The organism is Pedobacter alluvionis (assembly GCF_003664035.1).
In the GTDB taxonomy this organism is placed as follows: Bacteria; Bacteroidota; Bacteroidia; order Sphingobacteriales; family Sphingobacteriaceae; genus Pedobacter; species Pedobacter alluvionis.
In genome coordinates, this window is the sequence record NZ_RCCK01000010.1 from 57,672 (window position 1) to 115,342 (window position 57,671).

The 57,671-nt window shown below is 40.7% G+C and carries 56 protein-coding genes (2 of these 56 cut by a window edge); 15 read left to right on the forward strand and 41 right to left on the reverse strand.

The window, feature by feature from the left end; translation table 11 throughout:
• The 17 genes in view from BCL90_RS00485 to BCL90_RS00555 are tightly spaced (at most 32 nt apart) and all read right to left on the reverse strand, a layout consistent with a single transcriptional unit that may run on beyond the window.
• A protein-coding gene (locus BCL90_RS00485; protein ID WP_121282011.1) for a contractile injection system tape measure protein crosses the window boundary here: on the reverse strand, positions 1-27 show its beginning. It extends 1,617 nt beyond the left edge of the window; 27 of the gene's 1,644 nt are visible here — the first part of the coding sequence; it begins with the start codon at positions 25-27; its stop codon lies off the left edge, out of view.
• Position 28: 1 nt separating this feature from the next.
• Entirely contained in the window at positions 29-1,405 is a 1,377-nt protein-coding gene (locus BCL90_RS00490; protein WP_121282012.1) for a hypothetical protein, read from the reverse strand.
• Positions 1,402-3,807 carry a hypothetical protein gene (locus BCL90_RS00495; RefSeq protein ID WP_121282013.1) on the reverse strand — a complete coding sequence of 802 codons (2,406 nt, stop codon included), beginning with the start codon at positions 3,805-3,807 and terminating at the stop codon, positions 1,402-1,404. Before BCL90_RS00495 ends, BCL90_RS00490 begins: the two co-directional genes overlap by 4 nt.
• Positions 3,808-3,830: 23 nt before the next feature.
• A complete protein-coding gene (locus BCL90_RS00500) occupies positions 3,831-5,888 on the reverse strand; it encodes a tail fiber domain-containing protein (protein WP_121282014.1) in 2,058 nt (685 codons plus the stop codon).
• A gap of 29 nt (positions 5,889-5,917) precedes the next feature.
• Entirely contained in the window at positions 5,918-9,910 is a 3,993-nt protein-coding gene (locus tag BCL90_RS00505) for a baseplate J/gp47 family protein (RefSeq protein WP_121282015.1), read from the reverse strand.
• Position 9,911: 1 nt separating this feature from the next.
• Complete coding sequence (locus tag BCL90_RS00510) at positions 9,912-10,334, reverse strand: hypothetical protein (protein ID WP_121282016.1); 423 nt, start codon at positions 10,332-10,334, stop codon at positions 9,912-9,914.
• A 23-nt stretch (positions 10,335-10,357) separates the two neighbouring features.
• A complete protein-coding gene (locus BCL90_RS00515; protein ID WP_121282017.1) occupies positions 10,358-10,765 on the reverse strand; it encodes a GPW/gp25 family protein in 408 nt (135 codons plus the stop codon).
• Positions 10,766-10,790: 25 nt separating this feature from the next.
• On the reverse strand, positions 10,791-10,952 hold the full coding sequence (locus tag BCL90_RS25500; RefSeq protein ID WP_166792135.1) for a hypothetical protein: 162 nt from the start codon (positions 10,950-10,952) through the stop codon (positions 10,791-10,793).
• Between the two features lie 8 nt (positions 10,953-10,960).
• Positions 10,961-12,613, reverse strand: a complete 1,653-nt coding sequence (locus BCL90_RS00520; protein ID WP_121282018.1) for a phage baseplate assembly protein V — start codon at positions 12,611-12,613, stop codon at positions 10,961-10,963.
• Complete coding sequence (locus BCL90_RS00525; protein ID WP_121282019.1) at positions 12,610-13,386, reverse strand: CIS tube protein; 777 nt, start codon at positions 13,384-13,386, stop codon at positions 12,610-12,612. Before BCL90_RS00525 ends, BCL90_RS00520 begins: the two co-directional genes overlap by 4 nt.
• A gap of 2 nt (positions 13,387-13,388) precedes the next feature.
• Entirely contained in the window at positions 13,389-13,547 is a 159-nt protein-coding gene (locus tag BCL90_RS25505; protein ID WP_166792136.1) for a DUF5908 family protein, read from the reverse strand.
• Between the two features lies 1 nt (position 13,548).
• The gene (locus tag BCL90_RS00530) at positions 13,549-14,055 is read right to left on the reverse strand and encodes a phage tail protein (protein WP_121282020.1); all 507 of its coding nucleotides are present in this window, start codon (positions 14,053-14,055) and stop codon (positions 13,549-13,551) included.
• A gap of 2 nt (positions 14,056-14,057) precedes the next feature.
• Positions 14,058-14,522, reverse strand: coding sequence for a phage tail protein (locus tag BCL90_RS00535; protein ID WP_121282021.1), 465 nt, complete (start codon positions 14,520-14,522; stop codon positions 14,058-14,060).
• Positions 14,522-14,995: a phage tail protein gene (locus BCL90_RS00540; RefSeq protein ID WP_121282022.1), complete on the reverse strand. Its 474-nt coding sequence runs from the start codon at positions 14,993-14,995 to the stop codon at positions 14,522-14,524. Before BCL90_RS00540 ends, BCL90_RS00535 begins: the two co-directional genes overlap by 1 nt.
• Before the next feature lie 32 nt (positions 14,996-15,027).
• Positions 15,028-16,407 (reverse strand): phage tail sheath family protein, encoded by a 1,380-nt coding sequence (locus tag BCL90_RS00545; protein WP_121282023.1) that lies wholly within the window; start codon positions 16,405-16,407, stop codon positions 15,028-15,030.
• Between the two features lie 28 nt (positions 16,408-16,435).
• Entirely contained in the window at positions 16,436-17,218 is a 783-nt protein-coding gene (locus BCL90_RS00550; RefSeq protein ID WP_121282024.1) for a hypothetical protein, read from the reverse strand.
• Positions 17,219-17,220: 2 nt separating this feature from the next.
• A complete protein-coding gene (locus BCL90_RS00555; protein ID WP_121282025.1) occupies positions 17,221-17,787 on the reverse strand; it encodes a DUF4255 domain-containing protein in 567 nt (188 codons plus the stop codon).
• A gap of 189 nt (positions 17,788-17,976) precedes the next feature.
• On the opposite strand from BCL90_RS00555, the gene BCL90_RS26175 reads away from it, so the two are divergent.
• Positions 17,977-18,120 (forward strand): DUF4372 domain-containing protein, encoded by a 144-nt coding sequence (locus BCL90_RS26175; RefSeq protein ID WP_121282026.1) that lies wholly within the window; start codon positions 17,977-17,979, stop codon positions 18,118-18,120.
• 5 nt (positions 18,121-18,125) lie between these two features.
• Entirely contained in the window at positions 18,126-18,221 is a 96-nt protein-coding gene (locus BCL90_RS26180; RefSeq protein WP_121282027.1) for a DUF4372 domain-containing protein, read from the forward strand.
• Positions 18,222-18,965: 744 nt separating this feature from the next.
• On the opposite strand, the gene infC is transcribed toward BCL90_RS26180, so the two are convergent.
• Positions 18,966-19,535 (reverse strand): translation initiation factor IF-3, encoded by a 570-nt coding sequence (gene infC, locus BCL90_RS00575; RefSeq protein ID WP_121282029.1) that lies wholly within the window; start codon positions 19,533-19,535, stop codon positions 18,966-18,968.
• A gap of 152 nt (positions 19,536-19,687) precedes the next feature.
• Complete coding sequence (locus tag BCL90_RS00580; RefSeq protein WP_134380511.1) at positions 19,688-19,984, reverse strand: hypothetical protein; 297 nt, start codon at positions 19,982-19,984, stop codon at positions 19,688-19,690.
• Between the two features lie 260 nt (positions 19,985-20,244).
• Here BCL90_RS00580 and BCL90_RS00585 point away from each other — a divergent pair, with 260 nt between their 5' ends.
• The 5 genes from BCL90_RS00585 (at position 20,245) to BCL90_RS00605 (ending at position 24,278) form a co-directional block, all read left to right on the forward strand.
• Positions 20,245-20,649, forward strand: a complete 405-nt coding sequence (locus BCL90_RS00585) for a hypothetical protein (RefSeq protein WP_121282031.1) — start codon at positions 20,245-20,247, stop codon at positions 20,647-20,649.
• A gap of 138 nt (positions 20,650-20,787) precedes the next feature.
• Positions 20,788-21,549, forward strand: a complete 762-nt coding sequence (locus tag BCL90_RS00590) for an efflux RND transporter periplasmic adaptor subunit (RefSeq protein WP_121282032.1) — start codon at positions 20,788-20,790, stop codon at positions 21,547-21,549.
• 1,064 nt (positions 21,550-22,613) lie between these two features.
• Positions 22,614-22,925, forward strand: coding sequence for a DUF5763 domain-containing protein (locus BCL90_RS26185; protein WP_394341701.1), 312 nt, complete (start codon positions 22,614-22,616; stop codon positions 22,923-22,925).
• Positions 22,926-23,040: 115 nt separating this feature from the next.
• Positions 23,041-23,352 carry a hypothetical protein gene (locus BCL90_RS00600; RefSeq protein WP_121282034.1) on the forward strand — a complete coding sequence of 104 codons (312 nt, stop codon included), beginning with the start codon at positions 23,041-23,043 and terminating at the stop codon, positions 23,350-23,352.
• A 305-nt stretch (positions 23,353-23,657) separates the two neighbouring features.
• A complete protein-coding gene (locus BCL90_RS00605; protein ID WP_121282035.1) occupies positions 23,658-24,278 on the forward strand; it encodes a hypothetical protein in 621 nt (206 codons plus the stop codon).
• A gap of 148 nt (positions 24,279-24,426) precedes the next feature.
• Here the strand turns inward: BCL90_RS00605 and BCL90_RS00610 are convergent, their stop codons facing one another.
• The 16 genes from BCL90_RS00610 to BCL90_RS00685 form a co-directional block, all read right to left on the reverse strand.
• Positions 24,427-25,509 carry a serine hydrolase domain-containing protein gene (locus tag BCL90_RS00610; RefSeq protein WP_121283404.1) on the reverse strand — a complete coding sequence of 361 codons (1,083 nt, stop codon included), beginning with the start codon at positions 25,507-25,509 and terminating at the stop codon, positions 24,427-24,429.
• Positions 25,510-25,513: 4 nt separating this feature from the next.
• Positions 25,514-26,557 (reverse strand): alpha/beta hydrolase family protein, encoded by a 1,044-nt coding sequence (locus tag BCL90_RS00615; RefSeq protein WP_121282036.1) that lies wholly within the window; start codon positions 26,555-26,557, stop codon positions 25,514-25,516.
• 8 nt (positions 26,558-26,565) lie between these two features.
• Positions 26,566-26,949 carry a hypothetical protein gene (locus tag BCL90_RS00620; protein WP_121282037.1) on the reverse strand — a complete coding sequence of 128 codons (384 nt, stop codon included), beginning with the start codon at positions 26,947-26,949 and terminating at the stop codon, positions 26,566-26,568.
• A gap of 287 nt (positions 26,950-27,236) precedes the next feature.
• The gene (locus BCL90_RS00625) at positions 27,237-28,070 is read right to left on the reverse strand and encodes a sterol desaturase family protein (RefSeq protein WP_121282038.1); all 834 of its coding nucleotides are present in this window, start codon (positions 28,068-28,070) and stop codon (positions 27,237-27,239) included.
• 110 nt (positions 28,071-28,180) lie between these two features.
• Entirely contained in the window at positions 28,181-28,957 is a 777-nt protein-coding gene (locus BCL90_RS00630; RefSeq protein ID WP_121282039.1) for a LytR/AlgR family response regulator transcription factor, read from the reverse strand.
• Positions 28,954-29,976 carry a sensor histidine kinase gene (locus BCL90_RS00635; protein WP_121282040.1) on the reverse strand — a complete coding sequence of 341 codons (1,023 nt, stop codon included), beginning with the start codon at positions 29,974-29,976 and terminating at the stop codon, positions 28,954-28,956. Before BCL90_RS00635 ends, BCL90_RS00630 begins: the two co-directional genes overlap by 4 nt.
• A gap of 211 nt (positions 29,977-30,187) precedes the next feature.
• On the reverse strand, positions 30,188-30,820 hold the full coding sequence (locus tag BCL90_RS00640) for a MarR family winged helix-turn-helix transcriptional regulator (protein ID WP_121282041.1): 633 nt from the start codon (positions 30,818-30,820) through the stop codon (positions 30,188-30,190).
• A gap of 32 nt (positions 30,821-30,852) precedes the next feature.
• Positions 30,853-32,103, reverse strand: coding sequence for an NAD(P)/FAD-dependent oxidoreductase (locus BCL90_RS00645; protein WP_121282042.1), 1,251 nt, complete (start codon positions 32,101-32,103; stop codon positions 30,853-30,855).
• Positions 32,104-32,218: 115 nt separating this feature from the next.
• Entirely contained in the window at positions 32,219-32,938 is a 720-nt protein-coding gene (locus BCL90_RS00650; protein ID WP_121282043.1) for an SDR family NAD(P)-dependent oxidoreductase, read from the reverse strand.
• Entirely contained in the window at positions 32,935-33,582 is a 648-nt protein-coding gene (gene folE, locus BCL90_RS00655) for a GTP cyclohydrolase I FolE (protein ID WP_121282044.1), read from the reverse strand. The genes BCL90_RS00650 and folE overlap by 4 nt, the downstream gene beginning before the upstream one ends.
• 309 nt (positions 33,583-33,891) lie before the next feature.
• Positions 33,892-34,977, reverse strand: coding sequence for an SGNH/GDSL hydrolase family protein (locus BCL90_RS00660; RefSeq protein WP_121282045.1), 1,086 nt, complete (start codon positions 34,975-34,977; stop codon positions 33,892-33,894).
• A gap of 259 nt (positions 34,978-35,236) precedes the next feature.
• Positions 35,237-36,172 carry an endonuclease/exonuclease/phosphatase family protein gene (locus BCL90_RS00665; RefSeq protein ID WP_166792138.1) on the reverse strand — a complete coding sequence of 312 codons (936 nt, stop codon included), beginning with the start codon at positions 36,170-36,172 and terminating at the stop codon, positions 35,237-35,239.
• An 11-nt stretch (positions 36,173-36,183) separates the two neighbouring features.
• A complete protein-coding gene (locus tag BCL90_RS00670) occupies positions 36,184-37,647 on the reverse strand; it encodes a SusD/RagB family nutrient-binding outer membrane lipoprotein (protein ID WP_121282047.1) in 1,464 nt (487 codons plus the stop codon).
• 9 nt (positions 37,648-37,656) lie between these two features.
• A complete protein-coding gene (locus BCL90_RS00675) occupies positions 37,657-41,079 on the reverse strand; it encodes a SusC/RagA family TonB-linked outer membrane protein (protein ID WP_121282048.1) in 3,423 nt (1,140 codons plus the stop codon).
• A 113-nt stretch (positions 41,080-41,192) separates the two neighbouring features.
• Positions 41,193-42,146, reverse strand: a complete 954-nt coding sequence (locus BCL90_RS00680; RefSeq protein WP_121282049.1) for a FecR family protein — start codon at positions 42,144-42,146, stop codon at positions 41,193-41,195.
• Positions 42,147-42,235: 89 nt separating this feature from the next.
• Positions 42,236-42,832 carry an RNA polymerase sigma-70 factor gene (locus BCL90_RS00685; RefSeq protein WP_121282050.1) on the reverse strand — a complete coding sequence of 199 codons (597 nt, stop codon included), beginning with the start codon at positions 42,830-42,832 and terminating at the stop codon, positions 42,236-42,238.
• A gap of 387 nt (positions 42,833-43,219) precedes the next feature.
• On the opposite strand from BCL90_RS00685, the gene BCL90_RS00690 reads away from it, so the two are divergent.
• Positions 43,220-44,137 (forward strand): AraC family transcriptional regulator, encoded by a 918-nt coding sequence (locus BCL90_RS00690; protein ID WP_208529818.1) that lies wholly within the window; start codon positions 43,220-43,222, stop codon positions 44,135-44,137.
• A gap of 228 nt (positions 44,138-44,365) precedes the next feature.
• Here BCL90_RS00690 and BCL90_RS00695 read toward each other — a convergent pair whose 3' ends face one another.
• The 3 genes from BCL90_RS00695 to BCL90_RS00705 are packed head-to-tail and all read right to left on the reverse strand — an operon-like array spanning position 44,366 to position 46,358.
• On the reverse strand, positions 44,366-44,965 hold the full coding sequence (locus tag BCL90_RS00695) for a hypothetical protein (protein WP_121282051.1): 600 nt from the start codon (positions 44,963-44,965) through the stop codon (positions 44,366-44,368).
• The gene (locus tag BCL90_RS00700; RefSeq protein ID WP_165902714.1) at positions 44,962-45,474 is read right to left on the reverse strand and encodes an RNA polymerase sigma factor; all 513 of its coding nucleotides are present in this window, start codon (positions 45,472-45,474) and stop codon (positions 44,962-44,964) included. Before BCL90_RS00700 ends, BCL90_RS00695 begins: the two co-directional genes overlap by 4 nt.
• An 8-nt stretch (positions 45,475-45,482) precedes the next feature.
• Entirely contained in the window at positions 45,483-46,358 is an 876-nt protein-coding gene (locus tag BCL90_RS00705) for an alpha/beta fold hydrolase (RefSeq protein WP_121282053.1), read from the reverse strand.
• A 381-nt stretch (positions 46,359-46,739) separates the two neighbouring features.
• On the opposite strand from BCL90_RS00705, the gene BCL90_RS00710 reads away from it, so the two are divergent.
• Positions 46,740-49,148, forward strand: coding sequence for a PAS domain-containing sensor histidine kinase (locus BCL90_RS00710; RefSeq protein WP_121282054.1), 2,409 nt, complete (start codon positions 46,740-46,742; stop codon positions 49,146-49,148).
• Between the two features lie 144 nt (positions 49,149-49,292).
• On the opposite strand, the gene BCL90_RS00715 is transcribed toward BCL90_RS00710, so the two are convergent.
• The 3 genes from BCL90_RS00715 to BCL90_RS00725 form a co-directional block, all read right to left on the reverse strand.
• The gene (locus tag BCL90_RS00715) at positions 49,293-49,907 is read right to left on the reverse strand and encodes a cytochrome b/b6 domain-containing protein (protein ID WP_121282055.1); all 615 of its coding nucleotides are present in this window, start codon (positions 49,905-49,907) and stop codon (positions 49,293-49,295) included.
• Positions 49,908-49,913: 6 nt separating this feature from the next.
• Positions 49,914-50,801, reverse strand: a complete 888-nt coding sequence (locus BCL90_RS00720; protein WP_121282056.1) for a cation diffusion facilitator family transporter — start codon at positions 50,799-50,801, stop codon at positions 49,914-49,916.
• Positions 50,802-50,876: 75 nt separating this feature from the next.
• A complete protein-coding gene (locus tag BCL90_RS00725; protein ID WP_121282057.1) occupies positions 50,877-51,407 on the reverse strand; it encodes a hypothetical protein in 531 nt (176 codons plus the stop codon).
• Between the two features lie 383 nt (positions 51,408-51,790).
• Between BCL90_RS00725 and tssD (BCL90_RS00730) the strand changes: the two genes are divergently transcribed.
• From tssD (BCL90_RS00730) to BCL90_RS00755, 6 genes are all read left to right on the forward strand, one after another.
• Positions 51,791-52,186 carry a type VI secretion system tube protein TssD gene (gene tssD, locus BCL90_RS00730; RefSeq protein ID WP_029288480.1) on the forward strand — a complete coding sequence of 132 codons (396 nt, stop codon included), beginning with the start codon at positions 51,791-51,793 and terminating at the stop codon, positions 52,184-52,186.
• Positions 52,187-52,294: 108 nt separating this feature from the next.
• Positions 52,295-52,690 (forward strand): type VI secretion system tube protein TssD, encoded by a 396-nt coding sequence (gene tssD / locus BCL90_RS00735; RefSeq protein WP_121282058.1) that lies wholly within the window; start codon positions 52,295-52,297, stop codon positions 52,688-52,690.
• A 293-nt stretch (positions 52,691-52,983) separates the two neighbouring features.
• A complete protein-coding gene (locus BCL90_RS00740) occupies positions 52,984-54,723 on the forward strand; it encodes a type VI secretion system Vgr family protein (protein WP_121282059.1) in 1,740 nt (579 codons plus the stop codon).
• Positions 54,724-54,756: 33 nt separating this feature from the next.
• The gene (locus tag BCL90_RS00745; protein ID WP_121282060.1) at positions 54,757-55,587 is read left to right on the forward strand and encodes a hypothetical protein; all 831 of its coding nucleotides are present in this window, start codon (positions 54,757-54,759) and stop codon (positions 55,585-55,587) included.
• Complete coding sequence (locus BCL90_RS00750; protein WP_121282061.1) at positions 55,580-57,031, forward strand: hypothetical protein; 1,452 nt, start codon at positions 55,580-55,582, stop codon at positions 57,029-57,031. The genes BCL90_RS00745 and BCL90_RS00750 overlap by 8 nt, the downstream gene beginning before the upstream one ends.
• Positions 57,032-57,041: 10 nt before the next feature.
• Positions 57,042-57,671, forward strand: partial view of a hypothetical protein gene (locus BCL90_RS00755; RefSeq protein WP_134380514.1) — the 5' portion only. 276 nt of this gene lie beyond the right edge of the window; only the first 630 of its 906 coding nucleotides appear in the window; its start codon is at positions 57,042-57,044; the stop codon falls past the right edge of the window.

A 57,671-nucleotide genomic window follows, 5' to 3' on the forward strand; every position in this document is an offset into this window, starting at 1 on the left:
CATGATGATATGCTGTTGGCGCTGCATTTTAGGCTATGGTAACGGTTACAGGTGGCAAAAACTCAGTAAATCCGGTGGTGGATTTTTTAGCTGACACATAAAAAGCGGTGGTATCCTCAACCAGCCCTGCCGATAATATCAGTATTTTTTTATCCTCAATATCCATTGTATCTATTACAAACTCGCTGCTTACCCAATTGTCCATACCTGCATCCACGTTGTAATGATCGGCAATAAAATCACCGCCTATCCGTGTATTCCCTATCCCCAGGTTACGATGATAAAAAACAGGCTCGCCAACGGGCTTATTTCCTTCTTGCTGATACAACTGGTAAATAATACCGCGTTGTGCACCGTTTAACTGTATGGAGATGTTCTTATCTTCCGGATCTTCACTGGTAAGCACTGTTAACTTAATTTTAGGATCAGGTTTTACCGGTATGATTACGCTTTTCTTTAAATACGTACCATTAGGCAAGCTTCCTGTTTTTCGGGCAATAACGCCGATCACCACATCTTCGGTAAGTATGCCGGTTACAGGCAGGTCAAGATCACCATCGGTACCCTTATATTTGTTACCCATCAGGGTCTCCGTTTCGGGAGGCCCGACCCCATCCATATCTACAAGAAATAACTGATAAGTTACCGAGCTTTGTGTGTTTGATAACCTGATAAAAGCCCGTCCGAGATGATCAATAGCGGGCCTAGCGTTGTTACTATCTTTTGCGAGCCATAAAGCCGGCAAGTCAAGATTAGGTTTTACTTGTATCGTGATCTGCATATCAAGTGTCCCCGATGATCCGGTATTAGGATCATGTACCGCTACCGATAATACAGTATCCTCTTTTAAACCATCCGTTGTTTCAATAGACAGGTCTCCCTTCTCATACAATACTTTTGCGCTAAGCGGGACATTATGGTCCCTTTTAAGGCATATATAATATTCGGCTCCTGCTTGCGGTTCTTTTATGGTTAAGGCAGTCTTCTCGTTAAAATTAAGCAGCGTTTTTGAGGCAATTACCTCCAGGCCCGTATTTACGCCAACTTTAATATTAACTACCTTGTACAGCACTTTGGTTAAAGGCGCCCTGCGACTATAACGTTTAGTGGCAACTACTTTAAAAGCATGAGATTCGCCGGTTAGCGGGATAGTATCAAGCGAAATAGCTCGCCTTGAATCATTTTTATATACCTCGCTGTAAGGAGTATCGCCTTCAAACACCTGGTAGGTAACATCAGGCTGGGGATGGCTTACTATAACGGTACCCGGCCTATTAAAATAAACCATTTCAATGGGCGTGCTTGTGGGAAGGTCGGCCAGCGGATATGTGGTGCCGCGAGACTCCAGCAACATATCAAGTAAAGTATTGCGTGCAGCCCTCAAAAGGTGGTCTTCGTTCTTCATATCTGGTTTTTTTGTGCAGCTAATCTGTTAAGAAACAGCCAGTAGGCATCTTCAAAGCGTTTGAGTTCAGCACGATTCATCCATTGGATGTATACGGTAAGATGAGCCGGCGTTTCTTCGCGGATAGTGGTTTCAATAAATTCACGAAAATTACCGGTGAAACGTTCGTTATCATTAGGGAATACAAATGTCAACTGGAAAGAATAGGGATCTTTCACCATTGATTTGTCCTGGAACACAAAAATGGTGGAATCAAAATCCCTTCGGACCCAACTAAGTGGTGATTCGTTGTTTTTAATGCGCTTTATATTGATATTAACATCAAAGTCGGCCTTGATACGAAAGTTATGTTCAAACACCATCGAAACTTCGTAGGGTGTTTTTACTCCATTATCGTTCAAAAGTATAATATCCCCATTTTGCAAGCCATGAGCGTCGCAACCGCAGATCATCATGCCATCATTAGTCTTAATAAAACTGCTGAAGTACCTGGTTTCGGTATAACTATCAATAGCGGCACGGTCGGCTTTACCGGGCCGCAATAAAATATGCTCCACCATGTGGAAGCCGTCATCATTTTTATCCGCCAGACGTTTACGTGTATAGTTTTCTATACCCAATTTTGCGGCAATCCTTTTTTCGAGTCCTGAAATATTCTGGTTTCCCCATCCCTCGGTGGTATGATCAAATCCTTTTCCTCGCTCGGCGCCAAGTACAGGATAATTCTGAAGGAATTTAAGCTTGGTTTTAACCAGCATTTCCTTATAAGCGTTATGGCGTTCCTTTTCGCGTGTAATGATGTTTTGGTCGCCGGCAATAGAGGTTAATGTTTCACGATCATTCAACCAAAGCGAATAATCTGTTAAATTCTCGCTAAACCTCGTTAAATGGTGATCCAAAAAACGATTCTTTCGATCTAATGCCAATTCCTCGTTTTCGGTCATGGCAGCCAGGCTTTCGATGTAGTCGTTTTTTAGCAGTTCATCAATATCAGGAACCACTTCAATAAGCGATTGGCTAAAATAAGTACGGGCCTCATCGTTATAAAAAGAGAACAGATCTTTAATATTGCCAACTTGCGCAAAATAATTTGCCAGCAGTTGCTCAAAAAACAGAAGATAGGCCTTTAACTGTTTGGCCTGTGCTTTTCGATGTTCGGGCACCGAATCGGGCAAGCCGGTGCTCCCTATACCATAGACCTGCGGAAAATGGTGCTGGATAGAAAAATAGTTGCCAATATCTCTTGGCTCCCGCTTTTCAGGGATAATATCCAACTCATGCATCGCCGGAAACCTTGCGGTATCAGATTTTTGCAGTTGGTTAAAATAAGCAAATACTAGTTCAGGATTTATTTTGAGTAACTGGCCGTTTTTTTTAAATTTCAGGCCATTTTTAAGGCTGCCAACTGCATCAAGAGTGGGTGCACGGCTATTATCAAGCAGCAGTACCCAGTTATTTGGCAATTCAATATCGGTATTCATCAAAACATCGGTAATTACGCGAACTCCGGGTTCGGCCATTACCTCACGAATAACATCTGATGCAAACAGTTTATTAAGACGTTTAAACTTGTCGAGTTCTGCATCATCTATAAACCCGTGCTGTAGTGTTGGCCCGTCTATAATTTCATCTATCCGCATGCCTTTGTCCTGCATTTCCTGCAGTGTATAAAAAGAGATAGATGGAGATAACCAACGGGCTACCCGGTACAAAATATTCGCCGCCAATACATTAGCATCGCCTGCATCTGCTACCTCAACCGTTCCGGTAATGGTTACAGGCTCTTCTTCTAAAACGATTAATTCTTCAAAATCCTCGCACAAGTTACGGCAGCTTTGTAACCGATGCCATACGCGCGCCCGCAGGTCAGCATTGGACGCTTCCGGATCAGCTTTGGTAACAAATACCCGGTAAAGCCCGCGTATATTTATCAGTTCGCGATCGGGCAGGTCTTCGTCCTTGGCAAGGGTTTCACGGTCTCTCAGCGATAGTGTTTTGTCTTTGCGATCAAAATAAATTTCAGGGGAAGATCGTTCTACTTTTTCTATCCAGGCATTTTTTACCCCGGTTATATCCAGCAGTACTTTACGGAAATCGTTTAGCGTTACCGGACCGCTGCTTAATATGGTAGCAGGGCTAAAAAGGCTTTTGTAGGTGCCGTTATCAGGCTGCGCAAGCAAGTCACTTGTGTCAAAACTTATCCGGTAACTCAGATCGGTAAGCGCGTAACAAAGCTGATCCAGTATGGTAATACCCGGATCATGGATGTTATGGTCGGTCCATGTTTTGCCGGCCAATTGTTGCAGGTAGCCTATGCCTTGCTCTCGCAGGGCATTAAAATCGAGTGCGGGATGCTGGTGCGGTTGATTGCTAATGGTAACCGGACTTTGTAGTTGCTGCATATTTGGTTTTAAACTATCGTAAATTAATCAACCATTACCATCTTCTTATCAAGCGATGCTTTCCACGCTAACAGCACATCTATTTTTTTAGAAAGCTCCTGGGTTGCGCTAAGGTTCAGCGTAAACAGGTGGTTATAATTAACACGCCTAAAATCAGATACTTGTTTGCCAAATACCAGCACATCTTTAAAATCATTTGCATTACCTGTTACCCGGAAGCTCTTTTCGTCAACAACAGCCACGGCACATTCTGTGTCACCATGCGGAAGAATCAGCCTAACCAGATCTCCGTTAACAAGGCGATGTGGTTCGGCCATAATAAGCAGCATTTCATCGCCCATCGCTGTAATTTTAACGGGTGCTGCAAATATATCGGCCACAAAAGATGTGTCTTGTGATATTGCTTCGGGAATAAATTCTTCAACCTCCTGGGCTATTATCCCTTTCCTGCGCTCGCTCGTTCCCTTACCAAGGTAATCATAATCTTTTATGCGAAGCCTGTTAAGCAGGGCCAGGTCTGTCTCTCCATCAACAGACAGGATGTTTCTTTTTATGCGCACGTCAGAAGACTCCTTAAAGGATCCAGCGCCTTTAAAATCTCCTTTTAAATAAAGATTGCCCTCGTGGTTTATGTAAGCCATAACTTTGGGCGTAGTAGTTCCTGCCGGCATATTTTCAAACTTAAACCCTCCGACACCAAGACCTCCGTGATTTACAAAGTGCGTTTGCCCAGAGAATCCTTCTCTGTTCCAGGTAATATAACAACCTTGCTTCTTGATAAAATCTGTTGTGCCCACCCCGCTAATATGGACCACTCCACCTACTGAAAGTCTGGCATTTTCATCACGACTATCGTCTTTACCTAAGCATACATTGCCATCTACCTTTAGTGATTTCTTTACTGTTACTAAGCCAGTTTCCCAATGTATATTCAGGTATTCCGTATATACCCTGGGATTCGAGTCTTTGTTACCGAAATCGCCAACACTAAAACTTCCATAATTGTCAACTCCCATTCTAACTGACCTGGTAATGCCGCCCTGGTTTCGGCCAAAGATCAATTGTCCCGAAGATCCATCTATACTATCATCGCCTATTTGCAGCACATTACAACCGCTAATGGTTAAAGGATTATCGGTTCCTAAGCCAACAGTGCCGTTTTTGCCGATGATCATATTTGGTCGGCCAGATGCCGCCTGTTCACCGGCCTTATTGTTGAAGAATTTGATTGGTGCATTTACAGTGGCAAATTTCATGTACATGCCATCAATAGTTGAATAAATGCCAGGATCTTTGGTGTCGCCTCCCAAGGCTCCATCACCCCACTTTATTACCCCGCCTTTTACTTTAAGTCCGTCATTAACACTAACGGTGCCAGTCACATCCAGTTTGCCGCTTATTGCCGTATCACCTTTCACTTTAAGGCCGTTATTAACACTAACGGTGCCATTCACATCCAGTTTACCGCTTATTGTCGTATCACCCTTGACTTCTAATAATCCGTTAACCTCTAAACCTTTTTTTACAGATATTCTACCCCCATGTTCAATGGTAAGCCGTTCTTCATGAGCCCGATTACCTGTGTGTCCCAAATCATAGATACATAAATGGCAATCATCGGTTACACCAATTTTAAATGCGCGGTTGCGGTTTGTATCTACTAGTCTTGCAATCACCAGTTGTCCGTTGCTATTTGTAACTGTATCATCGCCCACTTGCAGCATGCCAGGCTCGGCAGATCTCACAGCGTTAATGCCGCCAATATTTACAGCACCGGTCTTTTCATCAATAAATAGCCGGCTTGTTCCGTCGCCTGTGGCAATATTAAATCCCGGGTTGGCACCTGGTTTTCGGTTAATTTTCCAGTTGGGTGTTGGCCAGGATTCGAAGCTCTCATAAAAGGCCAGTAATTCCTGTGTTGCGCCGCCGGCCTTTACGCTCAGCGGATCGCCCAAACTTTTCCGTACACCATCATCGGCCAGGTTAATAGCCGATTCAATTACGTTTGCAAAATCATCCTGCGTCGGGATCTTGTTTGTTTGGAAACGAGCCTTTAGTTCAGCTCTGCTTTTTATTGCCATTATGATTGCGTTTAAAGGTTTATAATATTTTAACTTATCTTAAGGTCTACATCAACAGCCATGTATCCTATTCCTTCTGTAGATGTTTCCAAAAATTCTTCATCGGTAAGTACGCGGATCTCATGTGAGTCTGCAGATACCAGTATTACATTAGGATCAACAATGGAGACATCTCCTTCAGTTTCTTTATTCAACACGTCGCGGAATGTTACCCCGTCTACGCTTTGCAGCAGTTTAATAGTGCTCACATGGTCGATATAAGGCTTTTCGGCTATAAAATTAACGATCACGTTGTGATAGATGCTTCCGCCGATAACGATCTCTGCCTGTTCATCATATGCCCAGGGAGCAAGGAATTTTTTAAGCTCCTCGTCCAGCTTTTCAAGACAGTAAGCTTCCAGATATCCATATTTTATACGTACAGCTGTGCGTACCCTTAATTGAACATAGGTTGGGTTTTTTACAGTTACTGTTACAAATGGCGGAATGCGTGCGTCCAGGTAGTTGCTGATACGCAACAAGGCATCGGCCGGTAGCTTAGGCTGAAAACTATTGAACAATTGCCGTCCCTGTATACTCGGGATCACGATCACATCAACACCGCCGGTGTCTTGCATAGTGCCCGAAAAATTACCGGGCAAGCACTTCACTTTGTATATTTCAGGAAACTCCTCCAGCACCAGGCGTTCATAATCCCACATCGTAAGCGCACGGTTCTTGTGCCTTAGCCGTTCACTCACGCGCGAATAATATAACGGAACGGTTTCGCCAGGCTTGCCATACATAGATGCAAAGGGTTGTGCCAGCGTTTTTACACCGGGAAGCCTATCCATGGCGGATGTTATACTCATTGGCTTCAATGGTTCTGCCAGGTGATCGGCAGCATTATTATTGTTGATAAATACGACGCTAAGGCCCTGTGCCATCACGTCTGCCAGATTAGGGATGGAGGCAGTACCATTGTTAACTGTTGCACGCAGCCAATAAAGACTGTCAGCCATTAGCGTGTTATTATTACTTAAACCAGCCGGAATAACCAGTTCCAGCAAACCTGTATTTAATAGCCCGTTAGTGCTATCGCTTAGTATAGCCTGCCTGGGGAAATGTATCCATTGGTTATTATCAAGGTAACTCCATTGCACATTAGGTCGTTGCACGTCGGGGTCGCCGCTACCGGCAGTCAGTTGGAACAAGAGCGATAGATTTTGGCCGTAGCCCAAACCGGTAAGCCCCAGGTACAGTTCGCCCTGATCATCAAAACGAGGCATAAAAGTATTTTCTGTCGGTTTGGCATAGCCAAAGGGGCTGATATGAAAAAAGCTCCCTGTATCATCTAAGTGTTCAAAATTGATATTCACCGATGTTTTATAGCCTGCGGTTAGTTGCTTTAATATGGGCACGTAGGGCGGGTTTAACACCAGTTCTTTATATTCGGTATAGTTAAGTGCTTGCCTGGTAACCAGTGTGGGATAAGCCAACTGTTTGAAATCATTTTTTAGTTCCAATACAAAATAACGTTTCCAGTTAATCACCTCATCCCTGCTGTTTAACTGGTTCGCATCCAGATCCCTTGCACTGGCTTTGAGCCAATTTACAGGTGTAGTTATTTTGTTTTCGAGAGTCGCGTTAGTTTTATTAAATAAAGTAATCTTCTTTGACTCAAGTGGCAGGTCATGATCAATCATGGTAAGGTCGGTCAAAAAAAACTCGTTGCCGGTAACCTGTGTGTTCAAGCCGCCCATATCGTTCTTAATTATATCCCAATAGGCGCTGTAATATTTCTTAAAACTTTCCGGGGCATCCATCCAGTTGAATTTGAGCGTAAGGGAATTAATCATCTTTCCCGCTATCTCGGGATGAGAAAAATAAAATCGGTTGCCCGAACGCGGATAGGCACCAAATGGCATGAAAGGCTTTTTAGGATTGTATTCAGTATATTCGTTTTGAATACTCAGTGACTTGATATCGTTTACGTCTACATCCAGCCGGATGTTGGCTATTGTTAGCCCGTGAAATTTTTGATACCAGCTATTAAAGCCATTAGCCAGGGTACTTTGCTCGTCGCGATTATTTAGCATAAAGGCCAGTACAGGCTCATCATGCTGTAATTTGATGGTATTGTCGTCCGGTCCGGGTGCCAATATCTCGGGGTCGGTCTCGGATAGCTCAAACCGTACGTGGATCACATTGAGATATAGTTCGGTACGGGTGTATCGTCTGGTAAAGGGCTGACCCGGCATTTTGGCCTTCATAGTAGCGCGGGCACGCTTAGGGTCGATAACTTTATCTATCCTATATACCGATCCATCCTGCATGATGATATGCTCCCCTATACCCGATGCAAAAAAGATCTCTGTTGCCGAACTAAGTATCCCGTCCTTTATCGATATTCCCAGTTGTTCCCCTTCGGATTCAGGTAGTAAAAAATCACCGAAAGACATTGCCTTTTCGGTTAGTTTTTTCCAGCCCTTACCAGTGCTTATGTAAAAAAGGAAGGGCGGGGGCAGCGTACCGCGCTGGTTGATCGCATTTGCCAGTTGTACGGTTTTAAGCCTGTCGGTAGCATTGAAGGCGATATACACATCAATATTCCTTACACCTTCGCGCATTAAAAGCCTTGGCGATGCAATGGCCATACCCAGCGATACCGGTTTATTGTTACCGTTACCTGGGTGGGGGCTGGTTACACCAAAGGTTTTGAAATGCTGAACTTGTGCGCTTGCTCCCGGTATGGCTTTTACGTCATCCACAGCAACAATATCTTTCCATTCCGTTTCTTGCGGCACAGCCAAAGCAAGGTCTTTCCTTTTGGATCTTGCCGTTTCCAGCAACACGTAGATCTCTCTCCATCTTAGGTCTGTGATCTCTTTTGCGCTCAGACTTTTTACCATGTCGGTAAATTGTGGTACCGAAAGCATTAACTTGCCGGTAACATACGCAACGGCCAGCGCTTTTTGGGGTGTATTATCTTTTGCTTCTGCCTGATCAAACAAATCATTCAGCGTCTCTGTATCAATCTGGTTATTATTTAGGTCCGGTAGATGGCCATCGTTATCTCCCAGTGCTATTTGCAGCAAACCGAGCAGATCTGGTGGCCTTTCTGTAGCTTGTTGCCGGTTCCTGATCATCAGGCGACGGTAAGCTTTTTCTAGCGTTTGATATATACATTCCCAGTCTGGCTCTTCTTTTTTTTTCGGATCCGCAGACCGGACAATTTTGTTAAGTTCTGCATCTAACAGTAAATATTTTAAAGCAGTAGCAGTAAGGTTATCACCTGAAAGCTCCGGATCGAATGTATCGTATCCTAAAGCCATATTCATGATTTCTTTAAAAATCTGTAGCCGGTTGGTATTATTTTGGCGTTTTTCGCGAAGCCCAATCACTTTTTTATCAACAAAAAGCGATCTTATATTTTTGACAGCCGCCTGGCTGATCATGGTGTCTTTTTCTGTTTGATATATCAGATCTTTTCCTTCACTGTCTTTTCCTGCCATTAACTGCGTACCTTTTGGCACCAACAGTTTCTCCATATCGGCAGTAAGTTGAACAATAATATTCGCAACATCGGGTACGGGCTTTTTTTTATCCATACCCAAAAGCTCTTCATAATAAAGATCCAGGTGTTTCTTCGTAAAATCGTTCACCTGTAGTTTAATATTGTCGAGCAGTTTTAAAAATGTAACAAATAGAGCCAGGTGGGGGCTTGAAAATGGAGTTCCCTGGTGCGAAAGCGAAAGATCATAGGTGCCTTCTGCGTAATTTATCAGCCCGGCAAGCCATTTTTGCTGACCGATACTGTCTAATACCCCGCCATTTAAAAAACCACTCCAATCACCGGTTGCTTTGTTCTCTTCATTGTAAAAGTTAAGATATTTGGCAAAGCTGGTGGCAAATTCAAGCAGATCGCGTAGGGTACGCTCCTCTATGTTGATACTGTTGGGATCGGGTGCGGCAATAATGCGCTGCGACTGGCTGGTGCCATCGCGGTAAACAAGTTTTCTTGGATTTAACCCTCCGATCATGTTAATCTATTGTTATTTTAAAATTGGTGGTTATAAAATGTCCTTTGCCGGGATAAGATGGCTGGGGATCAGGCGCTGATGTCTTTGGATCTACGGCCGGCTGTTGTACCTGAAATTTTGCAATAAAATAGCGGCCTTTTAATATTATCTTTTTTGCCGAATCGGTTGTTATTAGAGACAGCTGATCCGGGCCTAGTTTCGCTATTTTAATGGTACCTGTGCCGGGTGTATCAAATGGTGGTGCCACATAATTACATCCGGCTACTACTACGCTGGCCTCGTCTCCTTCAACACATATTTTTTTGCCACCTGCCACGCTTTTGCCCGAGCCTGTTATAGTACCCGGGGCAACCGTTACAAAGGCCGCCATAAAAACTGGCTCGAACTGTACATGGTCGCCATCAATAAGGGGGTGATCAGCCATAGGTTAAGGTGTTTTAAGGCAGATCATTTAGATGCCTCGTTAATGTAAAAAGGATAAACCATATTGTACCTGTTATTGGTAGACATAATGACGTATTCGACCGAGATAAGTAACAGCCCCATTTCATCATCATCCTGGGTAACATCAACCTGCTCCACTATTATCCGTGGTTCGTTCAATAATATCGCATCTGAAACAGTTGCGGCGAGCGAATTGATAAGCCCCTGCCCAATCTCGGCAAACTGGTAGCGTGAAAGGTCGCAGCCATAATTGGGAAACATTACCCTTTCATTCATGGCAGTGGTAAGTAATATACCAAGGCTTTGTTTAATATCTTCCTCGCCGGCAACCATTTCTATACCGGCACCACCAGCAAAAAACTCGGGTGGAAAACTCCAACCCTGGCCAAGAAATGCATTTTTATTCTCCATGATATACTGATGGGGCCATTAATAGTTAGGCGACGGTTTCTATCGGTCCTGTATTTTTCATTTGTGTTTGTACCTGTTCCTGGATATTAGCAACCAGTTCAAAAACAGACACATAGCTTTGATTTCCAAGTGCTTCTAAAATCTGGTTAATTTCCTTTAAACTGAGCGTTAATTTAACTTCGTTCATAATAATTATTATTTAAATTCTATTTTATTTCCTTCAATTTTTACGGTCTTCCCTTTGATGCTTACATCGCCTTTGGCTTCAATAACCAGGTTTTCGGCAGCATTAATCACAACTCCGTCACTATTTAGCGTTATATTATTGCCATTTACATCGTTTATTTCGATGGCTTTTCTGCCTTCGCTAATTATAATATAGCTTTTATCAGAAGCTGAAATAGTTATCTGCTGTGCGTCATCATTAAATAGCAACATTAGCCCTGTTTTGCTCAAAAATCCTTTCCTGGCATTCGTATCATCCCATTCAACGGGTGCCGTATTTTTAGATCCGTAAAGCGAACCCAGTATTACCGGGTACCGGGGGTCGTCGTTAATAAACCCAAGCACAACCTCGTCATCTTTTTCAGGCCAAAAAAATGTACCCCGTTTATGGCCTGCATCCAAGGTAGCCATACGCGCCCAAACAACTTTGTCTGCGCCGGCAACACCAAACATCCGCACTTTTACCCGGGCCCGTTCAGAAGCGTCGAGTTCAATAGCCTCTACAATAGCCGTTTGCAGGCCGTTTATGCCCGGTAACAAGCCGGATGCCGGTAACGCAGTAAGTGGTGTGGTACCCGATAACCAATCGGCCCCCAGCCCAAATTGTAAATGGGTGAACCATCCGTTCTCGGTAACTTCGTGTCGTATGCCTGTAATCATGGTAACCCCTGCGAATTTTAACCCCATCCCTTCCAGGTTGATGTTGTCCATTAAATTCAAGCTGGTTATTCCATCTACCTTAAAGCTCCCTTTTAACATGGAGAGCCTTGTTCTCAGCATCCTTGCTTCCCCCCAGGCATTTTCCTCTTCAGCGCTAAGCGGCACTAAAGCTAATAGCTGCTCCGGTTTGTCTCCCGATATTTTTTTTATGCCCGCTGCCTTTAATGTACCCTGCGTTAAATCGAACGACGGGATATCTGATTTACCCACCACGCTATGGTTTGTATCGTTCCAGGTATTTGTTTGTATGCCAGCGTATTGATTACTAATATCAAGTTTCAGATCAAGATCGTAAATTACATCCACACCTAACTTAAAAGTCTTTACAGAAGGGGTAGACAGTTTTGGAGCACGTGCCGAAATGCTTCCGTTTACTGCCGTTACCAAAAGTCCGTTTACATCGGCCCTGCTTAGCAACATATCCCAATTGGTACAATGGTACTGCACAATACTTTCATGCTTAAATTTAGTTTCATCAACTTTACCCTTACCTATTCGGCTATTAAAAATAAGTTTTGCTATTAACTCGCTATCTTTTATATTTTTAAAAACATCGCTTTGCTTTATGGTTGTCATCCTGATGGCCTCATCGCTCATCTCTACCGTAAGTAAACTATTTCCCTGGTCATACCTAAGCGATTGTGTAATCACCAATCCCTTAAAAATTACTTTTTCTTTTTCAGATTGGCCTTCTTCCCTTATGCTAATGCTAATTTTTTTACCCGGGTCAAAAAAATCTCCGTCGCTAATGCTGTATTCCAGTTTTGAGTAATCACCGTCTATAAGTACCATTTCTGCATACGATATGCGGTTTACTTCGTTCGATACCGAAATACTTAACAGATTATACCCGGCGGGCATAGCCTTGTTATCGCTGGTTATGGTATAAGTTATACTACTCATAGTTGTTGCTCGATCGGCGGAAAATAAAGTTCCTGGCCCGGCACTAGGTTTCTAAAATCGACCAATTTATTTGCCTTTGCCACTTCGAGGTAATAATGTCCCGACCCATAAATTTCATGGCAAAGCAAGGGCAAGGTATCATGCGATCTTACGATCCGCTTATGGGTTAGATCGGGCGAGCTTTTATTTTCCCGTTTAATCCGTTCTGCTTCATCGGTCTCACCAAAAAAAAGGGCATCTACTTCTGCTCTTAGCGGGTCTCCCCCCTTATCAAAAAGCGTATAGGTAATTTTATAACTTTTCAGCCTGCATTTATACACCAATGTACCCCATTCAATCCTAAGAAACCGCGGCTGGTGCACTTCTCCATCCATTTCCGAGGTTAGGGCCATGAATTTTCTGATGCGTTGCGATACTGTTTCGCTTTTAGACCAGGGCCTTCTTAATTCAAATACCGGATCAAAATAAGTACCACTTAAAGGTAGGCTAAACTCTGTAACGCCCGTTCCGTCAAATATTAGCTTGAGCGATAACGTTGAAGGTTTACTTAACGTATATTTTGCATTGCGGCCTGTGGTGTTGATCCCCTGATGCCCGCCGTAAACGTTCTCATATGTAAGCGAGTATGATTCCGGGTTAAACATCACCTCAATCTTTTGCTCACCCCTGTCATGAAAATTAATTCTTGGGTAACTGAAAATGGTCAGTTTCTCAAGCTTCCAGTATACCTTTTTAACAACCGAGTTGTTTTTAATCTTATCGAATATTCCCATCGTTACCTGTTTTTATTTTTAGCAATGATCTTAAGGACTTCTTTTACACACTCCTGAATGATTTGCGCCTTATCTATAGCATTGCTTCCACCTTCTGCTGTATTGGCGTCGGTATTTACTACAGTAGCTTTTATTACCAGCTCTCTAATTTCTACAGCCATATTAAATAATATCTATTACCGGGATTTTAGGTGGTTCGAACGCGAATGGAAGAGGCAATGAGGTAAAGCTGGTGTATGATAGTTCGATGCTTTCTATCATCACCCTGTCAGACTCGGCATCCATATCAGAAATTGACCATTTGATAGGAACTGCTTTTAAAAACAGCTTATGCATTACGTGTTCACCAGCCTCGTTAAAAAGTATGATCAACACATTAGACGGATTGAAGCTAAAGCTCGAAAGCGCCATATTAACAGTAAGGCCCAAAGGCGATAAACTTGTAACCATGCCGCGATGGAGGACCAAATTACTGTAATTAACACGCTTCGGAACACGGTGCTGGGACAGGTTTTGGCCACCTTCATATATCGTTTCCATCTCTATCTCGGCCTGCATGCCTGAAACGCGCTGAAAGCGAAAATCTAATACGGAAGGTGCAAAACCTGTCTCAAGAAAATACACACCAAACCGGTGACTTAATGCGAGGTTTGAAGAAAATATGCCCATGTTTACTGAATATATTCAATTTTTAGGTTATATGCTACCAATTCGATACTCTCTATCGCTACCTCATCACTGCTGGCAGAAAAACCTGGCGTATCTATTTTCACCGGCATAGCGCCGTATATACTCCAACGGATAAGCGCCATGCCTTCTTCGTTACAAAGGTCGATGAAAATATCCAGCGCATTATTTTGAGTTAGCCAATTGAACAACTCATGCCGGCGATGCGCTATTCCCCTTTTTAGGGTAATAGTATTGATCATCGGCTGTCCACGCAGCACTTGGGCTCCTGTGGCATAACTCATGCCATGCTTATACACTACTGTTTGATATTCCATTTTAAGGCCGGATACCTCTGCAAAAGCCACATCGTGCCCGCCTATGGAAACCTTATAGTTATAAGCCGGAAGCGGATATTCATTAACCGTCCGGCCCAAGCGATCTGCGTTGTGTATCGTTAACGGGTCCATTAATTTTCTTCCATTGTTAGGCTGCTTGCCATCAATTCCATCGATTCGATAGCCACATCATCTGTACTTGCACTAAAATTTGGCGCTGTAAGCTTAATAGGGAAGGCATCTGTCACTTTCCATTGCACTACAGACTTTCCTGTTTCATCGCACAAATGTACTTTGATATCTTTTTTTACCGTTCTGTTAAGCTTTGTTTCGTTTATCCAATTGTAAAGTGCCTGCCTGCTTTTTCCTTTAACATATCCTTTTTTAAGGGTAATATTCAAAGGTTTTGGCATCCCTGGCATATACATAATGTTTGGGCCTGACCCTGCGGCGTTGATGCGGCTTTCTTTATAAGTGATTGTTTCATATGCGATCTCCAACCCCGAAACCTCAGAGAATGATATCGTGTCGGCATCAATATCCACCCTGTAGTTATATACCGGCAGCGGATAATCTGTTTTTATTTGTTCTGTTGTAGTAGCCATGTTAATAGTGTGAAGGTGTTATAGTTTAATAATTATGCTTCCTGTAACTTGTGCGAAAAGCGGAGTATAATAAACTCAGCAGGCCTTACGGCAGCCACACCTATTTCTATGATCATCCTGCCTTCCAAAATATCCTGTGTGGTCATTGTTGATCCCAATCCTACTTTCACAAAATAGGCCGCCTTGGCGGTTGGCCCGGCCAATGCTCCTTGTTGCCAAAGGCTGTATAGATAGCTATCGATCATGCTTTGCACTTTTAACCATGTGGTGGCATCGTTAGGTTCAAATACAGCAAAAAAAGTAGCCTTGCTGGCCGAATCTTCGATTAGGTTAAACAGGCGGCGAACAGAAACATAACGCCACTCGTTATCATTGCCTGCAAGTGTACGTGCGCCCCAAACAATAATACCTTTACCCGTAAAGCTACGTATAGCGTTGATAGATTTGCCACTCGTTGCATCCACATTCAGTTTATCTTGCTCGGCAGCGGTAATTTTAGTTACCGGTTCTATCACAGCGTTAAGACCTACGTTTGCCGGGGCTTTCCATACACCACGATCGCGATCAACAGATGCATAGACCCCTGCTATAGCGGCCGAGGCTGGCAGGACTACTTTATATTTAGGGTTATTCAATTCATTTTTAATAGCTGAATACAAGCCGGTATTTTTAGTTTTAATATCCTTAAGTGTTGATTCAGTTGTGGCATCGTTTAAGCCTGTTATTGTTATTTTGGTCTCATCTATTGTGGGACTTATAGAAGTTTTAAGAAAAGGATAGTATGCCGCGCCATATTGAAGGTTTTCTGACACGATTTTTTCCCTGAATATCTCTACTGCAGATTTATCTGAAGCCGCATCCGCCGGGCGCACATCCAGTATACAAAACCGGTTTTTTAATCGCTTGCACTGTGCAAGCGCTTCCTGGCAAATGGGGTAATATGTGTCCGCGTCAAGGCCACAGGCATCCGGCATTACGATCAGCGTTGGTTCGTCCTCTTTTTCAAGCGCCTTTAAGCCACTTTCAAAATCCTCTTTATCCAATTTAGCGGGAGAACTATACCCGCCAAGCGAAACGATATAGCAATAATTTCCACCGTTTTTAAAGAAAAGATCCAGCGAATAATAAAGTGTATAAATAGAACTTGTATACTCGCTAATCCCATCAAAAACTATTTGCGTGGTTTCTTTTGCCTTTGCAGTAACTACCGGTGCCGGCGGGCCACCAAAATACTGCTGAAACTCCAGCATCGTGCTGATACGGGTAGGTACCAGTTTGCGGTCGGTACCATTGTATTCGGTTTTTTCAGTGTAACCCAAAAAGGCCGGAACGGCCGTTGAGCCTTCTACTACAGAAGTAGGGAGCGTTGAGATTTCTTCAACATATACACCTGGGGTGTAATAATTTGCCATTGTTTATAGTTTAGTTCTGGTATGTTATTTAATCAAGCAGGTTAATAATTTGTATCCCATTATCATGAAGAGATGGATTAGGTAAATGTTTTATGATCACCGAATTGGTTAATTCGTTCTTTAGCTGGATATTTTTTCGCCCTTGGTTGCTAAGTGCAATGACCTTATCTGATTTGAAGGATGCGACCTTTGCCTTCGGGTAATTGTTGGTTAAGGCTTTAACTATGGCATCGGACTGGCTTTCGGTGTTTTCTTTTTTAGAGAACAAAATACCTGATAGTTTACCATCTACTACCAGGCTTGCACGTAAAGGGCCGGTAATTACATAGTAATTCCATTTTAACGACGGGGCTGGAAACATAAGCCTTAGCTTAGCCGGCAACCTGAAGTTTAACCGCAATCTAATAATGCCCAGCAAAGGCCCGTCTGTTATATCGCCAAGTTCAGTTGCAGACACAACACTGCTTACCAGCGTGGTCGTATTTTTTTTGTTGGCATTTTGATTACTGAATAGGTAGATTTCATCATTTTTTTTAGCGCTCAAAGCAGTGTAGTGATAAAATTGATTATCGGCTATAAAAAAAAGGAAATCAAAAGCTACTTCTGATGAAGGCATAGTTGCGTAAACGCCTGTATCAGGAGAATTGGCCTTAAAGATGCCTAATCCGCCGGTATCTGTTTTAACCAGCAATCCGAATTTTTTTAATTGTTTCTTGCATTGCTCAGTGGGACTAATAGATATCCCAGGGACGGGTCCGGAGTCAAAATACTCGTGCTGAATAGCCAGACTTAGGTGCTTTGTAAATTCCATAACTATATCGAGATATTCAGGTCTATCTTGTTCACATCCTGGATCACTTGTATAGATTCCTTATCGCTAAATACCAGCATACTTACCTTGTAAAGCAACGATGGTTGGTAAGACGAATGTAAGGAATTCCAAAGCTCATTCTGTTCTGCTAAAGGCAAGGCTTGCAACTCTACAGTGAATTTGCTTAGTTCGGGGCTTAAAGATGGAGTATTAGTATGATCGAACACCCGGTTACGCTGGAAAAATCTAATTACAAGCGATAATACCTTCATGGACTGTTGATAATCAGTAAACCTAACAACGAATAGGATGAGCAAATTGACCGGGATACTGGGATTGATTTCTGTTCTCAAACCGTTCCTTACTACACCGCTAAACCGGTCTGCCGAGCGGACTGATTTTTCTTCTTCGATATTAATAAGTACAAGAGTGATATTATTGAGCGGAAATTGTGATGGGTCTAACTTACCTCCATCAGGAAACGCTACTATGTCATCCGGATCGTCAATTTTTAAACATATATACTCATTGAGCTTATCCTTGAGAGTTGCTAATATTTCATAGATCATTGTTGTGAGAGCGTAAGTTTATATATTAGCAGATTGGCTATATAAAACTACAAAGAATATTTTTGAAAAAAAAATTATTCTTTGTTTTTGTATAAAATTACACTATTAACCAACAAAGATCAATAATATAATGGGGCTACAACAAATAAGCCCCATTTTTCATACCTTGGTTTTACCACAAATCAAAATATGGTGGATAAAGATAAGCATTTGGTCGGTCAGCCAGTATTTAAACAGCTGATAGGTTTTCTTCCCAGGTCGAAATTCGACAAACTGGCTATTGAACATGGCGTAAACGTTATTATAAGGCGTTTCCAGTTTGAATACAACTGATATTGATGCTGTTCGGGATCCTCTCCAGATGTGATTCGGGTAGCGAAATAGTGACGGGGCTACAGGCCTTTGCAGGCAAGCTCAACCATCTGGGCCTGTAAAGCTCTCCTTGCAAAAGTACCTTCGGAGATAGTTTGCGCGATCGGGACAATAAATTTTTCAGGAGTTGGCTGCAATCCAAAGCACGAAGGGAAGAAAAAGGATGGGCTAAAAGTGCATATGCTTATTGATGCCAATTCGTAAAGCCCCGTTTTTGTAAAAATTAGTGAAGCTAAGAGCCATGATAAGAATTTCAAAAAATACCTGAATCTGCCCGCCCAAGCAAAATTTCCAGCTCCATTGTTTTTATTCGGAAACAGAGAACGGCATCAAAACACAAATCTGGTGTACCTTATTGCCCAATTGCTGTTAATGGTGCCGAAAGCAAAAACAGCCAGCAACAAAGTATTTTCTGCCATGGCTGCACGGATAAGAATACACCTTATCAGCAACCTGGAAATCATTTGGATGGTTCAAAATAGTAGCAGAACGTATGTTAAGCGTACCAGAATTAGCAACAAATCACCATCTGTACAAACTCAAATGTTCTAATTTACATAGGGGGACTTTCTGAAAAGTAAATAAAAGCCCAATAATGAGCTTTAAAGAAAGGTTTTTGCCATGACTTTTATTTTGTTGGTTGATAAACTATTATATTAATATGCTAAATATGGGATACTCCCGGAGCTGGTAGAAAATGATCAGGCTCGCATAAACGGCTGGCAATAATATAGCTCCCTGTTCTTCAAAATAGATTCAGATAACAGGGAGCATGTTGTTATATCATGCATTTAAGCAATTAGGCCTTATTTCCTCGTTGCTTTTGGTGCTAAGGTCAGAAACATCCTCTTGCCCTCGAGTTTTGGCAATAACTCCACTTTGCCAACCTCTTCCAGACTTTGTGCAAATTTCAAGAGCAGAATTTCACCCTGGTCTTTATATACAATAGAGCGGCCCTTGAAGTGGACAAAGGCGCGTACTTTCTCTCCACTTTCCAGGAAAGAAACGGCATGTTTAACTTTAAACTGAAAATCGTGATCATCAGTATTTGGACCGAAACGGATATCTTTGATAATGGTCTGCTTGGCCTTACTTTTAATCTCCTTTTGCTTTTTTTTCTGTTCGTAAAGAAATTTACTGTAGTCGATGATGCGGCAAACCGGTGGGCTGGCGTTTGGTGAAATTTCAACCAGATCTAAATCCAGTTCTTTAGCCATTTTGAGTGCTTCTGTGAGCGGGTAAATATTGGTTTCAACATTTTCTCCCGTCAGGCGGACCTCCGGGGAGGTGATAAACTCATTTATTTTATGTTCCGCTTCTTTTTTTCTGAAGGGCAAGCGTGGCCCCCTGTAAAATCCTGCTTTTTTTAATGCCAAATTTGAAAAGTTTTAATGAAAAATTCTGTTACCTGGAGCGGTTAATATTGATAATATAGCTTTTTGCGAGGAAAAATCCAAATCTATACTAAATCATGACTCAATAAGTAGGTTTAAGCTATTCGTTTCGAATGAGGAATGAAAAACTGTTTTCAGACACCTGAGTCTGAGTCTGATTCTATTCCTTTATTTTCGCTTACGGTAACTTCATTCGTTACCTTGTCTTCAATTCTGAGCGCTTCAAAGGTGATGAGTATAAAACCGGATAAAAGAAGCACTACTGCCAAAAATCGTAATATCTTTTCTGTACCCTTGGTATTGACCATCCTGTCTGAGCAGGTAAACTCATTGATTCCAATTAGTTTTCTCCGTTCGTTTCTTCGCCAGATTGCTAAGATGAAAATAAAGGTGCCGAAAATCAGAAGTAAGATGCCGCTGACTAAGGGCATTGTTGTAAAATTAAAGGTTTCCTGTGTGTCAATCATATAAAATAGACCAATAGAAAGCTAAAAAGTTTAAAAAAAAATATTTTTCTAGCATTTATTTCGGAAGTTTATCAGAATTTTCGTGTCAATTTCTAAGATGCTTTTCTTTGTGTTGTTTTAAAGCAGTTCTTGTTAAAAAAGCTTTAAGTTTCATATCTGTTACAGTAATGTAACTGAATTTTGTACTGTGATTTGTAGTTTTGCATCCAAATCAGTGTGCTTCAATGGTTAGAACAAGAGAAGATTCCTTTTTTAAAATCCGCTCTGCTGTTCCGGAACATTTTCCGTTACTGCTATTGCTTCTGCTGGCTTTCTTTTTTTTACGTCCTTCCCATCTAACCAGGGATCTGGTTCAAAGGATTTTCTCTATTTCGACAACGTCTACCAGTATTGTGAGCCCCATTTCAGGGGAGGACCAGCAACAAGCTTCGCTGGCCGCGCTAGATCAGAAGCAGCCAAAATTCCGTAAAAAATTCCAGCACCTCAACGATGTTGCCAGTGACGTTCAGCCTTTTCAAAAGCACCTGGAGATTCACTACCATCTTCCTGTTTCAAACCTAACAGGTTATGAAACACCACATTTCTTTTGCGGGCAACACGCCTTCTTATACAGACTGACTTATTTCTAATTTTTCCTGCCTATGTACTCCATTTGCTCGGATTACATATAATTTGTTGGATTAAAAATTAAATATCAGATAAGTTGCTGTGCGCTAACCTTCGGTTATAGCCACTGCATTTGAAAAAGAAATAAGGAAAACACACGAATGAAAATTAAATGGATGGCGATCCCGATCCTTGCTGCCGCAATGCAGGCATGTACAGGGGGAACGGCCCAGAAAAAAGATAATGAGATTGCCGAGGTACCGGTGTTAAAGCTAGCCCGGCAGGATACTTCACTATCTTTCGACTATGTAGCCGATATTCAGGCCTACAAGAATGTGGACATCAGATCCAGGATACATGGCTTTATAGAAAAGGCTTTGGTAGATGAGGGAGAAAAGGTTCATAAAGGGCAGTTGCTCTTTCAGCTGAACGACCGCGAACATGTTATTGCACTCGATAAAGCCAAAGCAAACCTGGCCAGCGCACTCTCTGCAGCCAGTATCGCCCAGGTTGAACTGGAAAGGATTACAACGCTTGTAGATAAAAAAGTGATCTCTCCTTCTGAACTTTCGCTTGGAAAGGCCAGGTTCTCGGAGGCTGAAGCGCAGATCAAAACGGCTAAGGCAATGATCGATGATGCCAACCAGAAACTTTCCTATTCCCGTATCCGATCTCCTTTCGATGGGACCATAGACCGTATCCCTTTGAAAACGGGGAGCCTGATTGATGAGGGCGCACTGCTAACCACCATTTCTGATACCAAAGAGATGTATGCCTATTTTGACATCTCGGAAAATGAGTACCTGCAGTTTACGCGTAATGGAAAAGGTCGTTTCGAGCAGAACAAAGCCGTAAAGCTTATCCTGTCTGATGGGTCAGCCTATCCGATAAAAGGAAAAATACAAACGCACGAAAATGCATAGGCAACGGGTCTTTGATCGTCATCGGGCAAATAAGATACATTGGATTAAATGCATATTGGAGAATTGTGAGGAAGAAGAGATTGCATACTTTGAATTTCCGGAAACTGACGGTACTCTTAGGGAGTACTATTGGTATAAAGAGGAGAGTTTTCTAGTCATTATGCAACGCATAACGCCGAACTATATCATTGTCAGTTGTTTTCATATTGACAATAAACGGAATAAAGAATATTTTGAAGAAAGAGAAAGATGGTATCAAAATCAGGGGTAAAAAAAATGCCGCAATTACGGTAATGCGGCCAACCAGGTCCTTTTCCCGAGGGAAATGACGATACAAATATATATATATAATATATTATATCAATAAGTTCGCTACAAATATTTCCTTTTCTATCTTCTTCTTTAACATTATAATCATTATCTCTATCTTGAATACTATCTTCTCCTGTAGTTAGGGCCTATAAATGGTTCTATTATGGGTTTAGCTGAGCATCTTTATTGTTAGCTTATTTTCTGTTAATTCGACAACCTTGTTTTTGCGAGTGGTAGTTCAGTATATTATAGTCCCAATATTAGTACGTATATGAACTAAATGTTTAGATGAGACAGTCTTTTTTTGTATAATTCTTAGAGCCTGTTTAAAATTAAATAAAATTTATTTCGTATGTCAGTCTGAGCGTAGTCGAAGACCATTTCAACTCATTAATAAAGCAATCGACTACGCTACCATAGACAGAATCATTAGTACGGTCGTCATTCCCGCGCAGGCGGGAATCTTAAAGCGCTTGCATTACGATTCCCAATCGAGTTGGGAATGACGATCTCGCGTAGCCGACCATTTTGCCAAAAAGATCTGTCTTTTATATTGACTTTCTGAAATAATTATCCCTCTGTGTGAGAGCCAAAGGCCATTTATATTTGTTATAAAAATTTAAACAGACTCTTAGACGATATTTTTAAGGATGAAATACTCATTTATCAGTATTGTTTTTATGGTGAAATAGCTGCTTATTAGAATACTTAAATCAAACCAAACATCTCTATTGAAAACGCTCATCTTAATTGTGTTGAGTTTAACCTTGTTGAACTTTTCGCCTGAAAATCCCAAAACGAAAGAACCTGTTGCTACTTGTTACGGCTATAGTTCATGTTCTGCCTGTTCTAATTGCAGCCGGTGTAAACATTGTGGTGCTGGTGGGAGCTGTGGTGTATGCTCTACAAAATCTTCCAGTAATATAAAAACCTTCAGCTCCAGTAAAACGAGCCCTCGCCAGACTGCTAATTATGTTGGGCAATGTAAGGCACTCACTAAAAAGGGAAGTCGTTGCAAAAGAAATGGTAGTGGTAGTGGATATTGCTGGCAGCATGGTAAATAGCCTCTATTCAAATTATTAATCTAACAATCATTATGATTGGCAATACAATTTTTCAGATCTTGATCTTGACACAATAAAATGGCTTTAAACTGCATCATTAATAGTTACCGATAATATGAAAAAAATACTTACGCTCTTAACGCTTCTACCATTGTTCGCTAATGCACAAGTTGCAAATGATGGTTTTAATTTTGGATCACTAATCGGTGTATTAGTCGGCATTGGTGTGATGTTATTAATTTTTTTAGTGCTTAGACAGCTGGTGCTTTGGTATTGGAAAATCGATAAAATTGTTGCTTACCAAGAACAAAATATTATTACACTTCAATCTGTTTACAACACCCAAAAAGAAATATTAAAACAAGCAAAAGAGCAAACCGAATTATTGAGAAAAATTAGAGATAAAATAGAGGTGAAAACTGATTAAGAATATTTTAAATTAAGGATATGCAGAAACTACTTACTTTATTTTTACTGATAGCAGCACCATCATGCTATGCACAACTGTTGAGCCTTGATTAAGCTATAGCTGTAAGGCCGAAATCCCCACTATGCGTAGCGTTCCGCAGGAGTTCTACGGATTAGCCAATAAAAAAGCTTTTGATCCTCAGAAAGCCCATGTGTGTACATGTTAGTATATGTCTTGAGTTATCTAATGTTCAGGCTCGAAAAAAAAACAGGATAGCCGAAAACTGAATAGAGTAGGTAATTACTTATTTAAAGCATTAAGACATGGAAAAGATTAAATTAAATTTTATTAACAGATCAGGTGACACTAATAACAGCACTGTCGTAATTTTTCAACAAAATGTCGCAGAAGATTTTGGCGAGATCGCGATAGCATGGCAGGTAATTAAAAACTGCGGCAGATTAGACAATCACCCATTTGTATACTCATCAAACTTCCAGGTATCAGCAAGCGACTCTTATGGGAACTATACCCCACAATTGACAGCTTATGAAGGCCAGGCTTTTGACATGTTAAAAAGCAATTCTGGAGATATTCTTCAATTGTCTTCAATTCCTGCAACAAGCTCTACAGAGGTTGAAGTTAGAAACCAACTCATGTTAGGCGCCATCAATGCCTATTGCTACAGAGATGGTAAACTTCTTGCTGCAAAAACAGGTTTGGCCCCCGGACAAAAGGCGGTTTTTGAATTCCAACCAAGAATCTATATAGGCGTGGTTTCGCAGATAGAAGAAGGTGATGTAATGAATTCTGCCATTATTTCTCAAGTTAACTCTGAAATTAATTTGTTTGGCATTTCAAGCGCTGATATTGTTATGACTGGTGGCGGTTCTGGAAAATCGTCTGTACCATTCTATTTCACTTTAGAAAACATAAACAGATAACTGACTCAACTCATTTAAAGAGACACAATGACTATCCTTATAGCTTGTGTCTCTTTATTGCCAGGTTTAAATTTCCTGGCAAAGATGGATCATAATGTATCGTTAAAACGAGCATTTTGTGGTCAGTAATCGCATTTTGAAACTGCTTTCACTTCAAGGCCTCATCAACTAACTTCTTCAACTCAAGATAGTATTCGTGTCTTCCTTTATTATTAAGGTAAAAGGCCATCAGGAAACCAGCGGTTTTCTTTTGGTTATCAACCCACGGAAAACTACCGAATAATCCCGGACTGCTAACAGCATTACCAGGTTTGTTTGCCTTACTATTTTCTATTATCCATTCCCCGTAGCCATAGCCAAAATCACCTGCCTCGTTGGGTGCGTACACTTTGTTAACCTCACCGGTTACACGGTTAATTTGCATTTGGTTTACGCTATTTTCTGATAGGATGCGTTTGCCATTGAATATGCCCTTATTTACAATCATAGTAAGAAAATTCATGTAATCGTTTGGCGTACTGCTCGCTCCGCCTGCAGGCAATGCAACTTTGCTTTTTCCAAAATCGGTATTTTTCATATCTAAAGGCCTGGCAATTCTTTCGGCAAACAAGGTTTCGAAACTTTTGCCACTGATTTTTTCAATCACCGCTCCGGCGATTTGCAATCCTGTATTGCTGTATCGGAAAACCTTTCCGGGCTCGCCCTCCATTGGCAAGGCAGCAATCATTTGGATGGCCTCATCCATGCTATTGATTTGTCGCATTTCGCTTAAACTCTCTTTTAAATCAGGCGATTTTATGGCAGTCATGTGCGATAAACATTCGCTAATGGTAATACTCCCTTTGCCCGATTTAGATAAAACCGGAAGATATTTGCCAACCGTATCGCTAAGTGTTAGCTTGCCCTCATCAACGAAAGTCATTACCAAGGCAGCACTAAGCCATTTGCTACAACTGGCGATCTGCTGTCTGGTTGTGGCTGTATAATCACTGAAGTCGGTGGTTTTGCCTTGTCTTTTGGCTAGGATTTTTCCCATCATTTTCTGTTTTGCAGAAAGCTCACTTACGCCTTTGCTATATACAATTTTTCCATCCTTGTAGAGTAAGAGGTAAACTCTTCCACCCATTACATCGGCGTGGTGCTGTAGCCAGGTATCGATTTTAGAAAAATTTTGTGCATTTAGATTTCCGTAATACAATAAAATCGAAACCATAAAAAATAACTTCTTCATATTTTTAATTACAATTTCCAATCCTGGGGTTAACTGTACTGCCGCACTGAAATTCATACCGGCTTTGTGCATATTTAGGCACCGGATTATCGCTTACTTCTAAGGGCGGCAAAACTTCATTTTTATAACCAGGCATGGTTATTTGTTCTGTTGAACCATTTCCTAAAGCTACATTTTTGGCAGCAGCATTTCCATTAAAACTATAGTCCATCATGGCATCGAGCAGGCGATAAATGCCATAATAGTCTAAAGCATCGAAAGCGGTTCGCGTATTGGGCATGGTGTGTTCTGTGTGGTAAGTATATCCGGCAATTGTGGCTGATTTGATGTAGATGAAATCTTTTTCGGCAGGAGAAATACTGATATTTTTAAAGATATCTATCGCCAAACGATGGTCGTTAATGGTATCTTCATCATAAACCTGGGCAATCATTTTTGTATTGGCAGGGAAATTCTGAAGTTGTGCATTGGTGATCTGATAGCTGTACCAGGGCGCCATGGTGAAAAGAAAACGGGCATTTTGTCCCCAGCCAAAATCGGTGAAAGCTTTATAGGCAAGGGCAATTGAAGCGCCTCCACCAAAAGAATGCCCCATAAAGCCAACGCGGGTTTTATCAATAAGATTCGGATAATCCGTTGCAGCTTTTAAAAATCCCGCCCAGAGTGTGTTATATCTATCATCTATACTCACTCCGGTTGTTGGATAGGGAACAAAAACCACCACAAAACCTTTTTTTGCAATGAACTCGAAAAGGCCTTTTGCATAATTTTTATCTTCGCCGCCATAAGGGTGTGAATAGAAAATAGTTCCTTTAGGTGAGGTAATCCCGGCAGGATAAAAAATGGTTACATTGGTTCCGGAATAGGTTGGGTTTGCAAAATTAATCTCTGCAACCTTGTAACTGCCATCAGCTCCATATCCGGATGCAGGCCGGGAAATTGGCCCATCTAAATCATCGTCTACAGGTTCGGTTGACGGCGAATCGCCTCCTTTAGCGCAGCCTGATAAAACCAATAGTAAAAAGCAAAGTCTGAGTAAATTTTTCATATTACATTTTATCTTTTAGTGTGGCTTTTTAACGTCTCTTTAAACTTTTCGTATTGCTGATACTGGCCGGTAGTGAACACCTTTTTCAGCTCCTCATCCTTCGCCTTCTGTAAAGACATTGCTTGTTTAAAGCGTGTTATTTTACGATCGCTACTTTTTATAATGGGCTCGAACTTTTTAGCATAGTTTAAGTTTATTACTTCAATTTTACTTTGCTGTTGGGCATTTAGGTTGAGTTTAGTCCTCATCATTTCCGTTTGAAATTTAGCCCGCTCTTCGGGTGTTTTATGCTTTAAATCATTTGCTTTATTTTGAGCAAATGCGGAGGTTAAACCGGAAACTGATAAGACCAATAAAGCAACATATAAACTTGTGATTTTAGGGGTTCTCATGATTTGATTTCTACTGATTTAAAAATATGAAAATTGCTTAAGATTAGTGATGAACTACAATTACCCGCCTCCTTAAAGCAGGTTTTACCACCACAATTGGTGCGGGTTTTACTACAACAATTCTTGCTACAGGCTTAGTATTCACCCGGCGGGTATGTACTATGATTCTTTTGGCAGGAGTTCTTACCACTATTCTGCTTTGAGCGTTTGTAAGTAAGACACTTGAAAACGCAATACTGATTATTAAAATGAACTTTTTCATAATGTGTTTTTTATTAACAGATGGATTAATTTAATGCATGTTTCTGCTTTTCAGATGAAACTGAAAGATGTGGAGTTAAAGTGTGATTACCTTGGGTTGAACTTTCTGGCTTAAACCAGTTGATAAAGCCCTGTGCCACCAGGCGGAAGGGATTATAACTTAAAAAACCGGTAGTCAGGCCATACCGTACTTTTTCTGTTTCGGGTTGATAAGTGCCAAATAATTTATCCCAGATAATCAAAACACCACCAAAGTTTTTATCGATGTAAATGGGGTTGCTTCCATGGTGAACCCTGTGCGATGATGGTGTATCCATTACATGCTCAATCAGGCCCAATTTTCCAACGGCTTCAGTGTGTAGAAAAAATTGGTAGGTAAGGTTTAGCACATAAGAAATCACAATAAAATCGGTGGGCAAACCAAATAATGCGGCCGGGATAAAAAACAATGGACTCACAATTGCTGAAAACCAGTTAAGGCGATAAGCTGCCGTTAAATTCATGTGCATGGCCGAATGATGGACCAAATGAAATGCCCAAAGCGGTTTCCAGAGGTGTGATAGGCGATGGAACCAATAATAAGTAAAATCTGCGGCGATGAATGTTAAACCGAAAACCCAGGCATTATGCAGCAGTTTAATTGGTGTCAGTTTTGCAAAGAAACCCAGAATGGTTAATTGATAACCTGCAAATATGAATTTTGAAAACTGAAAGCCTGCAAAAATAGCGAGGTTGGAAAAAGTTTCCTTAACATCATAAGCGCCTTTTTCTTTCTTCCAGTTCCAGATGATTTCGGCAAGAATGAACATAAAAAGGAATAACAGGATGTAAATGCGATATGGACCGATGTGATTTTTCATTTTTATCTAAACTAAATGCTGCCTTGTTAGGACAGGATAAAGTTGAATAAAAATAAATCTGGATGTGGACTAAAAACAGGTGAAGCTGAAAAACAAAAGGGTGAAGCGATTTAAGTATTCATCCATTTTTTAAACTCAGGTACACGGGCCTTGCTGATCAGCATTTGCGTTTCGGCTATTGGTTTTACTTTAACCAACAATCTTCCGTTGAAATAAAATTCAACTTCGGTTATGGCCCTGCGGTTGATCAGAAACTGGCGGTTTGCCCGGAAAAAAGTATCCGGGTCAAGCTGCTGCTCCAGCTGTTCCATAGTGAAATCCATCACAAATTGCCTGTCGTCGTTGGTTCTGGCATAAACGATTTCATTAGCCGTATAAAACCACGAAATTTTAGCCGTTTCTACCGGTATCAGTTTATCGCGGTAATGAATAAGGAAAGACTTTTTGTGAGATTTTGAAAGGTTGCCAATTTGTGCGGCTAAATCTGTAAATACAGGCAAAACCTGTGGTGTAGCACTGCCAATCCATCTTTTGTATTTGTTAACAGCGCGATCAATTTCTTCCCCGTCAAAAGGTTTTAAGATGTAATCGATACCATTGTTTTTAAAAGCCGTGATGGCGTAATCGTTATAGGCGGTTACAAAAATTACAGGTTTATCGATATTGATTCGTTTGAAAATATCAAAAGATAATCCATCTGCAAGCCTGATATCCATAAAAATTAAGTCGTACATGCTTTCATTGCCAGCAAGCCAGGTGGTTGCTTCTTCAACGGTACTTAATGTTGAAACAATATCAATATCATGCGCTATTTCTCCCAGTAAATGGATTAAGTTCCTGGCGGTAACGGACTCGTCTTCTACAATAACAGTACGAATGGTGCTCATGGTTCTAATGGGATTTTTACCAGAAACTCGTTTCCGCTTTTACTTATTTCGATTTCCTTTTTCAACATAATCTTAAAACGTTCATTCAGGTTTGCAAGTCCCATACCGTTGCTGCTTTCGGGCGTTGGAATTTCATTGAGGTTATTGCCCAGAACCAGCAAGTCATTATCCATATACAGCTTTACATTTAAGGGCTTTGTTAAAGTTGCTGCATTGTGTTTTACGGCGTTTTCTAATAAAGGCTGTAAAGTTAAATGGGGTAATTTATAATTCATCGCTTCAGCGGGAATATTAATTTCCATTTTAAATGCATTTTCCAGACGCATGGTTACGAGCCGGGCGAATGCCTTTAACATCGTTACTTCATCGTTAAGTGTTACAAGATTATTTTTGGAACGGTTTAAAGCATAGCGAAAAACGGTAGATAAATCACGGACATATTTTTGTGCCAGGGCCGGGTTTTCCCTGATGACACCTGAGAGGCTGCTTAATGAATTGAATAAAAAATGTGGGTTCATCTGCTCTTTCAAAAGCTCCAGTTCTGTTTGCATGTAGGCCATCTTGAGCTGCTCGTTTTCTACTTCTTTATTTTTAGAGGAACGGATAAGCAGAACAATTTTAATCAGAATAGCCATTAAGATACTACTCAGGAATAACCGTACGAAGTTGCCTGCCAGGTAAGCCTTAGGCAATTGCGGCGTAAAAAATAATTTGTTTTGGAGTACGCCTCCCAAAAAAACAGCTAAAATGAATATTGATACATTTGAAATAACGTACAGGCTAATTTTATTTTTTTCACGGTAAACGCTCAGTTTTGAAAAGGGATTCAGGTTTAAATGGAATATCAATCCGCAAAAGACCAGATTGAATAAAAACTGAAAGAGTAGTTCCAAAGGATTAAAATGCCAGTATTGCGCTACAATTCCCTTTTCGCGTAAAGCCAGCAACTTCGGTGTGTTTACCAATAAGGCAATTAACAGCGAACTATACCAGGAAATTCGTTGCTCATTTTTATCCATCGCTTAAACTTATGAAAAAAATATATGAAACTTTTCCAATTATGGTGAAGCTGACAGATTTGGCGGTCAGTTGACTGAAATATGCTGTGTCCTTATTTTATATGGCTGGTTGAATGTTCATTTTACTGTTACCCTCCACCCTGTATGTTTGATTAATGAATTAGCGCTTTTAGTCCTCAATCTCAACAGAAATATTTTCACGCTAACCTAATCATGTCCTAAAGTTAGTTGGCGTTTGTTCCAATAATTTCCTTTCATGATGGAAATCTTCGAGCTTGAGCAGTAAAGTAATCAGTTCCATTTTTTCCGGGGTGGAAAGCGGCTCGGTAACATTTGCTGAAGCCATTTTAATATTTTCTATACTATTGTTCAATTCCTGCGTCCCTTTAGTGGTAATATTGATAATCCTGCTTCTTTTATCGTTATCGGTGGTCTGCTGCTCTGCCAAACCTTTTTTTAGCAACCTGTTGACAATCAGCGTACCTGTAGCCTTTTCATGAACATTCTGTCTGATCAGTGCAGTTTTGCTCATACTTCCGCCCGAGGCAAGGCAGATCAGGTAGATAAATTCATCGGGTGTAGAAAAGGCAGATTCAGCAATGGCTGTTTTTGCGTGCAGCCTGGCATAACGGTACAGATGAACCAGCGAGGTGTTGATCACGCTGTCTGCCGAACGTCCCCTGGCTTTGCCTTCCCATTGAGGGTTAGGGGCGCTTGTTTCCCTGTCCCCATGGCGGCCATTGAGCCAGCTGAGGAATGGAGCCAGTTCCGCTACCGGGTTATCATTGCTGCTTTCATAAGTTTTCACAAGCGAGATAAGTTCACTTAAAAGGTTGTACATCATGGTGCTATTTTTTATGTTTTTGAACAGCGTTGTCAGCTATCCGTTTTAAGTATTTCCTCTACAACAGTACGGGCACTTTTCATTGCGCCGTTTATCGAACCGTTCAGCAGGTAATCGCCGCATAGGTAACAATTCCTGCTTATGCGCATTGTATCCGCATCCATTTCGTTCTTTGCAGTCCTGTTATCGGGAAGGGCGTGTGGGATAGAATAGGTGGCCAGCAATTCCCATTGTGCCGAACCTGGGTACCATTGCATAAGCTCTTTCCTTATCATTTCTTCAAGACCAATTTTTGTGGCGGTATGGGCTGTTCTGACAGAAACTGAAATCAGCGACTGACCTTTGGGCGCGTATGAGGGTGCGATATGTTCCATAAAGGCAATATTGTTGATCAACTGCCCGCTGATGGCATTCAGCGCAATGCGTTTAGAGTGCGCTGTCCTTTCCCTGCTTGAAAAATACATCGTTAATGCATCTTTTTTCAAATGGCTGTCTATATCCATGGCCGATTGGGAAAGGTTTTGTGGTTCGGTTGCGATAATGATATTATCGGCCTCATAAATTTTCCCGGAGCGGCCAAAAGCCTGGCCGTTTTTTATCTCTGTGATTTTCTCGCCAAGCAAAAGTTCATCCCTATCCAGGCACCCGGCCAGCTGTTTACTGATTTCGCCCATACCCAGTGCAGGAACGGCAGCAGCGCCTTCACTAAGCATTTTAAAGACGAATTCAAACATCCTGCTGGATGTTTCAAGTTCGGTTTCCAGAAATATGCCGGAAAAGAAAGGCCTGAAGAATTTTGTGATAAACTGCTCACTGAAGTTCAGCGAAGTTAGATATGAGTATGTGCTGGTTTCTTTTCTGCTGAATATTTCTTCCACGGTACTGGAATGTAGCCTGAGTTTGAGCTTTAGCAGGCGTAGCTTATCTCCAAAGCTTCCGATAGGGGAAAAAAGGGTTTTGATCAGCATCAAAGGTTCCCTTAAGGGATCGCCTATTTTATGTCTTCCCCGTTCATCGAGAATTTCTGCCCCGGGAAGAAAGGCTTTCAGATCAAGTTTCTCGTAATTCAGGAGCTTTTTGGCTTCCGGGTAGGCGGTAAGCAGGACCTGAAATCCCCGGTCGAGGATGAAGCCACTTTTATGATCGCTCCCCGCCCTGCCACCAACTTGCTCCGATGCCTCAATGACGAGGATCTTTTTACCTGCCTGTTTTAGTAACCTGGCTGCAGATAGCCCTGCTATTCCGGCGCCTATGATGATCACATTCAGTTTTTCTATTTTCATAACTGCTTTTTATGATAACCGGTTAAGGGAAATACCGGGCTTTGCATATTGGAGCTTTGCAATACGCTGCCCCTGAAAATAGCTGTCCAGTCTCCTTACCATTAATGCCTGCGTGTTAGATGTTTGTCCTCAAACTGCCCATGCCGCCATCAATCGCGATCACCTGTCCTGTTATCCAGCTGCTGTCTTCAGAAAGCAGGAACGCAATTGCGGCGCTGATGTCGCCCGGTTCCCCGTATTTTCCCAATGGGTGTCTTTTTGCAGAGGCCTCCATTTTATCAGGAGTATTGAGGAATTTTGTGGATAGCGGGGTATTGGTCAGCGATGGCGAAACTACATTTACCCTGATCCTGTTTACGCTCAGTTCTGCAGCCAGCGATACAGCAAGCCCCTCCAGCGCAGCTTTGGAGGTTGCAATACTGGAATGATAACCCATACCTGATCTGGCAGCAACCGAGCTGATGAAAACGGCCGATGCCGAATGAACATTTTTCAGGGACTTTAATGCAAGCTGCATAGTGCGTGCTGCACCCACCACATTCAGCCTGAAATCATCTATCAGATCATTTTCGCTAATCCTTGAAAAAGGTTTGAGGTTGATGCTTCCGACACTGTATACAAGTCCGTGAAGTTCCTCCGGCAAAAAAGAAGCTAGTACATCCATATTTTCCATCACATTAAGTGGCTGATAGCGGACCGATGCAGGCCAGCTATCTGAGCTACTTCTGGATGCGGCGTAAACATTTGCACCCTCTTTGCTCAGCAACTGCACCAGATTGAGGCCTATGCCCGAACTTCCTCCGATTACCAGTATATTTTTACCTTGAAACCTCATTGGCCTATATATTTTAAAAATTCGTTTCTTGTTTCCGCATCCCTGAATTTTCCGCTGAAGGAGCTGGTTACCGTTGAGCTGCCGGCATCCTGGATCCCGCGTGAGGAGACACAGTGGTGGCTGGCATCGATCATCACGGCTACATCATCTGTTCCCATTACGCGCTTAATCTCCCGGGCAATCTGGATGGTCAGCCTTTCCTGTACCTGTGGTCTTTTGGAATAGTACTGTACGATCCGGTTGAGTTTGGACAGGCCAATTACTTTTCCTTTGCTGATGTATGCCACATGCGCCTTGCCCGTAATAGGAACAAAGTGATGCTCACAGTTACTGAAGACAGCAATGTTTTTCTCAACCAGCATTTCACTATACCCGTAACGGTTTTCAAAAAGGGTTGCAACAGGTTTATTGGCCGGATTAAGTCCGCTGAATATTTCTTTAACGTACATTTTGGCAATCCTGTCCGGAGTATTCTTCAGGCTATCATCGTTCAGGTCGAGTCCGAGGATATTCAGTATGCTGGTAAAATGGTCCGAGATCATCGAAATTTTTGTCTCATCGTCCATCTCAAAAGCATTCGCCTTCAATGGCGTACTAAAGTGTACCGAGTCGATTTCGTAATCTGCTAGGTTTTGTTCTGGCATATAATAGTATATTAATATACTAATTTAGTATATTAATATATAATATAGGTATATAACGACTTATATATCCTCCAATTTTAAAATTGTATGACGCAGGCCGGTCAATCAGATCATAAATTTTATTGTATGCTGATAAAACATTGGGTTAAAGAGCAGTATCGTAAGAAGAGGGATTGTAGAAAGAAAAAAGGGTTAGTTTTTTAATGGTATCCTATCAATTTCAAGATACGTAGAATGATTAGATGGTAGGTTGTAGCTTTGCCAACTTCAACCTCTTATTGGAACGATAAAACCCAAATCTGTAAAGTATTAATGGTTTTTAATGTTATGTTTATTTAAAATATCGCTGATCAAAGGAGTGATGTATTGAATCATCCGGTCATATCCAAGGTCGTTGGGATGGGTTCCATCTATGGTGCCTTCATGATCATCGCCAATCATGTTTTCTGAAGTGATCAAGTAAAGGTTTTTCATACCCTTTTGCAGTAAAGAAAGTATTTCCTTTTGTATATTTATATTTTGCTGTCTAACCTGTGTTCCTAAAACTTTATCCCAATAACCATTTTCCCTTATCAGGCTTTGCATTACTATTATTGGTATATCAGGATTTCTTTTGCGGATGGTGCTAATGAAATTAGCGGTTCTTTCGGTTATCAGTTCAGGATTCGTATTTGGCACACAATCCAGGATATAGGCATCAGCATCGATAGCAGCTACCATATCAGCAACTTCAGGTTCCATTTTTGCACTTCCGCTTAAACCCAAATTAATAAAGTTGATACCCGTTGCTCTGGAAAGCCTTGCGGGATAGGCCATACCAGGCCTGCTTGCACCCGTTCCCTGCACAATGCTTGAACCATAAATAAGTACTCTTTTTACAAATGGGTTATTGTTTGCAGCGATGTCTGCATTTTTTGCGATGCCGATCTCCAGTTTGTCTACCTGGTCATATAGGGGGAGGTATAACAGGAATTCTTTTTCAGTGTTATCCATCCTGCCAATCAGGATTTCCTCGTTACAAATACCTGTTACCTTGCCTATTCCGGCAAACTGCCATTTCTGTCCATTTTTTATATAAAGATCTAATCCCTTTTGTGCTGTAGGAACCATGTTTGGAAGTGCCTTGCCTGCTGAAACGCACCATTTCGCAGCGATTACATTACTATTGGTTTTGAAAGAAATCGCAATACCTGCAGAATGACTAAGCAATTGCACTACTCTGGGCGGCAGGCCTTTATATTTATTGGTATCGATTCGGTTATAAGGGTTATGGGTAGGCTCGCATTTGCCCACCAGGGTAAATCGATCAGCAGGTATAAACTTTAACTCACCTGTTCTTTGTGCGCTTGCAGAAAAAGAGGTAATAATGGTTATTAAAATTAGCAGATATCTCATAATAGATAAGGAACTGTGTCGTGAATTATTAAAATAAATACCATCAAAAGCCCATCGACAAGTAGCGCTCACAGTATACAATCAAGATCACACTTACTGTATACATGAAAGTTTAAGAGGAAAGATTAAATTTCCTCTTAAAAATCATTAAAAAATGAAAGCCAGATTTATTCTATGTAGCCTGGTGTATTGGTGATTTTTGCACCGCATAATTTAATTCAGCAATGCTACGTTAAATAGATGCATCTGGTTTTGAAAATTACCTGTTTAAAATTAACACCATCGGGTAGTGGTCAGATGCGTAATCCGTAAAAGCATCTTTAACCAGGTAAGAATTTGCATAACTGCTCACTAAAGTTCCATTCATCCATATGTAGTCTATTCTGGTAAAATTCCCATGACTACGAAGTTTAGTAGGTGCGCTTTTATCATAATTTGTTCGAAAAAGTTTCCAGCTGTCGTGATAGTCCTCGTCAATCATGCTTTGGATTGTACTGTAATCAATTTTTCCATTATTTAATACCTTAGTGCCCGGGTTATTTATTTCTGAAGCCCTAACCAGGTTCATCTTCGTTTCATTGTTGTCATAAAACGATGAATCCTGCGGCGACATATTATTAAAGTCACCCATCATCAATACTTTTTCAGTTTTTGGAATCAGTTTAGCACGATTTAATATAATTCCAATTTCCTCTTTACGTTTTTCATAAGTATTTGGATTAAGATGGATTACAAAAAAGTGATAATCGAGTATTTTAGCCTGAATAAGGTGTAATGTAGATGGTTTAGACTTGATGTCAGTAATGGGGAACTTTGAAATTAGTGCTACCGGCAATCCATTTTCGTGGTGCATTAATGTATAATTAAAACCCATGCTTTCTGCAAAAGTCTGCAAACTTGCCTTGGTAAATCCTTTCATCTCCTGAAATGCAATTGCGGCAGGCTGGAGAGTATCTACCCAGAGTCTAAACTTTGCTATCCGGGCAGAATCAGCTCTAAAGCCCTCGTAAATGTTGTAAGATAACACTTTAAAAGTTGAGGTATTGCCCGTTGCCAATGTCATGCTTGCACCAGGCCTCTTCAGCGTTGTAGCAGTGGTTTGTTCTATTTTTTCCTTTTGGCAGGAAACAAATACAAATGCCGATAATAATACGGAGACTATTGTGCATTTAAAGAAAAATAATTGCTTGTTCATATTGTTGTTTTTTAGTTTTGCCACCATACTTTACTGGTTAATTTATCGCCGCCGATTTTAGCTGCGGCTGCATCGTAATTTGCTTTATTTGTAGCTTTGGTAATTAAGGGGTATTCAAATCTTGTGGGTAATATTCCATTATTTTTTACCGCTGGTCCCTTCGGCAATACAGGATAGCCTGTTCGCCTGTAATCATACCAGGATTCGAATCCTGAGAAAAACATGGCAATGTATTTCTGTCCGATTAACCTTTCCATGTTCGCATTTGCACCGGTAAATCTGACTGTAGGCCGACTCAAATAGGTGGTTCCGGCGGTGCCATCCCAGGTGCAGTTCCATTGTTTCCAGGATGCTTCTATGCCCTTATTATAATAAGATTGTGCATCTGCCGTAATCCAGCCTTTTAATGCAGCTTCAGCTAATAAAAAGTTGACCTCCGACCAGGTTAGGATAGGGAATGGGTAGGAGCCACCCTTCAATGTGGTAGCCAGGGTAGAAGTTTTAAGTCCGCCGTTATCTGCAAAGGCAATGGTTTGCTGCTCATCGTAACCGCTCGGAATACCTACATAGGCTCCCGGGGTGTTGCGTGTGGCGTACCTAAACCTTCTGCCATCAACGGTATTGTTCATCATATCCATTAGCGGTTTTCCCATTCTCCTGCTCCCGCTAAATTCTGCGGCAGCCATTTCTAAAAAAAGGTTTATGAATGGCTTTGTTCCTGAGTATCTCATCATTGCTTCATCATCATTACTGCCAATAAGAGGGTACTTTGCAGGATTGCCGAACATTTCTGCGATCTGCCCGGGGGCATTCATCTCTGATTTATTTGATACCCTAACCAGTAAACGCAAACGCATAGAGTTGGCAAATTTTTTCCATTTAATAATATCCCCAGAATAGATCAGATCAGTGGTTTCAAAAGCTTTGTTTTCATCAAAAATTTCGTTTGCCTTTTTAAGATCAGCCAATATGCTGGTATATATAGACTGTTGAGAATCGTATTTTGGATAAAGTAAATCATCCCTGCCTCTAAATGCTTCGGTGTACGGTATATCGCCAAACATATCGGTAAGGTTTGAAACAAACCAGGCTTTCATAACCAGGGCTGCTGCCATATTATTCACATCATTTCTTTGTTCGGCACTTTTATACATTTCACTCATATCGTTGGCTTTCACATAAAGCGTTGTCCAGATGGGATCAAACTCGTTTTCCTTAAATTCATAGCGGGCAAAGTCATTCAGCGCACCTGTCTCTACGGTGTATTGCATCATTTCATTATTTAAGCGGTGAGCACGCCTGGTAATAAGCCACATGCCATCAAATTGAGCAGGTGCAAGCAGGCTTCCCGGGGCTACGCTGGTTACCCTTACCGGATCGGTATTTAGTTTATCAAAATCTTTTGTGCAGGAACTGCCCAGACTAACCGCAAGCAGGAACGATATTAGTTGAAGGTGTTTTAATAGTGTTTTCATATCAGATATTTAAAATGATGCTTTAAGTGTAGCGCCAAAACTCCTGGTAGATGGGAATTGCCCTGTTTCGAAGCCTGGTTCAATTCTATTTCTATTTAAAGTGGCGATTTCCGGATCATAGAGTGGAAATTTGGTAAATAGTAAGAGATCACGACCATACAGGCTGAAGGATGCGGAATTGGCACCTAAACTTTTAAGTAGTTTTGCGCTAAATCTGTACTCCAATGATACTTCACGAAGTTTGATAAAGGAAGCGTCAAAAATGTTTGCCTCTGCATTATCCCTGAGGTACTTTTGGTTGTAATAATCTCCAGGTGTGGCTACGATATCATTTTTACGGTAACTTCCGTCTGCATTTTGCACTACACCCTCTCCAATTATTCCGTCATATCTTCCTGGTAATGATGATTTCAGTTTTCCTGCTCCTCCTAAAACGGAGTGAGAAAAGGAATATATGTCACCCCCTTTTTGTCCGTCAAATAAGAATGAAAAGCTAAATTGGTTATAGCTCAGTTGGTTCTGGATGCCTGCTTTAAAATCGGGCACCGCTGAGCCCAATATTTTTAGGTTTTCAGTATCTATCAAAGGTAATCCCCTATCATCGTGAACGATTTCTCCACTGGGCGCTCTCAAATAGCCTGAACCATAAATATCTCCAATAGATCCGCCCACAATGGCTTTAACAAAACCTCTTGGTCCGGTGGCCATTATAATTTCACTCACATTAGGCGCCAGTTCCTTAACCAGGCTTCTGTTAGATGAATAGGTTAACATTGTTTTCCATTGCAATTTGCTTTTTTTGTGAAGGAGGCTGGCATTGACCGCGAGCTCAATTCCCCTGTTATTGATCAACCCGGCATTGAAGATCCTGCCGGTAAAACCCGTTGCCGGATCGTTGGGTACGGTTAGGATCTGATTGGAACTGTTGGCATTATAATAGGTAAGATCAAAACCCAAACAGTTCTTAAAGAACCGAATGTCTAGTCCCAATTCCCTGTTGGTAATAATTTCTGGTTTAAGACTATCACCACCAGGCAGGGTTGTTGGATTGGTATAGCTTCCTCCAAATTCTGATGGCGTTAAATAATAACCTGTCCGGTAAGGATCTGTATCATTTCCAACCTGAGATACAGAACCCTTAATCTTTAGATAAGATAATGCCCTAAAGGCAGAAAGATCAAATATTTCACTGGCTATAGCGCTTCCTGAAAAGGAGTAATAAAAGTAGGAGTTATTGGCTTTTGGCAAGGTGCTCGACCAATCATTACGACCGGTTAGGTCCATGAACAAAAAGTTTTTGTAATTAAACTGGGCCAGGGCATAAAGACTTTGAACTTCCTTGTTGGCTGGTGAGAGCACAATTAAGGGCCGGTCTTTAGCGTTACCAAGCGTATAAATTCCGGGAGTACTGAGTCTTTCAGCAGTGATGAGGTTGTTTTGGATCTTGTTTTTAAAAATACTACCTCCTGCCGAGAAAGAAAGGTCGAGATTATTGAGTAATTTTTCATCGTATTTATAAAGGAAGTCATAATTCTGTTCCTGCATCATTACCGTTTGCTCCTGGTAACGGCCAACGGCAAATCGGATACTGCTGTATGGTCTTCTGGTGGTTCTGAATGATGAATTTTGGTCGATACCACCTCTCAGCATTAAGCTCATTTTTTTACTTAAATTATAGGTTGCTGTGACGTTACCGAAAATTCGATCCTGGTCTAAAGTGTTCAGGTTCTCATATAGGATAAAATAGGGATTGTCAACAGAAGGGTTAAGCAGGTTATTCTGATCCACATCCTTAATATCCCAGTAATCCTTATAATAGGAAGCGGGGATGTTAGCCGAGCGGTACATCAACCCATACATAAAGGAATTGGTATTATAACCCGAAAGCGGTAAGTTATCACTTTGTTTATGATAATAGTTGAACCCCGTAGATAATTGAAAATTTTTGAGTTTGCTGTTACTGGAAAAAGCAAGCCTGTTGAAGGTATAACCAGTATTTGGCAAGATATACTTGTTGCGTACATCGTTGTAAGATAACCTTACTGAATTTTTACTGTCACCACCTGTTAGCGAGAGTGTATTGTTATAGGTAACGCCTGTTACAAAAGCATCTTTTACATAGTTTTTATCAGCAACCCACGGCGTTTTTTCTATTCCCCGGGTTTTGGTTACCGGATCATACTGATAGTAGAGCTGTCCGGAAAAAGCCGGACCAAAGGACCGGGTAGAATTTGTACTTGGTCCATCAGGGCTGGCACCGTAAGAGAAATAAGTATTGATGGTGTTTCCCGCACCATATTCGTACTGAAAATCAGGATAATGCAATACGCCTTCGAGGTTAGCACTGCTATTAAAGGTTACATTCAACCGTTCTTTTCGTTCAGCATTATTTTTGGTAGTGATCAATATCGCACCTGATGCAGCTCTCGAACCATACAAGGCTGCGGCAGAAGGGCCTCTTAAAACCGTTACGTCTTTAATATCTTCGGCATTGATATCACTCAGGGCATTTCCATAATCAACCGGAGGCTCAGTGTTTCCGGTTGCACCATAGCTTAACCCATTATTTCCCACCATGCCACTCAGCACGGGTACACCATCGATTACAATTAAAGGTTCTCCTTTATCAAGATCCAATGAGTTTTGTCCGCGCAACGTTATCCTAACCGTACCACCCGGACCTGCTCCTGCCCGGCTAATGTTTAATCCCGGCACCTTACCCGATAAGGCATTTACCCAGTTACCGGGAACCGTTTTCGAAATTTCCTCCCCATCAATTTTGGTTACCGCGTAGCCCAGGCTCTTTTCTTCCCTTTTAATACCCAACGCGGTTACCACTACGTTTTCTAAGGTATGCTCATGGCCAGATAGTTCGATATGAATAGAGCTACCTCCGGTTTTTACCCTTTGTATTTGCTTCGTCTCATAAGAAACATGGCTTATTTCTAATGTATAAGTTCCAGGTTGAACTGCTAATTGGAAAAAACCACTGCTATTTGTTGTTGTATGCTTGCTTAATTCAATTAGCTTAATATTAGCGCCCGGAAGCGCTTTGCCCGTTTCGTCGCTTACCTGTCCTGATATTGATGTTTCCTGACTGCCATCTTCGTTTCCTTGTTTTGCCAAAATTACGATCTTGTTGGCTTGAGCGATGTATTTCAGCTTAGTATCTTTTAAAACCTGGGTCAATACTGTTGATACTGAAACATTGCTTACATTAACAGATATATTATGGTAAGGTAAAACCAGCTCCTCATTAAAGACAACCTGAATTCCCGACGCTTTTTGTATGCTTGAAAGCGCCGTTCTTAAATTTTGATGTTGAAGCTTGAGGGTGATTTTAATCGCTGCAGGAGATTGTGCATTTGCTGGCCTCGGCATCAGTAACTGACTTCCAAGAACCAGAAGCACTAATAAGTAAATTTGTTTCATTTGAGATTTTCTTGTCGTATTTATACAGGTATATCCAAGAAATCTGCAAGTGGTAGTAGAAAAATTTGAAAATTGTTTTATTTATGGTAAAAAGCGCCTGAAAAGGTCGCCAGTTACCTGGGTCGCTTTTTAAAAGTTACCATTCTGTCTTGCTGTTCATAAGAAAGGCCATTGGCACTAGCCAAAATACTTAAGATATCGCTTATCTTTTCGTTTGATATAAAGCCCGCCGTTACGCGATAATCCTTAATTTCTGCTTGCCTGAAATGGAACTGAAGCCTATATTTTTTGGACAGCACGGCACACACGTCTGCTAGCCGGTCATTGTTAAAGGAGAGATCGCCATTTTGCCAGCTGATAACCGTTTGAGCGTCTACAGTACGTTGTATCATAACACCAGTTTGACTATCTACCGTGACCAGCTGATTGGGTAGTAACACTGCCGATCGCGTTCCTGCGCTATTGGAAACACAAACTTTTCCCCGGGTTACTGCAACCTGCAGGTTACTGAGATAACGATAGGCTTTTATATTGAATGCGGTACCGAGCACCTGCGTATTAATATTTTTTGAGGTAACTATAAAAGGATGGGAGGGATCATGGCTGATGTCAAAATAGGCTTCACCTTCTACGAGGTTGACCTGGCGGTTCGCTTTAGAAAAACGATTTGGGTAAGTTAGCTTACTTCCGCCGTTTAACCAAACCATGGAACCATCAGGCAATGAAATTTTTATGCGTTCACCTTCCAGCGCTGTTTTTTCCAGAATCACCACAGGATCTGCCCAATCGCGAATATCGTTTCGGAATATCAGTAAGCTGCCCAGCGTGATAAACAACATGGCTGCAATGCGGACTATTGGCCATAGAGATTTACGTTCGAACAATTTTTGATCGATGCTTCTTTTGATCCGCTGCTTGGTGATGGTCTCTTCAGGCTGGCTCCATTCCCAATTGCCTTTTTCGGCCTTTGCATCAAACCACTCCTCCAAAGCTTTCTTTTCATCAGCTGTACAGTGTCCCTTTCGGTAACGCTCAAGAAGTTCGTTAATGCCTTTTGAATCCATCATTTAATAATATCCGGAAAAGTAGGTGTTGGTAGTAGATATTTCAAAATATTTTTTCAAATCCAGTTAAGCGGGTACGAAATCTTTCAAAATTAGAACATTATTGAATAAAATATAATACAGACTTTAAATACAGAATCATATTTAAGCACGGTTCTAAAATGCTTTAAGACATTGCTAATCTGCTTTTTTACGGTTTTATCAGAAATCTGCAACCGATCTGAAATCTCCTTATGACTAAGCTGTTCCCGCCTGCTGAGCATAAAAACCTGCCGCATTTTGGAGGGAAGCTTTTCCAATTCAATATTGATGAGCGAATCGAGCTCCTTCGCCTCAATTACATCAGTTGCGGAATGTTGTTGCCTGGAATTGAAGTAACTGATTAAATTTTCCTCATGTTTTCCTTTTTTGAGCTGATCCTGTACAAAGTTGATCCCTTTAAAACGTGCTGCGGTAAAAAGATAACCACTAAGCGTGCGCTGATCAGCTATTTCTTCCCTTCTTGACCACAAGGAAATAAATATTTCCTGAACAATATCTTCTGCGGCTTCCTTATCGCGGATAACTTTTACTACATAGAGAAACAACTTTTGCCAGTAGGCATTATAGATATCATCAAAAGCATCCTTTTCACCACGGCATAACCGGCGGAAAAGCTCTTGGTCATCGTAAGCTTCTGGCATATCCATCAGGAATATAATTAATATCGCAAAGCTACTTTTGTAATGTTAAATCAAAGTTTAGCCAGTATTATGCTATGTTCGGTTTATTATTCTGTTTTGGGTGATAGAAATAAGCTTCGAAATTTCTTTGCTTCCGGTTGGCCGAATGAGGATGGGAGTTGAGGAATAAGTATTTCAAAGGATGCCCCGGGCGCAAGGTTGTGAGTTTTTTGGAAGGGTATACGATTTAAAAGCCATTTGCATATGGTATAATTAAGCCACTATTTTAATGTTGTAGGATTTTTTTAGATTTGATGTATAGAAAATCTCTAAGTTTAAATACGTGTCCTCTCCAATTTGAATTTAGATGTCTGATAGTTTTATACATAAGCCAGCTGAACAGCATTTAAAAAAATGACCATCACAAATCAAGAAATACAGGCCGATTATCAACATCGAATTAACCGGGTATTTGAATTTATTGATGAAAACCTGGATGCTGATTTGTCATTAAATACAATTGCAGAGATTGCTTTTTTCTCACCTTTCCACTTTCATAGGATTTTCAAATTTATTACAGGTGAAACATTAAACGAATATGTAAACAGACAGAAAATTGAAAAATCATCTTTAGCCCTGTTGCATAAAAATATAACAACATCTGAAATAGCACATCGATACGGTTTCAGTGACAATTCTTCATATTCAAGAGCTTTTAAAAAGTATTTCGGAATAAGTCCAAAAGAATTTAAACTGCAAAATCCGAATAGACATAGCAAGATTTGTCAACTTGAAAGCAAGAACGGACAAGAGTACCCCGATTTTGAAAAATACATTTGCATCATTGATAACCTTAAAAAATGGATAAAAATGAATGCAAAAATTGAAATTAAAGAAATGCCAAAAATGGATTTGGCTTATGTATCAAGTATTGGAACACAGAACCTTGAATCTGCTTATCAAACATTAATGAAATGGGCTACACCTCAAGGTTTGATTAATGAGCAAACTAAAATGGTTACAATTTACCACGACAGTTTTAAAGTTACAGAAGCCAGCAAAGTAAGAAGGAGTGCTGCAATCTTACTAAATAAACCAGTTGAAGTAAATGGCGAAATTGGGCAAACTTCAATTCAAAAAGGAAAATTTATTGTAGGCAGTTTTGAAATTGGTCTGAATGAATTCGAAAAATCCTGGACGGGATTATTTTTATGGATGAACGAAAATGGATATAAAAAAGCCGATAAAAAGCCATTTGAGGTTTATCATAACAACTTTAATGAACATCCGGAAAGAAAGGCAATTGTTGATTTTTGCATTCCAATCGAATAGTAAAGCTTGATATAACACTGTGTATTGGTAGTGGTGGTTTTGTGCTAAATATAAAATTTTAGTATTTAATAACCTCAGTATTAAAACAAAATTTAGGTGCTTATAAATTAGCCACTAACAATACACAGATCATTAAATTCAAAGCGATTAATTTTCCAATACATTCAATATGCATTTCTGTAACAAGACTTCTAATATTCAACGAATAATATCGATACTTATAGATGTTTATTCAATTCCGCTTCGCATCTGCTCAAAATCTTTAATAAGGTCGTCGATCATTTTTAGCTGTTTTTTTTGTTTATAAAATCTGTTCCATAAAGAGACTGCTGCAATATAAGCGGTAGTGATGGCCAGGGCTGTCAGGGTAAAAAGTAAACTTCCTCTTTTTGTGATTTCGACAATGTATCCAACCAGCGCCAGATATAGCAAAACAGAATATATCCACATATATTTTGTCAGCATTTTCTTCTGCCATTTGAGTTTTCCAATCTGGTTGTTCAGGTATTCAATACCCGAAATATCACGCTGATCTTTTTTGAAGTCATAACTTTTCCAGCTTAAGACGGCAAAAACAACCATCAGGGTAAAGGCCGAAGCAATGCTCATATCAAAAGGCCAGTTGTATTCGTTGTGGTAGGTGAAATATACCCAGGTAATTACCGAACCTGCAATGATAAAGCCAATACTCATGCAGATATTAGATCTGCGCAGTTTGCGCTGATGTTTTTCCCATTTATCCTGGACAACATGAGCGGCATGGTCTATGGTATTGTTTTCTACCGGCTGCGATAGCCAGCTGTTTTGAAGCTCCTGAAAATTTGTCATTTTTTATTCTCCATGAGGTTAAGTAAACGTTCTTTAATCCGGTTTATCCGTACACCGGTATTGGTTAAACTTGCACCGGTAATCTCGGCGATTTCTTTATAGCTTTTCTGTTCGAGTACAAGTGAAATGATGATGCGGTCCTGAGCAGCAAGCTGACTTATACAGAACCTGAGTTTTTCCAGCTTTGCTTCCTGTTCCATCTTTTCGGGAATTTGTTCAATATCAGGAATTTGGAATGCATCAGGAATGGGCAGATAATCATGGCGCTTGTTTTTGGAATTGAAACCAATGGCAGTATTCACTGCAATCCGGTATATCCAGGTGCTCACTTTTGATTTCCCTTTGAAATTCTGAATGCTCTTCCAGATCTGAAAAAGTATTTCCTGATACAGATCGTCTGCATAAGAAATATCGTAAAGATAAGCTCTGCAAATCCGGTAAATGCTTGCATGATTGGCCTTAACCAGCTCATTAAAGTATCCCTGCTGATCGCGATTGTTCTCTGGCACAGTTTTATTTATAATTTGGTTATAAAAGTATCCATTTCGGCTAACATCCAGTTTGGCTCATCAAACATGATAAAATGCCTGGCATTGTTGCTCACCCTTATTGTACAGGTTTTGCATTTAGCATACTGCTTTTGAAAGGTTCTGCTTACATACTCACGCGTAAAGCCAATAAACTGGGGAGATTCTTTAAAAGCAGCAAGTACCAATACCGGCACATGTATCGATGCAATTTTGTCCTGAATGTCCTCGCTCATCATTTCGGTAAAAGTATAAGCCATTGTTTTCCGGTCTGAGTTTGCGCCCCATGTCGCGATCGCATCCCATCTGGTTGAATCTGCACACAGGCTTTTTGCAACATTCAACTGATAGGCTTTGAGCTGTGCATCGTTCATCTGATTGTATTGCGCCAGCAATGTTTTTGCCTGTGTCTCGTTAAAACCACTTTGGGCATTGGGGTTCATCGCTGCAGCATAAAAAGGCATCGCATCAATCACGATAACCATGCTTAATGCATCTTTCATTTCGGCTGCAATATTGAGTGCAAGAAAGCCCCCAATGGAATGTCCAACGAGAATGACGTTTTTGAGTTTATGGATTTTGATATAATTTATTAATGCTAATTTAAAAGTGCTAAGATATGGGCCGCCACTTAATGGTGGAACACCTGCATATCCTGCGAGCGTGAAAACATGACACTCATATTTTTTATTGTAATGCGCTACTGTACTTTCCCATTCCTCACCACTGCAGGTTGCACCAGGTATAAATATCATGGCTTGCCCTTTGCCACTTACCTGTACTGTAAATGGTTCGTTCAAGCGGTTCGCATGTGTAGAAATAGCCGAGACTAAAATAAAGGTAAAAATCAAAATTGCTTTTTTCATAACCGGGTCTTTTCTTCTTTAGTAGACCATAACTTTAATTTCTTACATTAAAATTCAAATTTTATGAAAACAGGCTCTGTTTTATCCATTTGGAAGATAAAAGAATAAATTTCATCCCACGTATTAAATAAGGGGAAATGTAGCAATACATTTCTAACAAGTTTTACTGTCAGATCTAATTCCTTAATTATATCAATTGTATCTTGCGTTGGAGGAAGAGTTGCAATAACAGTTTGTTTTCAGTAATTCAGTGAGCCTAATTTCATCAACCCTGAAAAGGATTAGATTGCTGTCAATTAGGCATCAGAGAAAGCAAGGTTTCAGCTTTCAAAATAAATTCTTAAATTTCGTGTTTTTAAGCCATCTCCTTTAGCGACCAACATGAGTGAACATCAGGATAAATCAGACCTTAACAACGCAGATGCAGCGGCTGACCTTGCCCGTTTCAGGGCATTGATTGCTGCAACCTCTGATGTTATCTACAATATGAGTGCAGACTGGAACGAGATGCGTCAACTTGAGGGACGAGGATTTCTAAAGGACGCGGCCAGACCAACGACTGATTGGATGTCTTTGAACGTTTACCCGGAAGACCGCAAAAAGGTTAAAGAGAAAATTGCTAATGCAATTGCACTTAAAGGAACATTCCAGGCAGAGCACCGCGTTCTGCGTGCTGATGGTAGCGTAGGATGGACCTTTTCCCGCGCGGTTCCCATACTGGACGCCAATGGAGAAATTGTAGAATGGTTCGGAACCGCCAGCGATATCACAGAACGCAAAACAGCTGAAGAAGCTTTGAGTAAGTCCAGGGAAGAGCTGGAGCAACAAAAAAGATTATACGAAACCATCACCTCCGGCACGCCTGATCTGATGTACGTATTTGACCTGGAGTACCGGTTTACTTATGCCAATAATGCACTGCTTAACATGTGGGGTAAGAGTTGGGAGAATGCTATCGGAAAAGGCCTGATCGAGAACGGATACGAGCCGTGGCACGCCGAGATGCACCAAAAGGAAATAGACCTGATAAGAAATACTGGTGAGCAAATTCGTGGCGAGGTATCTTTTCCCCATTCAACTTTGGGAAAACGCATATACGACTATATTCTGACACCCGTTTTCAATGAGAAGGGCGAGGTAGAGGCCGTTTCGGGAACGACACGTGATGTAACTGAGCGGTACAGATTTGAGCAACAACTGAAAAAGAACGCTGAAGATTTACAGGAATTAAACGAAGAGTTTGCTACCATTAATGAAGAAATGGCATCTTCCAACGAAGAATTGATGGCTACTAACGAAGAGCTTGCCCAGGTTAATCAGGAGTTGGTTTCAGCCCACCAAACAATTGAGGAAAGCAGAACAGCACTTCGTCTTGCGATCAATGCTGCTAACTTCGGAACCTGGTTTATCCATTCCGGAACCAGGGAATTCATAACTGATGCACGGTTAAAGGAATTGTTTGGCTACTATCCTGAAGAGCCGCTATCCATTGAGCAGGCACTCGCACAAATTACAGAAGAATTCCGCCCGATAGTAGCGGCAAAACTGGAAAATGCCATTTACAACAATGGGGATTATGATGTTACCTACCCGGTAATCGGTCTTCACGACAACAAACTGCGTTGGCTAAGGGCCATTGGCAATCTAAAGGCCGATCCCTCAGGCACCTTTTCCGCTTTTACGGGTGTGGTGATGGAAATTACAGATCAGTATCTCGCCACCAAAAGGATAGAAGAAGCTGAAGAGGGTTTGAGGATGGCCGTTCAGTCGGCTGAGTTGGCTACCTGGTATATGAATGAAAAACTGGGGATTATTTCCGCCTCAGCCAGATTCAACGAACTTTTTGGTTTTAAAAATGAGGAGGAAATTACCTTCGATGATGCCGTTAGACAGATATTGCCCGAATACAGACAATTGGTAGGAGATGCGGTTGCCGCTTCGTTTAAAGATGGAGCTGATTTTAAAATCGAGTACCCGGTAGTCGGCTTCCATGATGGAAAACAACGTTGGGTACGCTCCTTAGGTAAATTTGTAGCTGATGAAAAGCACGGCAAATATATCACAGGGGTAATGGCAGATATCACCGAGCAGAAAATGGACGAAATCCGCAAAAATGATTTCATCGGGATGGTTAGCCATGAGCTCAAAACCCCTTTGACTTCACTTTTCGGCATCATACAGATTGCTGAAAGAAAGCTCAAAAACAGCGACGATACATTTTTGAAGGGTGCAATGGCTAAGGCGAATGCCCAAATAACACGCATGAGCGCAATGATAAATGGTTTCCTGAACATCTCGAGGCTGGAATCCGGAAAGATCAGCATTGAAAAAACCCGTTTTGATATTAAAGAGTTGATCCGGGAAACGGTTGAAGAGCTTGCGGTAATTTCCCCAAACCATAGTATTGTATTCGAGCATTGTGAAGCGGTCGATGTATTTGCCGATCATAATAAAATCCATTCGGTTATCGCCAATCTACTGAATAACGCTGTTAAGTATTCACCCCTGTCATCCACAATACGTATCGCCGGTATGCTAAGCGAAAATGAGCTCATTGTTAGTGTAAGCGATGAAGGTATCGGCATCAGCGAACAGGATGCGGAAAAAATCTTTGAAAGATACTACCGGGTAGAAAGCAGTCAAACCCAATATGTATCAGGTTTTGGAATAGGCTTATATTTAAGTGCAGAAATTGTGAAGTACCATGGTGGCCGGATTTGGCTTGAAAGCAAGCCGGAAAAGGGATCTGTATTTTACTTTAGTCTGCCTGTCGATAGAGGAACATCGTAGCCTGGTAAAAAAGCCATTTTATTTGACCTTCTGTCGCCGAATCCATAACATTATGGGAAGACTATTAAAAATAAGATAAAAAATCGGTTCAAGGTTGCATAGCAAAAGATCCAGGTAACAGAAATTGCCTGGACTGCGGTTTACCTAATCATTATGATCAGGCCCCTGAGCGACGTCCTCATTCTTAATATTAAAATTCCCTCTTATCATTTTTGACACTATGCCCGGCTCACCGCCGATATCAGCAAGAAGAACACCACCGATATGCAGAACGATGAAGGAAAGCATATAATAAAGCGATTTTACATGGATGGCCTCCATAATTTCCTTTGTTTCCTTCGGGCCATTTACCACCATAAAACCGGTAAAGAGTGAGGTAGCAAAAAGAACATAAAAAATAATGTAGAGCCATGACTTGAACTTATCTTTAGGAGAGGTTTGTTTTGAAAAAGGATTTTTGAAAGCAATTCCCTGAATAAAAGTAATGCCCATCCGAATCAAATATAAACCTATCAGAACATACCCGGTAATGACATGATAGCGCCACATCGGCTTGCGGATTTCTTTCCCGATTGCAGCAGCATCAGTTTCTGAAAGCTGAATTCCTTTTTTCAGGAGCGCCTGCCTCAAAATCTCTCCCATAGCATCTTTATTCATCCATCCAAGCCTTAAAAAAACAGTTAAAAGCAAGAACATTATGGCAAAGGCAATGGCCCAGTGTATCACACGGCTGGCCAGATTAAATCTTTTTTCTCTCATAACAATTTATAAATCATAAGGTTCAACATGAATTAGCGCATCTTTGATGTACAGATCTGATGCCAGAAGCTCATCTTTAACCTGATGGGCGACAGAATGGGCATGGAACACATTGATATTGCCATCCACCTCGATATGCATATCTACATAATAGTCAAGGCCCATTTTTCTTACAAAACACTTCTCCACTCTTTTCACTTCTATATGCAGAGAAGCAATATGACTGATTGCCGAAACGAGTTCATCAGCAGGCGCCTTATCCATAATCTCCTCGAAGGCAGGGCGGATGATCTTAAAAGCGTTATAGATGATAAAAAGGCAGGCGATCAGTGCTGCCCAGTCATCAAGACCTTCATAACCTTTTCCCAAGAAAATGGCTAAAGAAATCCCGATGAATGCAGCAATTGAAGTGATTGCATCACTCCTATGGTGGTAGGCATCGGCAATTACCGCTTGGCTGCCTAATCTCTTGCCAATCGAATAGACATAGCGAAAGAGGAACTCTTTTGTCAAAACAACAATCCCAAGTACAATAAGGGTATATTTCTTGGGAATATGATGCGGTGTGCGAATGAATTCAACCGAATGGTAGGCGATCCAACCTGCAGCTGCAAGCAGAAAAAATCCGATAAGGATGGCTGCCACGGGTTCAGCCTTACCATGTCCGTATGGATGGCCTTTATCAGGTGGCCGCTGTGCATATTTAAGTGCAATCCAGAGCAGCCCTGAACTGATTACATCTGCACCAGACTCGGTGGCATCGGCAATAAGTGCATAAGACTGGCCCAGGTGGCCAGAGATCCCTTTTACAAAAATCAGCACAATACTGATGATAATGCCCAACTGGGTGGTGCGGATAGCCTCCGCAGATGAGCTTCTTTTTAAAGGCTCCATAGAAATTTAAGATAAATTACAAAACAGAAATACACCCAGGTGCATAGCTAAGCTTAGTACGAAATTGATAAACGATTAACTGAATAGCGTGGCTTCAGGTTTCGGTGGCCTGAAAAGTTTAATCGATGAGGCAAAAGCGAGTTCATCATCATATGGAAAACCTGATACAGGATGTACACTTATTGCTGCCAAAGGCAGATTTGCTTTTACCGGATGCTGGAAAAGCGTTTGATGGGAGCCATGAATAATCTTTTTGAAAGGCAGTTTGAGGTCCTTGTCGGCATCATTATCCCTGATATCCTTCCCAAGGTAGTGCATGGCAATAAAGTCTGCAAAGCTAATCTTATGGTTCAGGGCACGGTGTTCGAGGAAATGGATCGCGATATATGGCGCCTTTAGTAATTCCATCGTTCCGGGATTACTAAAAGAATAAAGAAAGACCATCAGGTATATCCAAACATTTCTCACCGGGCAAAAATAACCATTTTTATCCGGAGATAACATACCCAAAAAATCGATCGGGTAATTGCGCGTAAATAAAAAACATATAGCGGTCTGGCCGGAGCCCTTGAATTTATCTGGTAAATGCCCTGTCTGTCCCATCATTTTTAAGCTGCCATTGTTTTAATATCTGGATGGAAAACAGATTATTTGTTTCTGTCTTTTTTTTCATGAGCTGAACATCGGTATTATAAGTAATTATGAAATGATAATGTAGAATAAAGCTACATAGCGACCTAAATGTCTACACTGTTTTTAATATCAATCGTTATAGTATAAATGATACAGAAATAATTTTAAATAAAATACAGATTATTTTTTCATCAAAATCTGCATTCAGGTGCGTCTAGGTTCATTGTTATAGAATCAAATTTGGCTTTAGGTGTTATATATGAGTAACATAGATAATGATTGGCTTGATATTTGGTTTAAGGTTTATGTAGCAGAGGCTGCAATAACTTATTTTTTAACCCTTAAATTTAAATATTATGGCTTTCAAAGCTAGATTGAATTTTTCGGGCAAGGAGTACGATGTACTTCATTGTGCGTATGCGTTAAACCGCGATGTGGACGCTAAAGGAAGACCTTCTTCCGGAGTTTACGGTGGAACCATTGATATTGAGATCGAGTCAACCGAAGACACCTCAATAATCGAGGCGATGGTTAACAACCAGTACAAACCTATTACAGGAACCCTTCTGATCAAGAAATCTGAAGAAGATGCCAAAATGAAAGAAGTGGATTTTGAAGATGGCTACATTGTTAAGTATTCCGAAGGAATCAACATTGTTGGCGATCATCCGATGACGCTTAAATTCCAGATCTCAGCAAGAAAGCTGAAACTCGGAAATGCAGAGCATCTAAACGACTGGCCAAAAGCCTAGAGAAAGGTTGAGGGTAGAAAGGTTGAAGGTGTAAGGTTTAAAACGCCATGCTCCACGCCAACCGCTCCACGCAATTCATTCATTTAAAAACATTTAAACTTCACTACAATGGCATTTAAAACCAGATTAACATTAGGTTCAAAGGAATTTGATGTATTACAATGCAGTTTCTCATTAAACAGGGATGTTGATGCAAAAGGTCGCCCATCATCGGGTGTATATGGTGGAACTATTAATATTGAAATAGAATCTACCGAAGATACTTCGGTAATCGAATCTATGGTTAATAACCAGTACAAGCCACAGGCAGGAAGTATTGTCTTCAAAAAAGGTGAGGAAGATTCAAAGATGAAGGAACTAACTTTCGAAGATGGTTATATCGTTCAATATAGCGAAGGTATTGCCGTAAATGACAATACCCCAATGACGCTTACTTTCGTGGTTTCAGCCAGAAAACTGAAACTAGGTAATGCAGAACATGAAAATGATTGGCCGAAAGCATAATTTAAAAATATCATAAGCTAAAAGTGGCTGGTTATGCCAGTCGCTTTTAGTTTGTAAATCTGATTTTATTTATTGATCAGGCTGATCTAAGTTAACACGCTGCTCATATCCCCGTTAACCAGATATTGCATCCTTAAGTACACATTTTTCTCAACTTTCAGCAGTTGGGTATTGGACTTTATATAGAATCTCACATGCAAATGAAATGAATCTTATTTCACTTTACATTGGTAAAAGGCACAGCAATAAATTGAGGTTTTCTCATCATTTGTTGCGGCCAAGCTTGAAACAACATGGAACAGAAACTCATCACCGAAATCAACATAGAAGATAAGGCCATTACTCATTTCGCCAGCTTCAGCCTGCAACAGGCATTTAATAGTCACCATTATTTCGAATTGCGCTTTAACCACGATCAGATGGGGGCACCTGGCTTAATCAGCCTTGATGATAGCCGTGATTTTGTAGGTAAAACCTTAACTGTATCTTTTGGTTATTCGCCAGAGCATCTCCAGTATTTTTCGGGGCTTGTTACCCGGGTAGAGTTGGCACAAAGCCACGGTTACCATGGTATATTAATTGTAAGCGGATACAGTCCTACTATATTAATAGACCGGGGCGAAGATTTGGGTTCCTATCTGGACAAAGATTTGGATACTATTGTAAAAATGGCCACCAATGATACGCCGACAAATGATTTAAAAATTGTAGCCAATGCCAGCCGTAAATCAAACATCGATTATTTGATACAATACAAAGAAAGCGACTGGAAATTTTTAAACCGCCTGTCAGGAGAATACCACGAATGGCTGTATTATGATGGGCAGCAACTCAATTTTGGTAAACCCAATGTACAGAAAGACATTGCCTTATTTTATGGTCGCGATGTACATAACCTGCAATATGCCATGGAAGTTGCACCCATTAAAAACAAACGTTTTGCCTATAATCCCAAACAGGATGAAATGCTGCAGAGTGAAAGCAGTGGAAAAACTGACGGAAATCCTGATCTGGCCCATGCCATCAAGGCTTCAAATTTAATGTACAGCAAAACCTTTAACCAGCCCTCTATGATCAGGGTAGATAATGGTATCGACATTAAAAGCCATGTAGAGAATGAAGAAAAGGCACACATTAGCGAATTGCTAAAGGTGAGTGCTAGTGGCGATAATGCCGAACTTGGTATCGGAACCCTGGCAGAAATTACCATGAGCATTAGGCAGGAGATTTCTTTTGCAACCGAAAGCCTGGGGCGGTTTTTAATTACCAGCATTACCCATAACCTGGATGGAACGGGCAAGTACCACAATACTTTTGAAGGAGTAGTTTCCACCACCGAACGGATTCTGGTAAAAAATTATGATAAACCTAACCCGGATATGCAACTGGCTGATGTGATAGATAATGCCGACCCACAGGGAAATGGCAGGATTAAAGTGAAGTTTAAATGGGAATGCAAAAACAATGATGTAACCGAATGGCTGAGGGTAATTACTCCTGATGCTGGTAGCAGTGATAAAGTTAGTAAGAACCGTGGCTTTGCGTTCGTACCGGAAAAAGGAGATCAGGTAGTGATTGGTTTTGAAGAGGGCAACGTTGCCCGTCCAATTGTATTTGGATCGGTATTCCATGGTAAAAATGGATCTGGCGGTTCAGATGAGAACCATTTAAAAAGTATTGCAACCAGAAGTGGTAATAAATTGCTGTTAAATGATAATGATGGCAGCATAAATTTAATGGATAAAGGAAGTGCAAATTTATACTTTGACGGGGCCGGAAATGCAATAACTAATGCCGCAAACTCTAAAACCATTAATGTAGGAGAAGGTCAAAGTATAATTAAATTAGATAAGGAAGGAAATTTATTAATCGATGCTAAAACTGAAATCAAAATAAAAGTGGGAGAATCTGTACTAACGATTAATAGTAAAGGTATTACCTTAGATACACCGGGAACAAATACGATAAAGAGCACAAACAATTCTATTAAAGGAAAAGGGACTTGGGATGGTGGAGATGTTTTTATCAATTAATATACCTATTCAAAAAAATTAAATACTAAATAGATGAACGCTCCTGCATATTTTAATCAAACATTTAAGAAAAAATATCTTTTCACGATTACTAGTAAATTATCGATAGGTGGTATCTTGAGTGAAAGCAAAGTTGAAATCAGATGGTTAATAGAACTAAAAGAGATATTTGATGATGGATACCTGATCGAATTTATAACACTTGATAATACAATGGTTGAGACAAATAATGAAGGATTTACAGAAATTCATCATTTGGTCAATCAATTGCAAAAAGCATTTAATGAAATTTCCTTCATATCAAACTTTGAAGGTAAAATAAATAAAATCACCAATAAGGACATTATCAATGACAAATGGAATTCGGTAAAAAAAGAGAGCATTGCCTACAATAAAAACATGACTTCTTTAAATGAGCTCTTTGCATTACAAGATGAAAACTTCAACAATGAGGAAGCCTTAAACACAATGATAAATTCCTTAGAATTTTTTGAATTTTACTTTGGTTTAATATTCGGGAAAAAAATTCCGTTAAACGTGAAATTTAAAAAAAAGAATGTATTCGGAACAACTGAAATACCATTCGAAATAGTAGAATCCAAGTCATGGATTGATGATGTTGATGATAGAATTATTACTTTTAAATCCAATAATCCTACACTTAAAAAAGATGAGCTAGAAAAGGCCTATGGTGGATTTCCATTCATTTCGATTGATCAAATAAATCCTGTATATCAATATGATGGCCAATACAGGATGGATAAAAATATAGGCCATATAAAGAAAGCTTTAATTACATTCAAAGAATATGTTTCGAATGATTTAAACTCAGAAATAAATTATAACATAGCCATATATGAGTGAGCAAGATAACGAAACGATAACTGGTATACAGACACTTCATACTAATCATTATTTAACCTGTTCTTCAGGCTTAGCTCCTGCAAAAATGAGTAGTCCACAAAGTGTGGCAAAAACCAGCGAAGGGTATTATTACTTAGTGAGCACAGGCAAGGCGACTACTAGTCTTGGCGATTTTTGTTGCAAATGGACAATCGTTTTGGCAGCTGCTATTGCAGCTGCTGGAATTGTAACTGGGGGTGCCGCGTTAGTTGCGCTGGCTGCTGTAGCCGTAGCTGCAAGTATGGCTATGTGTGGTGGTCTGGCAGCTCCTTTTCGAAAGTGGACAAACTATAATACAAAAAGGAGCTTTGGCAGTATAGATGCTTATTCTTTAACTGCCGCATCACAAATGACCTGCCCGATAGGTGGGGTAATAACTTATGCTCCAGGCATAACAGGTTTTTGGAGTGCTGCTGCTTATACAGCCCGGAATACCACATGGGCTGTCTTTGAAGGTTTTATGTGGGGTAAGCTAGCTGGAGCCGGAGGTAGTTTTGTGAAAGCATTTGGTGGAACAGCATCTGCTTCGGTGAAAACCGCATTAGCTAATTTTTTAACCTTACAAGTCAGTTCCAGAGCTATGGCAGTTGGGGATCAAGTTGTATTTGAAGGGATGCTGCGTAATGGCAAAAGTTTATCTGAGAGCGGCGATGAAGCAGTTAGCGGATTGACAATATTTGAACAGCCTTTCGTTAACTTTTACCAACGTGTAAATAACGGGTATTATACAGGTAGCTATGCTGCAAATACTGCCGATACCAATGGGCACGGAGGTGGGGCAATGCTCACTGATTTATACTATATGGGGCTATCAGCGATGGGAATGAGAGCTATGATCGCTAGTGCAAAAACAAACCCGAATATTGCAACTGGAGTAATGAAACAATCAATTCAAAAATATAATGCCTTGACCAAAGGCGTACTTTTTGAAAGAATAACGTTAGAATTACGAGGGTTAAGTTCAATATATGATAACCCTGTTTGGAGAGCCCTTTGGGATCAAGCGAAAGAAAATATTAGAAATACAGGCAATGAAAATCCTCTTACCAGATACGAAAGTGGTATGCGTGGAAGGATTCCTGGGAGGAGTAGAAATATCTCTTATGAAAGAGAGGCGTTTAGCTATGTTGAACAAGAATTTAGGAGGTTGGCAGCACAAAATGGGACACAGGTGCCTTCAGGTCAGGTACATCATAACAATTGGCCTATTGAGAAATATTCGGATAATGCATTAGATTCCAAAAACCTTTATCCAACTGAGCCCACAACACCTACTACAAATCAACATAGAGATATCCATAGGGAAACGAGTACAGGCCCTCATCCTTATAATACCCCTGTAAGTCCGATACATGAAAAACCGCTCTATGAATATAAACCTCGTCCGATAGACGATAATGATTAAAGATTTACGTATGGAAGAAATTTTAAACCAATTAGGTATAGATAAAAGGATCATTGACCTGTCTTTTGGGGTTATTAGGCCATTTGATGAGTTTAGTAGTTGGGAATATTATGGGGCAATAGACGGAAATGATAAAAGTGGATTCCCCTATCCACCGTTATTTATTCCAATTATTATTGATTATAATTCGACCCCGATTGCTGATGGGATTATTAAACATTGGTTTACAGATAGAGTTATGTCGTTTGGATTTATGGACTTTGGGAATAGTTTTCAATTAGGAGAATCATCGATAAATCAAAACCAATATATAGAGGCCTTATTTTTTGAACAATTTACGAACCAGCATCGTTCCATTATTAACAATGAGGTGCTAGATAAAGCAAAAGAACTGGGATTGTCTGAAAATCAGTTAACTGTATTTAAAAACTTAACTGATAAAAAACAACATAATACCGAGTGTTATTTACCTTCTTTTATTTCGGACCCACCTTTAAATTGTATTCAAACCGAAAACTCTTACAAAGGTGCTCATCCTAGCAATAATGAAATTCTAATAGAGCGTAATTTAAATAATGCTTCTTTTTTTGAAATTTTCCAAAAAGAATGGATCGGTTACGAATCCCCAAAAGATAGTTTT

Bases quoted from the DNA above. Each gene is read 5' to 3' on its own strand.
- BCL90_RS00490 (WP_121282012.1), bottom strand. From the start codon at position 1,405: ATGAAGAACGAAGACCACCTTTTGAGGGCTGCACGCAATACTTTACTT.
- BCL90_RS00495 (WP_121282013.1), bottom strand. From the start codon at position 3,807: ATGCAGCAACTACAAAGTCCGGTTACCATTAGCAATCAACCGCACCAG.
- BCL90_RS00500 (WP_121282014.1), bottom strand. From the start codon at position 5,888: ATGGCAATAAAAAGCAGAGCTGAACTAAAGGCTCGTTTCCAAACAAAC.
- BCL90_RS00505 (WP_121282015.1), bottom strand. From the start codon at position 9,910: ATGATCGGAGGGTTAAATCCAAGAAAACTTGTTTACCGCGATGGCACC.
- BCL90_RS00510 (WP_121282016.1), bottom strand. From the start codon at position 10,334: ATGGCTGATCACCCCCTTATTGATGGCGACCATGTACAGTTCGAGCCA.
- BCL90_RS00515 (WP_121282017.1), bottom strand. From the start codon at position 10,765: ATGGAGAATAAAAATGCATTTCTTGGCCAGGGTTGGAGTTTTCCACCC.
- BCL90_RS25500 (WP_166792135.1), bottom strand. From the start codon at position 10,952: ATGAACGAAGTTAAATTAACGCTCAGTTTAAAGGAAATTAACCAGATT.
- BCL90_RS00520 (WP_121282018.1), bottom strand. From the start codon at position 12,613: ATGAGTAGTATAACTTATACCATAACCAGCGATAACAAGGCTATGCCC.
- BCL90_RS00525 (WP_121282019.1), bottom strand. From the start codon at position 13,386: ATGGGAATATTCGATAAGATTAAAAACAACTCGGTTGTTAAAAAGGTA.
- BCL90_RS25505 (WP_166792136.1), bottom strand. From the start codon at position 13,547: ATGGCTGTAGAAATTAGAGAGCTGGTAATAAAAGCTACTGTAGTAAAT.
- BCL90_RS00530 (WP_121282020.1), bottom strand. From the start codon at position 14,055: ATGGGCATATTTTCTTCAAACCTCGCATTAAGTCACCGGTTTGGTGTG.
- BCL90_RS00535 (WP_121282021.1), bottom strand. From the start codon at position 14,522: ATGGACCCGTTAACGATACACAACGCAGATCGCTTGGGCCGGACGGTT.
- BCL90_RS00540 (WP_121282022.1), bottom strand. From the start codon at position 14,995: ATGGCTACTACAACAGAACAAATAAAAACAGATTATCCGCTGCCGGTA.
- BCL90_RS00545 (WP_121282023.1), bottom strand. From the start codon at position 16,407: ATGGCAAATTATTACACCCCAGGTGTATATGTTGAAGAAATCTCAACG.
- BCL90_RS00550 (WP_121282024.1), bottom strand. From the start codon at position 17,218: ATGGAATTTACAAAGCACCTAAGTCTGGCTATTCAGCACGAGTATTTT.
- BCL90_RS00555 (WP_121282025.1), bottom strand. From the start codon at position 17,787: ATGATCTATGAAATATTAGCAACTCTCAAGGATAAGCTCAATGAGTAT.
- BCL90_RS26175 (WP_121282026.1), top strand. From the start codon at position 17,977: ATGGTGGATAAAGATAAGCATTTGGTCGGTCAGCCAGTATTTAAACAG.
- BCL90_RS26180 (WP_121282027.1), top strand. From the start codon at position 18,126: ATGCTGTTCGGGATCCTCTCCAGATGTGATTCGGGTAGCGAAATAGTG.
- BCL90_RS00580 (WP_134380511.1), bottom strand. From the start codon at position 19,984: ATGCCCTTAGTCAGCGGCATCTTACTTCTGATTTTCGGCACCTTTATT.
- BCL90_RS00585 (WP_121282031.1), top strand. From the start codon at position 20,245: ATGGTTAGAACAAGAGAAGATTCCTTTTTTAAAATCCGCTCTGCTGTT.
- BCL90_RS00590 (WP_121282032.1), top strand. From the start codon at position 20,788: ATGAAAATTAAATGGATGGCGATCCCGATCCTTGCTGCCGCAATGCAG.
- BCL90_RS00600 (WP_121282034.1), top strand. From the start codon at position 23,041: ATGAAAAAAATACTTACGCTCTTAACGCTTCTACCATTGTTCGCTAAT.
- BCL90_RS00605 (WP_121282035.1), top strand. From the start codon at position 23,658: ATGGAAAAGATTAAATTAAATTTTATTAACAGATCAGGTGACACTAAT.
- BCL90_RS00610 (WP_121283404.1), bottom strand. From the start codon at position 25,509: ATGAAGAAGTTATTTTTTATGGTTTCGATTTTATTGTATTACGGAAAT.
- BCL90_RS00615 (WP_121282036.1), bottom strand. From the start codon at position 26,557: ATGAAAAATTTACTCAGACTTTGCTTTTTACTATTGGTTTTATCAGGC.
- BCL90_RS00620 (WP_121282037.1), bottom strand. From the start codon at position 26,949: ATGAGAACCCCTAAAATCACAAGTTTATATGTTGCTTTATTGGTCTTA.
- BCL90_RS00625 (WP_121282038.1), bottom strand. From the start codon at position 28,070: ATGAAAAATCACATCGGTCCATATCGCATTTACATCCTGTTATTCCTT.
- BCL90_RS00630 (WP_121282039.1), bottom strand. From the start codon at position 28,957: ATGAGCACCATTCGTACTGTTATTGTAGAAGACGAGTCCGTTACCGCC.
- BCL90_RS00635 (WP_121282040.1), bottom strand. From the start codon at position 29,976: ATGGATAAAAATGAGCAACGAATTTCCTGGTATAGTTCGCTGTTAATT.
- BCL90_RS00640 (WP_121282041.1), bottom strand. From the start codon at position 30,820: ATGATGTACAACCTTTTAAGTGAACTTATCTCGCTTGTGAAAACTTAT.
- BCL90_RS00645 (WP_121282042.1), bottom strand. From the start codon at position 32,103: ATGAAAATAGAAAAACTGAATGTGATCATCATAGGCGCCGGAATAGCA.
- BCL90_RS00650 (WP_121282043.1), bottom strand. From the start codon at position 32,938: ATGAGGTTTCAAGGTAAAAATATACTGGTAATCGGAGGAAGTTCGGGC.
- folE (WP_121282044.1), bottom strand. From the start codon at position 33,582: ATGCCAGAACAAAACCTAGCAGATTACGAAATCGACTCGGTACACTTT.
- BCL90_RS00660 (WP_121282045.1), bottom strand. From the start codon at position 34,977: ATGAGATATCTGCTAATTTTAATAACCATTATTACCTCTTTTTCTGCA.
- BCL90_RS00665 (WP_166792138.1), bottom strand. From the start codon at position 36,172: ATGAACAAGCAATTATTTTTCTTTAAATGCACAATAGTCTCCGTATTA.
- BCL90_RS00670 (WP_121282047.1), bottom strand. From the start codon at position 37,647: ATGAAAACACTATTAAAACACCTTCAACTAATATCGTTCCTGCTTGCG.
- BCL90_RS00675 (WP_121282048.1), bottom strand. From the start codon at position 41,079: ATGAAACAAATTTACTTATTAGTGCTTCTGGTTCTTGGAAGTCAGTTA.
- BCL90_RS00680 (WP_121282049.1), bottom strand. From the start codon at position 42,146: ATGATGGATTCAAAAGGCATTAACGAACTTCTTGAGCGTTACCGAAAG.
- BCL90_RS00685 (WP_121282050.1), bottom strand. From the start codon at position 42,832: ATGGATATGCCAGAAGCTTACGATGACCAAGAGCTTTTCCGCCGGTTA.
- BCL90_RS00690 (WP_208529818.1), top strand. From the start codon at position 43,220: ATGACCATCACAAATCAAGAAATACAGGCCGATTATCAACATCGAATT.
- BCL90_RS00695 (WP_121282051.1), bottom strand. From the start codon at position 44,965: ATGACAAATTTTCAGGAGCTTCAAAACAGCTGGCTATCGCAGCCGGTA.
- BCL90_RS00705 (WP_121282053.1), bottom strand. From the start codon at position 46,358: ATGAAAAAAGCAATTTTGATTTTTACCTTTATTTTAGTCTCGGCTATT.
- BCL90_RS00710 (WP_121282054.1), top strand. From the start codon at position 46,740: ATGAGTGAACATCAGGATAAATCAGACCTTAACAACGCAGATGCAGCG.
- BCL90_RS00715 (WP_121282055.1), bottom strand. From the start codon at position 49,907: ATGAGAGAAAAAAGATTTAATCTGGCCAGCCGTGTGATACACTGGGCC.
- BCL90_RS00720 (WP_121282056.1), bottom strand. From the start codon at position 50,801: ATGGAGCCTTTAAAAAGAAGCTCATCTGCGGAGGCTATCCGCACCACC.
- BCL90_RS00725 (WP_121282057.1), bottom strand. From the start codon at position 51,407: ATGATGGGACAGACAGGGCATTTACCAGATAAATTCAAGGGCTCCGGC.
- tssD (WP_029288480.1), top strand. From the start codon at position 51,791: ATGGCTTTCAAAGCTAGATTGAATTTTTCGGGCAAGGAGTACGATGTA.
- tssD (WP_121282058.1), top strand. From the start codon at position 52,295: ATGGCATTTAAAACCAGATTAACATTAGGTTCAAAGGAATTTGATGTA.
- BCL90_RS00740 (WP_121282059.1), top strand. From the start codon at position 52,984: ATGGAACAGAAACTCATCACCGAAATCAACATAGAAGATAAGGCCATT.
- BCL90_RS00745 (WP_121282060.1), top strand. From the start codon at position 54,757: ATGAACGCTCCTGCATATTTTAATCAAACATTTAAGAAAAAATATCTT.
- BCL90_RS00750 (WP_121282061.1), top strand. From the start codon at position 55,580: ATGAGTGAGCAAGATAACGAAACGATAACTGGTATACAGACACTTCAT.